Genomic DNA, 57671 nt, shown 5'->3' on the forward strand with positions numbered 1-57671 from the left:
TCTGCATCAATCTCTTTTTGAGTTGCAGCTAATGTTTTGTCAAAAATTGGAATGCTCCCTAAATTTGCTCTTATTTCTTTAACTCCTTGTTTAGTTAAAATTAAGCTTGGGTGTTCTGATTGAAAATCTGAATCTATTCTTGAGTTAGATTTGTTATCACATGATAAAACAATAAAAACTATTAAAAGAATTATTGAATATTTTTTAAAAGTTTTTTTCATTATTTAATTTTTAAAATCTAGTAAATTTCAGGAAGAAAAATTGGTTTACCAAATTGGTTTACCAAAAATACAATAATTAATCAATTTTCAAAACCTTTTTATAAAAAGTTAATCTAACATATAAGAAACATTATTATCTGATAGAAATTACATATTATAAACACCACCATTAATGTCAAGAGTAGCACCGGTTATAAAACCATTGTATTCAGACGCCAAATATAAAACTGCCCTGGCTACATCATCAGCATTGCCTGCACGTTGAATTGGAATTCCAGAAATTGTTGCGTCTGCTGATTCTTTAGTTGTATGTGTATTATGAAATGAAGTACCAAGAATAAGTCCTGGAGCTACAGCATTTACTCTAGTTCCTTGAGGACCAAATTCTGTTGAAAGTGCTCTAGTATATGTTAATATAGCACCTTTACTGGTTGCATATGCTAGAGAACCAGGATGCCCGCCTTTACGTCCAGCAAGTGATGCCAAATTTACAATACTACTTTGAGCATTTTTAGCTAAATGAGACGATGCAGCTTTTGTAACAAACATCATAGAGGTAAGATTTATATCCATGACCTTATTCCAGAATTCTACTTCCATTTCGTTTAGCATTTTACGTGCCACAAGAGAACCTGCGTTGTTAATAAGTATATCTAAACCTCCAAAAGCTTTTACCGTTTTTTCGACCAATACATTAGCATCTGCTTCTTTTGTTAAATCCCCACTTATAGCAACAGCTTTCTGCTCTTTACTGATTGCATATTCTACTAATTGATTTGCTTTATCAGCACTAGAAAAATAATGTATTGCTACATTAGCACCACTATCTATAAAGTGTTTAGTAATTGCCTCTCCAATACCTTGAGCGCCAGCAGTAATGAGCACATTTTTCCTAGTTAATTTATCGTTTATGTTCATTTTATTCATAAATTAATTAATCATTTTTAGTAAAATAACCTTTGTTAGATATGGAAGTATCACTAACAGTTATGCTTGCTGTTTTAAACCAAACTTCAGCATAATTTCCATCTTCATATTGTTTTTGAATATCACCTCCATATGTCTCAGCACCAGAACACCAATTTTTATTTACTTCGGGAGATTTTCCATTAGTTTGATTATAACAACCAAGCTTAAAAAAACAGCCTTCATCTGCATAGGCTTTTTTGCGCTCAACTCCATCTTGACCTATTGGAACAAATAATTTTTGTGTTTGTTCTGGTATATTTGAAGTTGTTGAGTATTCAGATTCAATTAAGTTTTTTGTAAACGTTTTGGTTTCACGCCCTTTGCGAGTGAACTTTAACTTCATAACACCAGCTTTAACCTCAATTTCATAACTAAATTCTTCACCTAATGCTATACCATCTTTGGGTTCATCTGGATATGTATTTTCTTTATCTCCAACAACAAAAAAATCATGACCCCAAACCGCTGTAGAATAATCCCATCTTCCAGAATTATCATCACCTTCAGTATTAATTTCATAATGCCAAAAAACAGAACCTTTTGTATGACCAGGAAATTTTTTATAGAATATTTTAAGTGGCTCGTTTTCATGCCCATCTGCGCTATGAATCTGACCAACAACTACAGAATACGAAGCCGCTACACGCGCATCTCCAGTTGCTGACACATTCATTACTTTAAGAGTTGCTTTCAATTTGTCATCTGCTGATGCAGGGTACCATTTTTTTACTTGAGCCAATTCGGTTCTTGTATTGTTTGAAGTCCCATGGGTATCACCAGCATTAGGTGCTTTAAATACCACCCAATTCTTTTTATCATCATTTACTGTATAAAAAAAGTCTTTGTGCTGAAAGTTATTTGCATGACCTACATTTGTACCATCACCTAAAATTAAATTCCAATTATTAAAAAAGGAATAACATCATTTGCGAAAACGATTTTTTTCTCTTCTTTTTCTTTTGATTTTTCAGCACTCTTTTTACAACTATTCAGCATTAGGAAGGTACCAAAACTGATGAAAACTAATAATAATGCGATATATTTTTTATTCATTTTTAAGAATTTATTCGTTTATAATAATCCCTCTTTTTTATATCTAGTTGAATGTTATTAAAAATAATTTAGTAATGCTACAATACCATTATAAGAAATAACTAGTGAGAAAAATAACGCTGCAAACATTCCAATATAAACACCAAGACTTGTTTTGTAGTCTTTCATAACTTTTTTACTTTTTAGCATTAGTATAATTCCTAATATTACTATTGGCAATACAAATACGTTAAATACCTGAGAAAGAATTTGAACCTCAATTGGGTTTGCACCAAAAGCGGGACCTATTAAAGCTACCAGACACGCAATAGCAGTTATAATTCTAAACTGTCGAGAATTCGTATCTAACTTACCTGATTGATAATCTGCAATTAATAATGGAGCGATTAACAGACAAGGAAAAATAGAAGATAACCCAGCACTTAATGCTCCAAAGAAGAAAATGGTAACTGCCCATTTACCTGCAACTGGCTCTAAAGTATTTGCCATATCTAACACATGCGTAACTTCTTTACCTTGATAGTATAATGCTCCTGCAGCTACTGCCATAATAGTTCCACTAATAACAAATATTAAAACAGCCGCAGTAATAGAATCCCTCTTTTGCTGATTTAAATTTTCAATAGTCCACCCCTTTCCTTTTACAAATAGTGGACGAGATAAAAATGTTGCTGCTGCCATAGTGGTACCAACAAATGCGGCAACCAACATTTTGCCACCAGGAACGTCTGGTATTGTAGGGATTAAACCTTTAACTACATCTATAGATAATGGTTGCACAAAAAATAATGAGAATAAAAAAGACAAGCCCATTAGAGTTACAAATATGACTAGTATCTTCTCGAAGAATGTGTACTTCCCAACGAGCATTAGTAAGTAAAATGTAACTATTATTATAATAGCAGTAATTAAAACAGTTTCATATTTAAAAGCACTTAATCCATCAAAATTTACTGCTAAAATTTCAAAAATGATATTAGAAGAAATTCCTAAAATTCCCATTAAAGAATTCCATTGACCAAATGTGATGCCTACAATAATTAAGATTGCTAAAACCTTACCGAATTTTAAATGTTTTTTGAATCCATAAAGCGCAGTTTCTCCTGTAATCAACGCATAATTACCATAAGCAAACATTAAAACTCCCGAAAAAAACAACTCAATAAAAGCACCCATAACAATTGCATATTAAACTTACTACCAGCAACTATCATAGAGGTTACACTACCAGTACCAATGGTGTAACCAATAGCAAATATTCCGGGACCAAAGCCTAATACAATAGCAATAATTTTTTTAATTAAAGAGGTTTTATCTTCTGTTTTTAACATTGTTTAGTAGTATTAGTTAGTTTTTCCAGTTGGTATGATAAAATTTACCTGAATCATCATCAGTTCTTTGATAAGTATGTGCTCCAAAATAATCACGCTGCGCTTGAATTAAATTTGCAGATGAATCTGCAGTAGTATATGTATTTAAAAAATTAACAGATTCACTTAAACATGGAATGGCTATCTCGTTTAAAATACATTGTGAAACAAGTTTATTAGCTGATGGCCTTAAGACTTGCAGTTGTTGTTTAATACTTTCGTTTATTAATATAGACTTAGATTTTTTAAAAACTTCTACTAATACTACCATTAAATCTGATTTAATAATACAACCGGAGGTCCATATCCTTGCTATTTCACTTAAGTTTAAATTCCATTTATGAAATTTCGAAGCCTCTTCTATTAATTTAAAGCCTTGATAATGATTAATAATTCTAGCAAATTGGTATGCATTCAACAAATCAATTAAATCTATTTTTATATTAGAAGAATCATTATTTCCAAAGGATATGTTAGCTTTAATTCTATCATCTTTAAAAGAAGACGTATAGCGCGCAAATAAAGAAGAAGCGATTAGTGTACTGGGGATTCCCAATTCAGCAGTAGCAATAGTCGCCCAATTACCTGTACCCTTGTTTCCTGCCTTATCTAATATATTATTTATTAACCAGTCGTTATTTTCCTTTTTCCAAAGAATATCAATAGTGATATTCAATAAATAACTATCTACATCTTTTTTCCAAATTTCTAAAACTTCTGCAATTTCATCAGGCGTTTTTCCTGTTGCTTTAAAAATGCTAAAACTTCTGCTAATAATTGCATTTCAACATATTCAATACCATTATGTATCATTTTCACAAAATGACCACTTCCTTCAGGGCCTATATATGTACAACAGGAAGCCCATTACTATCTTGAGCTGCTATAGATTCTAAAAAAGGTTGCACAGATTTATAAGCCTCACTATTACCACTAGGCATAATTGATGGCCCTTTTAAAGCCCCTTCTTCTCCACCAGAAACTCCAGCACCAATAAAATGAATATTTTTAGATTTTAGATACTCAAACCTTTCTTTAGTATTATTGTAATTTGAATTCCCTCCGTCAATTATAATATCGCCTTCACTTAAATATGGTAATATATTTTCAATAACAGCATCAATTGTTTTTCCTGCATTTACCATGAACATAATCTTTCTTGGTTTTTGAATAGAATTCACAAACTCCTCAAGATTATCAAAAGGCAATGCAGATGATAATTCAGTATGCTCTTTTAAATTTTAAAGCCACATGTTCTTCAACACCATCAACATGTCGGTTATACATTGATATTTTGAAACCATTATTTGACAAATTTATACATAGGCTCTTCCCCATTACCCCTAAACCAAGTAAACCAAACTCTGATTTTTTCATCAACTCTTTTTTTATGTTCTCAATAATTTCTTTTGGCGAATTATCAATATTACAAGTTATAGCGTTTGTAGGTTTTTCTAAGGTATCGAATTGAGATTTGAGTAACTCAGAAGGCATGAAATGATTCTTTCTTTTATTTATTCGATTATAAATGGTATCAAAATCCCCAAATAAATGAATCCATTCAATTTCGTTTTGAATCCCATCACTTAGTAACTCTCTATACTTATTTTTTAAAAGCCGAACAAACTAAAATACAACTATTACTCTTTAATTGCTCCTTTATTAATTGGTTTAAAGTTGACAACCAACCATGTCTATCATCATCATTTAGAGATTCTCCGCTAGACATTTTTTCTAGGTTCTGTTTTGAATGATAATTATCACCATCAAAAAAAGGCAGATTCATTTCATCAGCTAATAGTTGCCCAATAGTGCTTTTTCCAACACCTGAAACCCCCATTATAATTATTACCCTTCTCAATTTTTTATTTACTAGGTTTAGTGGATGCTAACACAGTAGCTTTTTTAAACCAAACCTCAGCATAGCTTCCATTTGCATATTGCTTTGCAATATCTCCTCCATAAATTTCTGATTTAGTGCTCTTAGCATTTGCCTGGTTATAAGCACCTTGCTTGAAATAATTGATTTCACCTGCGTAGGCTATTTCGCGTTCTACCCCTCCTCCTTTTTCTCTATTTGCATATACTTTTATTACTTGCTCAGGAATATCTGCTCTAGTTGCAAACTCTGATTTTATTAAACTCTTGGTAAAAGTTACAGTTTCATGATCTTTACTTGTAAAAGTTAAGTACATAATTCCTTTATACACATTTACTTCGTAACTAAATTCTTCTCCTAACTCAATTCCATCTTTTGGCTCTTCTGGAAAATCAGTTGGACTTGAACCTACAACTGAAAAATCATGACCCCAAACTGACGTAGAATAATCAAATCTTCCAATATTGTCTCCTTTTGTATTAATTTCATAATTCCAAAAAACAGAACCTTTGGTGTGCTCTGGGAATTTTTTGTAATAAATTTTTAGTGGTTCATTTTCGTGACCTTCACCACTATGAATTTGACCAATAACCACGGAGTACGAAGATGCCGCGGTAGCATCTCCAGTTGTTGAAACATGCTGTACTTTAAGGGTTCCTGTTAATTTACCTCCATCTTCAGGAATCCAATGTCTTTTTTCACCTAATTCTGTTCTTGTATTACTTGACGTTTTTGATGTTACACCAAAATTTGGTGTTTTGTAGACTACCCAATCTGTTCCGTTTTCATTTTCAACATAAAAGAAATCATCCTTTTGGAAATTCACTAAACTGTCTGAACGTGTACCATCACCTAAAAGAATTTTCCATTTATCCATAAATGGAATAACATCGCTTGGGTATTTTATAGTTTTAACATCTGTATTCTTAACTTTCTTTTTAGTGTTTGAACAACTGTTATTTACAATTATAAAACAAATCATAAAAAAAACCGAAATACTGATATAGCAGTTTTATTATTCATTTTTTTGATGTTTTAATAGTTTGAGGAGACAGTTCTCTATGTTTTCTATCTTTTTATTGCACCAGAAGTATTTCCTTGCATTAAACCTTCTACATTTTCTAGAGACACAGTATTTACATCTCCAGGAATGGTATGTTTCAAGGCACACGCAGAAGCAGCAAAATCTATAGCTTCTTCATCTCCATAATGTAATAACCCGTAAATTAAACCCGCAGCAAAAGCATCTCCAGTTCCAACTCTATCAATAATATGTGTTATGTTTAGCATATCTGTTTTGATATATTTTTCGCCATTCCACATTTTACCTTGAATTTGATGATGAGATGCACTTAAAATTTTTTCTTGTTTTTTTGACAACTTTTTTGACATTGGGAAAAGTTTCTATTAATTTTTTGGCTAGAGACTTAAAACTATCCTCAGTTTGTCCCATATCAAACATTTCTCGAATTCCATGACTACTTGTAATAACAACATCTGAATGTTGCACCAGTTCTGGAATAATCTCTTGCATGGTTTTACCATATTTCCACATATTGTCTCTAGAATTTATATCTCCAGAAACTGTAACCCCAAGTTTATTCGCCATTTTAATGGCATCTAAACAATTTTGTGCTGCTCCTTCTGAAATTGCTGGCGTAATACCTGTCCAATGAAACCAATCAGCGTCTTTTAAAACTTCTTCCCAATTTATCATTGATGGTTGAATTAGAGAAAAAGAAGAGCCTTCTCGTTCATAAATCACTTCACTTGATCTGTGCACTGCCCCTTTTCAAGGAAATATTTACCCATCATTTCATCCCCATAAATAACGTGCTCAGTACTTAACCAATGTTTTCGAAGAAATTGTGTAGCTGCCTTACCAAGTGCATTGTCAGGAAAACGTGTAACATGTGCAGCTTTCATACCTAAATAAGCACAAGAAATAGCTACATTAGCTTCTCCTCCTCCATAAACAAGTTCGAAAGAAGAAGCTTGCGAAAATTTTTCGTAACCTGGAGGTGATAAACGCATCATTACTTCACCGAATGTTATTAGTTTTTTAGGCATAATTTCTAATACATTAAGGTTTGCTTTAAATTTTCTTCTGTTTTTATTTTACCTGAGTTGATTACAATATTCTCAGATTCTATATTATTTTTGCTCCCCATAAGATTGAAACAAAGTTAACAGCATTGTTTTTAAACGTATTTTTTATCATGTTTACATTGACAATTCCTCTATGGTTTAGTAATATTTTATTCTTTTCTTTTGCTCCACAATTGGTAAATATAGAATTGGTTACTAACAGATTTCCACCAATAGTTGACTCATCATACCCACCTCTGTAATAATCAATTACATTTTGTTTTACGTTGTTGAAATTACAATTTTCTATTGTTAAGTATTCTGTATTATAATCTCCTCTATCATTTGTTTCTTCTGATAGTTCTAATCCGTTTTCACAATTTAAAATAGACGTATTTTTAAATATTATCTCTTCAGAAAATGATTGTTTATAAACTCTTAATGCATAATTAAAATTACTTATTTCAGAATCTATAACCTCTAATCCAAAGTGATTAGACATATTCTTTTTTAAACTTGCAAATGCGTAATTAGCACCATCTCCTTTTAACTTAATATTTTTAAGTATTAATTTACCATAAGGATTTAGAGAGAATAAAGGCGTATTTTTCTCTCCACTAAATAAAATTTCAGTTTTTCTTTTTGATTGAATTGTTATAGATTTATTGATAACTAAAGATTCCGAAACTTTAAAAATTCCATCATTTAAACTAATAATATCACCGCTTTCTGCTAGTTGTAATTTAGCAACTAACTCATCAGCATCATTTACATTATAGATTTTTACTTCTTTAACTTCAACTTCATTTGAATACCAATCTGCACCATATTTTGATTTATCTAATAAGTCTAAATTGATATTTTCTGAATCTAAAAATGCCCCTATTCGATTTGTACTATTTCTTGAATTTCCTAATAAATCTTCTTTAATTGATTCGAAATCAAAACCATTATAAGGCTCTATATCATTAAAACCAGACAAGGGAACTAACAAATCTGAGCCAATATCGGTTAAGGCTAATTCTTTTGAAATCAGACCTTCTCTTTTTGAAAACTCTACACCATTATTATCAATTACATTTCTTTTAAAAGTTACTCCATCAGCTTTATCATGTTCAACAATTGGGTTTGCATCACCTTTAGAATTATAAACAACGTTATTTACAACTTCTGTTCTTATAGCTCTTGCAGAACGTATTTCAGATTTTGGCAATACATCCTTTTGAGCTAAATTTTGTCCAACTCCAAATTGAAATGGCGAATCAGAATCTACAAACGTATTGTAAGCTACAACAACATCTGTTACTTGGTTATATCTGTTTAAAGGCGATTTCGGAATGCCATTCATTATTGCAATTGGACTTCTAAATTTTTTTCCTTTTATTTTATAAAAAAGGTTGTTTGTAACCCAATGCCCCGTATTTATAATTCTTATTCCTCCATATTGTTCATTAACACCATCCCCTATAAAATAATTACCATCTACAGTAACATAATTACCATGTCTAGTTACTACAGAACCTTCACTTTTATAAAAAACATTATTTTTAATACTATTAAAATTAGTTTTACTTGATATAATTTCAACTTCACCATTACACTTTTCAAATAAGTTATTTGCAATTAGTGTATTACTTGGCGACATTGAAGTAAAGCTACTGCCTAACTGAATGGTTTCTCCTCTTGCGCCACCTTTTCTAGGTCTTGGTCCAAAATGATTATTAATAATTTTATGATGGTTTCTAATACTTTGATTTCCTTTTAAATCAACTCTTACCGTTGGGCCACCATTGGTTTTACCAGCTATATAACAATTACTTAATTCGTTATGCTTTCCATAAAATTGAATCCAAAGGTTATCTTTATCTCTTTCTAAATTATTAAAATCTACAATAACACAATTAGTAACTTTGGAATGATTTGCAACGTCTTTTTCACTAACTCTAAAAGCAATGACATTTTGAGAAGGTGAATGTCCATTTCTAAAAAATAGACCACTCACTTCTAGGTAATTTCCACTTATTTCTAAATTTGAAACACCTTCTATAAATACTTTTCCTGGCGTTTCAGCTTTTAAACTAATTGGGGTTTCTTTTGTCCCGTTACCTATAAAATCTATCGCTACATCTTTCCATACACCATTTGCCATAATGATATCATCGCCAGGTTTCGCATTTTCTATAGAACTTTCTAATTCGGTCAAATTAGTAACCAAAACGCCTTTATCATTAGTTGTATTACTACATGATATACAAATTGAACAAATAAAAACAAGAAATAATAACCTTTTCATAAATGTATAAATAAATGGTTAAGATAAAAGAAAGCCTTTATGAGAGATAAAGACTTTCTAATTCAACTAAATCAAACTAAACTTAAACTATTTGATAACAATTTTTTTGCAAAGCTTCCACTATCAGTATTTATCTTCATTAAATACATCCCGGTAGCAACATTGGATACATTTAATCTATTGTTTTATAAATTATCTACTAATATATACTGCGATAATTATTTTTTTGGTTTTCCAATCTGGTTAACCAATTTGGTTTTCCAAATATATGCATATAATTTAGTTTACCAAAATAAATTAACATAAAATGGGGAGTTCAAAAAAAGCAAAGCAACATTTACTATAATTATACATAAAAGTGTATGAGAAATCAATTTATTTTAAAAAGTATTCTCTTCAAATAAACCTTGATAGAAAAACGTTAGGAAGGGATGGTTTTTAGAGGGATTATTAATACCAAAAATTTTGATTTATGGTCTTTGTTTGTATTTCCACAATAGAAAAGCCTCAATTTGTTTAGAATTGAGGCTTTTAGATTTACAAGTATTTTAAACTACTCAATACATTTTAGTTTATCTATAAAAAACTCTTTATACTCGATAAACGTTATGCTTTTAGAAGCTTTAGTAGCCTGAAGAAGTATAGATTTTATAGGAGATTTTTTAAGATGGAAATATGAGCTTTTGTTAAATTACCTTTAAACAAGAACTGACCACACTCCATATCCCAAGAATGGTAAAAAGTAATGGTTTGATTATTCTCTAAAGTAACTTTTACATAAGAGCGATTGTTTGAGAGATAACTAACACAACCCAAATCTTCAGCTAAATTAAAAAACACATTTACTTTAGCTCCTTGCTTGTAAAGTTCTACGGTCAAGTTTTTATTAAGATCATATGGCTCTGTTCTTGTGGTTTGTATGTTATAAAACGAATCATATTCATTTATTGCATAATGACACGTATTACGGAATTCAAGCTGCTTTAATCTTTCTTTTTCTTTTGCTTCTTTGCTTAAAGCCTCAGATTTTTTTCCAGCAACTTGCTGTTCATTATTTATTTTGGCATTTGCAATAGAGTCTAATATTCTTTTTTCTATTTGCTCTGTAATACGCTTTCTTGCTAATTCTCTTTCTAACTCCATTTGCTGTCTTTCAGCATCTCTTAACTTAATAATAGAGTCTTGCATACGTTGTTTAACTTTTTCTATGGCTCGCTTTCTGGCTAATTCATTCTCCTGCTCTAAACGTATTTTTTCTGATGCTCTAACTTTAGAAATAGAATCTAATCTTCGCTTTTCTCGCAATACTACTCTTCGTTTTCTTTCAAATTCTTTTTGAAGTTCTGCCTGCCTCAACACTTTAGCTTTAACTTCAGAAATTGAATCTTGTCTACGTTTTTCCTTTAAAACTATTGCACTCTTTCTTACTGCTTCCTTTTCTAATTCTAATTGTCTTTGAGCTTCTTCCGCTTTAGCAATGGCCTCTAATCTTGCTTTTTCCTTTAGTGCTGCTTCTCGTTTTCTAGCTAGCTCTTTTTGTAATTCAATTTGCCTTAACTCTTCTACTCTAACTGCTGCAATCGAGTCTTGTTTACGTTTTTCTTTTAATTCTAACGCTCTTTTTCTTGCTAGCGCTTTCTGCATTTCTATTTGCCTTAATTCTTCCCGAACCTTTGCAATAGAATCTAAGCGTTTCTTTTCTCGCAATGCGACTTCTTTTTTTAGAGCTAACTCTTTTAGAAGCTCAACCTGTCTTAACTCCTCTGCATTTGCTTTAGCAATAGAATCTTTTTTCGTTTTTTTATTAATTCAACTGCTTTTTTTCTAGCAGCTTCCTTTTCTAATTCTAATTGTCTTTGAGCTTCTTCTGCTTTAGCTATAGCCTCCAATCTTGCTTTTTCCTTTAGTGCTGCTTCTCGTTTTCTAGCAAGCTCTTTTTGTAATTCAATTTGCCTTAACTCTTCTGCTCTAACTGTTGCAATCGAGTCTTGTTTACGTTTTTCTTTTAGTTCTAATGCTCTTTTTCTTGCTAGCGCTTTCTGCATTTCTATTTGCCTTAATTCTTCCTGAACCTTTGTAATAGAATCTAAGCGTTTCTTTTCTCGCAATGCGGCTTCTTTTTTTAGAGCGAGTTCTTTTAATAGCTTAATCTGGCGCAATTCTTCTGCTTTTGCAACCGCTATTGAATCTTGTCTTCGTTTCTCCTTGAGTGCTGCAGCACGTTTTCTAGCCGCTTCTTTTTCTAATTCTAATTGTCGTTGAGCTTCTTCTGCTTTAGCTATGGCCTCCAATCTTGCTTTTTCCTTTAGTGCCGCTTCTCGTTTTCTAGCAAGTTCTTTTTGAAGTTCTATTTGCCTTAACTCCTCTGCTCTAACAGCTGCAATTGAATCCTGTCTGCGCTTTTCTTTTAGTGCTAAAGCTCGCTTTCTAGCAAGCTCCTTCTGTAACTCAATTTGTCTTAATTCTTCCTGTACTTTTGCAATAGAATCTAGTCGCTTCTTTTCACGCAGCGCAGCTTTTCGCTTTCTTTCAAGTTCTTTTTGAAGTTCTATTTGTCTTAATTCTTCTGCTTTTACGCGTGCTATGGAATCTTGTCTGCGTTTTTCTCTTAACTCAGCTTCACGTTTTAGAGCAAGTTGTCTTTGCAATTCTATCTGACGCTTCTCTTCCTCTACCTTGGCTATAGAATCTAATCTTCTTTTTTCCTTGAGTTCTTTTAAACGTTGAATTTCTAATTCTCTTTGCCTACGTGCTTCTTCAATTTTAGCAATGGAGTCTCTTTTTCGCTTTGCTTTTTTATCAATTATATCTTGAATTTTTTTCTTTCTGTCATTTTCTTTTGCTATTAACTTCTCCATTTCTCGTTCTTCGTAATCATAGAACAAATCCATCATATCATCATTAATCTGAAGATAATCATCACTTACAAAACCAATAAAATCCTTGTACTTAACTTTATAAAAATGATTTCCTAGATAATCAGATACCAAACATTTTTCATTGGACTTAAACTGAGTTAAAACTGGTGAGTTATTATCAACACTTTTATATAGTTTCCCACTTTCAATAAACCTTGTTTTTATCTCAGTTTCCTGAGAAAAAATAGCAGTTGTTACTGAGAAAAATATAAGTAGAAGAAAATTTTTCATTCCTTGTTTATTTTTGATTTGGGTATTTCTATTAATTTAATCCTTTTAACCAATCTTCGAGTCTATGCGTCCACGTTTGTAAGTAACCTTTGCCTATTGCTAGCGAATAACCGTGTGCTCCAGTAGGGTATATATGCATTTCCGAAAGTACTTCGACATCTTTTAAAGCTTTATAAAAATTAAGACTGTTTTCCACAGGAACTGCTTTATCATCTGTTGAATGTACAATAAATGTAGGTGGCGTATTTTTTGTAACATGTAATTCATTTGAAAATTCATCTACTAATTCCTTAGAGGGATTATCTCCCAAAAGGCGATTCCTAGAACCTTCATGAGTATAAGGATATCTCATTGTAATAACTGGATAAATTAACGCCATAAAATCTGGTCTTGCACTTGTTTTATCAATTTCACCTTCAATATTTAACGTAGATTTATCAAATTGTGTGCCTAAAGTGGATGCCAGGTGTCCTCCAGCAGAGAAACCAATAATTCCAATCTTATCTTTTTTAATCCCCCATTTCTCAGCTTGATATCTCACTAACCTCATGGCTCTCTGAGCATCTTGCAAAGGTGCTTTATGATTAATAATTATAGATTTTGATTTTGGTAATCTATATTTTAAAACAAATGCAGCTATACCTTGAGTATTAAACCATTTTGCAATATCGGTGCCTTCCCAATCATAGGATAAAAAATTATAACCACCACCAGGGCATATTATGACAGCTTTTCCAGTAGAATTTCTTTCGGCAGGAAGAAAAATTTCCAGCGTTGGTGTTTGCACTTTACGAACTCTTAATATACCATCAACCTCACTTTGCTCGACTTCATTAGATTTTTGGCTATTTGGAATTTCTTTTTCCCATAATGGCATAATTTCACTTTGTGCAAAACTCATATTTAAAACTAATATAAAACTTATAATAAGATAACCTTTAGCTTTCATTACAACTGGATTCAATACATTCATTTAAATTTATAAAAGACTAATATACATTTTCAAACTAAAAAAACTTTAAATTTAATCGCAAACATTTGTTCTCTTTAAAAAACCATATCTTTTCGAACTAAAATTTTACTTTTTATATTTTTGATTTTTAAATTTTGAACACATGCAAAAAACTGACATTTTTTTTCGTTTCGTCAAACTTTTTAACACTACAATAATTAATAAAGGATTACTATTATTTATTCTTGCAACATCTATTTTATCATGTAATAGTGATAAAAAAGAAGCAAAAAATGAAAAGCCCAACATCGTTTTTATTTTTGCTGACGACATGACCTATACTGCGATTAATGCTCTAGGAAATAACGAAATTATAACTCCAAACTTAGACAAATTAGTTAATAACGGCACAACGTTTACAAATACCTATAACATGGGCGGATGGAATGGTGCTATTTGTGCTGCTTCCAGAGCTATGATTATTTCTGGTAGAAGTCTTTGGAATGTTAATCAATTTAGACAAAACTGGATTAAAAATAAAGAATTTGATAAAACATGGGGAAAGCTAATGGAAGCGAATGGTTATGACACTTACATGACAGGAAAATGGCATGTAGATGCCAAAGCAGATAGTGTATTTCAAAACGTAACACACACCAGACCGGGAATGCCTGGTGATTCTTGGGAACATGAAATAATGGTTCAAAAATTTAAAGATATTGAAGGCACAAATATTGATCCTGCCACTCTCATGCCTTTGGGATACAATAGACCTTTAAGCGAAAATGACACTACGTGGTCTCCAACAAATCCTAAATTTGGTGGATTTTGGGAAGGCGGTAAACATTGGAGTGAAGTCTTAAAAGATGATGCGATAAACTATATTGAAAAAGCAGAGAAAAGCGATAATCCATTCTTTATGTATTTGGCTTTTAACGCCCCTCATGATCCTAGGCAAGCTCCACAAGAGTTTTTAGATATGTATCCTTTGGAAAATATTAGTCTACCTAAAAGCTGGATGCCAGAATACCCATTTAAAGATGATATGGGATGTGGTCCCGATTTGAGGGATGAAGCTCTAGCTCCTTTTCCAAGAACTGAGTATGCTACTAAAACACATATACGAGAATATTATGCTTTAATTACGCATTTAGATGTTCAAATAGGTAAAATCATAGACAGACTAGAGACTACTGGAAGAATGGATAATACTTATATAATTTTTACTTCTGATCATGGATTAGCAGCAGGAAGACATGGTTTAATTGGAAAACAATCACAATTTGACCATAGTATTAGACCGCCGTTTATGATTACAGGTCCTAAAATCCCGAAAGGTCAAAAAATTACTGAGGATATTTATTTGCAAGATGCCATGGCTACAACTTTAGAGTTAGGCGGAGTAAAAACCAGATTATGTATTTTTTAATAGTGTTTTACCTCTTGCTACTGGAGCTCAAAAGAAGGGTAACTATGACGCGATTTATAATGGGTATATTGACTTACAACGTATGATTAGAAAAGATGGTTTTAAATTAATTGTGTATCCGAAGATTGAAAAAATATTACTTTTTGATATGAAAAATGATCCTGAAGAAATAAATGATTTATCAGATAATGACGATTATAAAACCAAGGTTAAAACTCTTTTTGAAGATTTAATAAAACTTCAGAAAGACATGAATGACCCATTAGACATTTCGCATATTTACAATAAAACAATCTAAGCAAAACCTTAAATTATAAGATATTAAAGAGCAATTACAATTATACCTGTGGTTGCTCTTTTCTATAATCTGAAGGTGTTCTACCAGTTATTTTTTTAAAAACTCTGGAAAAATATGATACATTTTCGAATCCTACTTTTTCTGCAATAGCTTTTAACGAATCTGTTGTGGTTAATAAAAGTAATTGTGCGCGCTCTACTCTTTTTGACTGTATAAAAAGTTAGGACGCATTTTAAACTTTTCATAAAAACTTCTCGAAAAATGATCTTTACTTAAATTGCTGTAGGATGCCAGCATTTCTACAGTTAAAGGTTTGTGCAAATTCTCTAACATATAAATGTGCACTTTATTAATATTGCGTTTTGAACGTTTTTCAAATATATTACTGTCCTCTATTATAAATTTTGACAGTAAAATTTTAAGCAAGCCCTGAGTTTCAATATAATTACTAGAAGTTATATTCTTATTTTTTAGTTCTAAAAAAGCAGAATAACTTTCGTAAACTTCAGGATTATCATCAACTAAAGTTCTGTTGGAGTTTATTTCTAATAAACGCCTAAAATAATAGCTATCTGTTTTTGAAGCCTTTTTTGGTGTTCAAAATTCTTAAAATTAAAAACTGAAAGACCTTTTCCTAGTTCTTCTAAAAAACTGATATATAATTGTTCATGTTGTAATTCACATTTATATCTACTGTAAGTATAACTCGGAATTAAGTACATATAACCAGGTTTTAGATCGAACTTTTCACCTCTCAAGTATACATAGGCGCTTCCCGAAGTTATCAGATATAACCTCGAAAAAGGGCTAATAATATTATCATAATCCCAAGATGAATCTAACTTAACCAATCCAATGCTAAGCAAGTTAAGTTTTAAAGATTTTAAATAATCTTGCATTTCAAATATTCATATTTTTAAATGTTGTTTTCTAAAACTTGCAGGTGTATTGCCAACAATTTTTTTAAACGTCCTTGAGAAATATGATATATTTTCCAAACCAACCTCTTTTGCTATTTGCTTTAAACTACTATTAGTGGTAACCAATAAAAACTGTGCCTTTTGAATTCTTTTTTGCTGAACATACCTGTTTGGTCTTATACCGAAACTTTCTAGAAAACGTCTCGAAAAATGGTCTTCACTTAAACAATAACTTAATGCAAGGGTTTTTACAGATAAATCCTTGTGTAAATTCTTCCCAATATATATAAGTACTTTGCTCAAGTCCCCTTCATTAGGGTTTTTAAACTTAGGAACTCCATCTTCTTCTATAAATCGAGACAATAAAATTTCTAAAATCCCTTGTGTTTCCATATAAAAATTAGATTTGAAAACACCTCCTTTTCCTAAAACCTTTTTAACATGTGCGCGAGGTTCAGAATCTGTTATTTTCTTTTTAGGATTTATTTCCGACAAACGCTTAAAACAATGAATATCAGCTGCCGTCGCCTTCACTTTATATTTAAAACGTTTTATATCATAAATTGAAGCACCTTGTTCTATTTCATCAAAAAAACTAGCATAATATTGTTCATGGTAATTATCACAATAGTAACTATTATTTGTAAAACTTGGAATTAAATACATATAACCTGATTGTAAGTTAAATATCTGATTCGTATGACTTAAAACTGCTTTTCCTGTTGATATATAAAATAATCTTGAAAATGGACTAACCACATTGTTAAAACACCATTCTTTTCCAAGTTTAGCATAACCTGTATGAAGTAGATCAAGGATTAAAGAGTCTAAAGAAGAAAATCCCATAAGGCAAAATTAGATTATATTTTAATTAGATAAATTTACAAAAATTAAATACACAATATCGGAAATATACATTTTTTTGCCTGATTTACACAGTGTTTTTATCGCAATGTCAATATATCTTTGTGACAAACATCAAAACTTTAATGTTTATGTTAAAAGGTATGAGAATTCTTGCCCTAATTATAGCGGCAATGCACATGTGTGCGTGCGGACCAGATTTACCGGAAACTGTAGCCATAGAGTATGAAAAACTTCCAAAAAAAATAGATTTTAATCAACATGTTAAGCCTATTTTATCGGATAAATGTTTTCTATGTCATGGTCCAGATAAAGATAATATTAAAGGTGGTTTGCAATTGCATACTGAAGCACTAGCTTATGCAGAACTTTCTGAAAGCCCAGGCAAATTCGCTATTAAACCTAAAAATTTAGGAAAAAGCGAGTTGGTATATCGCATCTTAACCGATGACCCCAAAATTATAATGCCAGAACCGGGTTCGCACTTATCTTTAACAGACCACGAAAAAGCGGTACTTGTAAAATGGATTGAAGATGGTGCTGAATATAAAGACCATTGGGCATTTTTGAAACCTGTAAAACACGACATTCCAAAAGTCAAAAACAAAGAATTTGTTGCAAACCCTATTGATAATTTTGTGGTTGCTGCTTTGGAACAAATGGATTTAAAACCTTCAAAAAAAGCAGATAAAGAATTATTGTTACGAAGAGCTTCTTTAGACTTAACAGGATTAACGCCAACACTTGAAGAAATTGATGCATTTTTAAATGACACTTCCGAAAATGCTTTTGAAAAACAAATTGATAGACTTTTAGCTACCGAAGCTTATGGTGAACAACGCACTTTAGACTGGATGGACTTGGCGCGTTATGCCGATACACATGGCTATAGTAATGACAGATATAGAGATGTATCGCCATGGCGAGATTGGATAATTAAAGCTTTTAATAAAAATATGCCTTATGATGAATTTATTTTATGGCAACTGGCTGGCGATATGCTTCCAAACGCTACTAGGGAACAACGTTTGGCAACTACTTTTAATAGATTACACCCACAAAATTTAGAAGGCGGTATCATAGATGAAGAGTTTCGTTCTGAATATGTTTCAGATAGAACAGCAACTGTAAGTCAAGCATTTTTAGGTTTAACCGTAGCATGTGCGAAATGTCACGACCATAAATATGACCCAATCTCTCAAAAAGATCATTTTGAAATTTATAGTTTCTTTAATAACGTAGATGAAACAGGTCTTATTCCTTGGGATTTAGCAACACCTGTTCCAGCAATGATGCTACCTACCAAGGAGCAAGAAGACATGTTAGCGTATCTAGAAACCCTTGTTGACAAAACTGAAGAAACAGTAGAAATAACTGCAAAAAAAGAACGCATAAAGGCTGATAAATGGATTACAAACCAAGGCTACAAAACAATTTCAACAAATAAAAATCCAAAAAATCTAGTAGCAGCTTTTAACTTTGACAACCAAGGACTAATTAATACTGTTGGCGGAAATGGAAAAAATAAGATAAGAATGCGTCAGCAATTTGCTGATAATGAAAAAGCCATTTACAAGCAAGGAACTAAAGGAAAAGGGCTTTTTATGGATGGAGAATACTTGGTTAGACCTAGACAAAATAGGAATTTATCAAAGAAACCAACCATTTTCTATTGGCATAAACGTTTTTATACCTCAAGATTTAGAAACTGGAGTGATTTTTCATAAAATGAATAGCCCAGAATTGCATAGCTTTAGAGGGTACCATTTAAAACTAAAAGACAACAAAATAGAAGCTTTATTGGCACATGTGTACCCAGATAACGCTATTGTTATTGAATCTTTAAACGACATCCCAAAAGAAAAATGGGTACAGCTAACTATGACCTACGACGGTTCTAGTAAAGCAAGTGGTGTGGGGATATACCTAGATGGTAAAAAACTAGAAACCACAACTGTTTTTGATAATTTATATAAGGACATTATTTTTCATGGTTTAAGACTTTACGGCTCTGAAAGTCCACGTCTTGAACCAGGACTCCGTATAGGAGCTGTTTGGAGAGGAAAAGGTATTCGCGGAGCTACAATTGATGATTTAATGGTGTTCAATAAACAATTAAGCGACGTTGAAGTTTTACAAATTTCAAACACCAATACTTTAGAAGAAATCAAACAAAAGTCTTATGCCAATTTATCTTATGATGAAAAGGAAAAACTAGCACACTATTATTTATCTGCTAACTCTAAACCTTATAATGATGCACTAAAAAAACTAGAAAAAGACAGGCTGGTTTTAGTTGACAGTATCAACCCTATCCAACAGATAATGGTAATGAAAGAAATGGAAACACCAAGACAAGCCTATGTTTTGGATAGAGGACAATATGATTCTCCAACAGATTCCGTTTTTCCAGATGTTCCAGAACGTATTTTTCCATTCCCAGACAGCTTACCAAGAAACAGAATTGGGCTATCTAAATGGATTACACATCCAGAAAATCCATTAACAGCAAGAGTAACCGTAAATCGTTATTGGCAAAATATTTTTGGACGAGGTATTGTAGTAACTTCTGAAGATTTTGGAAACCAAGGCGAATTACCAAGTCATCCTAAATTATTAGACTGGTTAGCAATTGAATTTATTGAATCTGGTTGGGACGTCAAGAAATTATACAAATTGATTATGATGTCTAACACCTATCAACAAAGTAGTATTGCTAGCGAAGAATTAACGAGTATTGATGACGAAAATAAATTTTTAGCCCGAGGTCCTTCACAACGTTTAACTGGAGAAATGCTTCGTGACAATGCGCTATTCGCATCTGGTTTATTAGGAGATGAAATTGGAGGAAAAAGTGTAAGTCCTTATCAACCACCAGGACTATGGTTGGTTAATGGCGATACTTACAAACCGAGTTCAGGAAAGGATTTATACAGACGCAGCATGTACACAATTTGGAAAAGAACAGTTCCACATCCAACTCTAGCAACTTTTGATACTCCAAATAGAGATTTATGTACCACCAGAAGACAGGAAACCAATACACCATTACAAGCATTGGTATTGTTAAATGACCCAACTTTTATTGAAGCCGCACGGGTTTTAGGTAAAAAAATGACAACTTACAGTAATATAGATGAAAGCATTTCTAAAGCTTTTAGAAAATTAACAGGAAGAGCGATACATCCTAACGAACTTGAAGTTTTAAAGAATTTACAGAAATCTGAGTTGGAGAAATTCAGGGAAAATGGCGCAAAAGCTGAAGGTTGGATTACTCTTGGCGAACATACGCTAACAGCTAACGACGATAAAGCTCTAGTTGCTGCCAATGCAGTTGTAGCATCTACCATATTAAATTCTGATGCTTTTATTACAAAAAGATAATATTGAAATCAAAAAATTGTGAGACATGTGTGATCATCATGATATATTAAAATCCAACAACAAAGATCTTCAACAGATTGAAAAGCAATTAGACCGCAGGCATTTTTTAAAGAAAACGTCTTTAGGGTTAGGTGCCTTAGCTTTGGGGAGTTTGTTAAATACCGAAAAAGCTTGGAGTTCTATTGGTACGCCAAATAACACCGAAGCGATTCTAGACGCGTATAATAAAAACCGTTTGGGTTTACCGCATCATTTACCAAAAGCAAAACGTATCATTTATTTATTCCAAAGTGGAGGCCCTTCACAAATGGATTTATTTGATTATAAGCCGAAATTGGTAGATATGTTTGGTCAAGATTTGCCAAAATCTGTTATTGGAGAAACTCGACTTACGGGTATGAGTGGAAGCCAATCTACATTACCTATTGCACCTTCATTATTTAATTTTAAACAATATGGCGAGTCTAGAGCATGGGTTAGCGAATTGATGCCGCATCTCTCAGAAGTTGTGGATGATTTATGTTTTATGAAAGGCATGCAAACCGATCAAATTAATCACACACCAGCCATCACATTTTTTCAAACAGGCCATCAATTACCCGGTAGACCTTGTATTGGTTCTTGGTTAAGCTACGGGTTAGGTTCAGATAATGAGAACTTACCAACCTTTATCACTTTGGTTTCAAAAAACGGAAAAGGTCAACCTCTAAAAGCAAGTTTATGGGGAAATGGATTTTTACCTACGGAACATCAAGGTGTACAATTCCGTTCTGGAAAAGATCCTGTTTTATATTTGAACAATCCTGATAATTACGATGGTAATGACCGTAAAACAATGTTGAATTATTTAGACAAACTGAATACGATTCAGCATGATGATTATGGTGATCCAGAAATTCAAGCAAGAATGACACAATATGAAATGGCATATAAAATGCAAACCTCTGTTCCAGAAGTAACGGATGTTTCTGACGAGCCAGATCATATTTTTGAAATGTATGGCAAAGACAGTAGAAACCCTGGAACATACGCTGCAAACTGCTTGATGGCGAGAAAGCTTTTAGAAAAAGGTGTGAAGTTTGTACAATTGTATCATCAAGGTTGGGATCAGCACATTGCATGTCCAGGCGGATTAAAAAACCAATGTAAAAAAACCGATCAAGGCACAGCTGCTTTAATTAAAGATTTGAAACAAAGAGGCATGCTAGACGACACTTTAGTAATTTGGGGGAGAATTTGGTAGAACTGTCTATTCACAAGGACAGTTAACCGATACGAACTACGGTAGAGACCATCACCCAAAAGCATTCACAATGTGGATGGCAGGTGCTGGTGTAAAACCTGGTTTTTCTTATGGCCAAACTGATGACTTTAGTTATAATGTCACCAAAGACCCATTGCACGTTCATGATTTTCATGCCACTTTATTGCATCTTTTCGGAATTGATCACGAAAGATTAACCTTTAAACATCAAGGACGCCGTTATAGATTAACCGATGTTCATGGTCATGTAGTAAAAGATTTATTAGCCTAAAACTATATTTATGTCAACAAGAAGAAATTTTTAAAGAAAACAGGGCTAGCTACAGCAGGGCTAGCTGCTTCGTCATCGGCTTTTGGAGCATCCATAATTTCAAAAAAAGCACATCAAATCGATTACTTAACGAAACGGACACCATCTTAGGTCATGGAGATTATAAATACAAACTAACAAAAAACTGGGCGCAGATAAGTTCTACGAGAACCCCTTTACTTAATTGCCATGAGATGGTCATGGATAGTAAAGGACGTTTGATTATGATTGGAGATCATCCGCAAAATAACATCTTGATTTTTGATAAATCTGGTAAATTATTGGACTTTTGGGGTACGGCATATCAAGGTGGGCACGGTTTAACCTTGCATGATGAAGGAGGCGAGGACATGTTATATATTACCGATTCAGGTTGGGCTCTGGGAAAAGAAAATAAAATGGTAAAGCATAATGGTCGTGTTGCAAAAACTACAATTGACGGGAAAGTTATTTTTGATATCGGGCATCCAGTAACCATAGGTGTTTACAAGCCAGGTGAAGATTTTTGTCCAACCGAAACTGCTATTGGTCCAAACGGAGATATTTATGTAGCTGATGGATATGGCATGAGTAGAGTTATTCAATATGATGCTTATGGGAGATATATTAGGCATTGGGGCGGAAGTGACAACCCTGATAAAAACTACCAAATTCAAAGTGCTCACGGCGTAGCAATAGATTATAGAGATAAAAACAACCCCATGGTTGTAGTTACTTCCAGAAATGAAGCGAGCTTTAAGTGGTTTACATTAGATGGTAAGTATATTAAAACATTACACTTACCAAATATGCAGGTATGTCGCCCTGTATTTGATGACAACAATTTATACGCTGGTGTTTGTTGGTCACAACCAAAGGTTGGAAAAACAAATTGGAAAGATCATACGGGTTTTGTAACTATTTTGGAAGGAGATAAAGTCGTATCTAACCCAGGAGGTACAACACCAATTTACAAAGATGGTGAGCTTCAAAAGTCTTTCCAAATAGAAGAAAAACCAATATTGCATGGTCATGACGTATGTATAGATGAAGACAAAAACGTATATATCTGCCAATGGAATGCTAACAATACTGCACCTTACAAACTAGAACGAGTATAAACAATACACTCTTTATTTTATGAATGAAGCACCAGACTTTGTCTTATTTTTAGGAAGATTCCACCCGCTTGTTGTTCACCTACCTATAGGTTTTTTAATTTTTGCTTTTCTACTTGAATTAGCTGGTAGAAAAAAGAAACTTGAAGCCGTAACGGCTGCAATTCCATTAGCCCTATTTTTAGGGTTTGCTTCTGCTGTTGTCGCCTGTGTTTTGGGTTATATGCTATCGCTTAGTGGCGATTATGATGGGGATGCACTAGATATTCATTTTTGGTTCGGTATTGCAACCACAGTTGTTACTTTGCTCGCTTGGTTAATTCGTATTGAAAAAATTAAACTTCCGAAGAAAAACAGGGTTAAAGCAAATATTTCAGCTTTGGCATTAATTGTTATTTTAATTAGTGTGACAGGACATTATGGAGGAAATCTAACCCACGGAAGCGATTATTTAACAAAATATGCACCTTTCAATAAAAAAGAAAAAGAGAAAACTTGCTAAAATTGAAAATGTTGAAGACGCCTTAGTTTTTGATTATTTAGCGCATCCTATTCTAGAAAATAAATGTGCTAGTTGTCATAACGCTGAAAAGAAAAAGGGAGGATTATCGTTTCAAGACTCCTTATCTATAGCCAAAGGCGGAAAAAATGGTACTGCTTTAGTTGCAGGAAATGCTTTAGAATCTGAAATGATAAAGCGTGTATTATTACATCCAGATCATGATGATTTTATGCCACCAGATGGAAAAACACCCTTAACAGAAGAAGAAATCACCATTTTACAGTATTGGATTAATAGTGCCAATGCAGACCATAGTTCAAAAGTCGCATCTATTGAAACTCCTGAAAATGTGATACATATTGCTTCAAACATGTTAGGAATTAAGGGAACAGAAAAAAGGTGATGTAGATTTACCAAGTGTTAGCACTATTGACGAAGCTACGCTTAAATCTATTATTTCAGAAGGGTTTACAATTCGCGAATTGGTTTTTGAGTCTAATATTTTTGAAGTGGTTTTACCTTCCTACAATAACAACATTGGTTCTAAAGATTTAAATACTAAACTGAAAAAATTATCTAAAATAAAAGACAATATTTTATGGCTTTATATTGAAGACAATGCACTTTCAGATGAAAATTTAAAAACCATCAGCACATTTAAAAACTTGCAAAAATTGGTAATAAACCGAAACCCGATTACTGATGTTGGTTTAAATAATCTTGCAAAACACGAGAGCTTAATTAGCTTGAATGTTTATGACACCAAAATAACAGGACAAAGTTTAGATGCTATGTCTAAAATTAAAAATCTTAAAAAAGTCTACGCGTGGAAAACCGCCATCGTTGAAAAAGATATAATAGCATACAAACCTGAGGACCTTCCTCAAATTGTTCTTAAGCCATAAAAAGTCATTATATAAAACATTTGTTACGCATTATTAAACATCAATAATATTCTATTGGTGTTTAATTGCGTATTTTTCGATTTGAAATAAATCCAACTTTTATAATAAACAACTTATGCCATTTATTCTTAAAAATTTCAAGGCTTTACTTTTAATTTTACTTGCATGTTCTTTATCATGTAAAGAAAAACCAGTAGCTCAAGCTTCAAAAAAACCTAATATTATCTACATCATGTCTGATGACCATACCACACAAGGTTTTGGAATCTATGGTAGTAGGTTAGCAAAATTAAACCCTACCCCAACGTTAGACAAAATTGCAAAAGAAGGTGTTATTTTCGAGAATTGTTTTGTTCATAATGCCATTTGTACGCCAAGTAGAGCTGCAATAATTAGCGGGCAGCAATCTCAAACTAATGGTGTTTTAGATTTAGAAGGTCATTTGGCTCCTGAAAAACATCATTTACCAATTGAAATGAAAACGCTTGGTTACCAAACGGCATTGGTAGGAAAATGGCATTTACACCATGAACCAGAACATTTTGATTTCTATCAGGTCTTACCAGGACAAGGAAAATATTTTAATCCTACTTTTAGAGTACGTGGAGACAAGCCTTGGCCTAATAGCACGGTTAAAACTGAGGGGCATTCGTCTGATAAAATAATGGATATTACTTTAGATTGGTTAAAAACAAAACGCGACCCTGACAAGCCTTTCTTTTTAATGCACCATTTTAAAGCGCCACATGATGATTTTGAAAACGCACCTCGCTATAATAGCTATTTAGCCGATACTTTTATTCCAGAACCTGAAAGTCTATATGACAACAAGAACAATGGCTCAGTTGCAACAAGAGGTAAAAATGATTCTTTAACTAGAATTATCGGTTCATCAGTTTCTCATAGAAATTTAATAAGAAACCAAGCTATGAATCTATATATGGATAGCACCATTTATAAAAATTACAGAAATCAAAAAGACATTAAACCTAACGAACGTGTTAAGTGGTCTCCTGATGCCAAAGAGAAAGTACACACAAGTGAAGTATATCAAGAATACTTAAAGCGTTATTTAAGATGTGTGAAAGGTGTTGATGATAACGTAAAACGTTTAATAGATTATTTGGAAGCTGAAAATCTTTTAGAAAACACCATCATCGTTTATACTGGCGACCAAGGCTTCATGCTAGGAGAACATGATTATATTGATAAACGTTGGATGTATGAAGAATCGTTACGAATGCCTTTCTTCGTACGTTATCCCGAAAAATTAAAATCCGGAATAAGAACTGATGCTATTATCAACAACACAGATTTTGCACCAACAATGATAGAACTTGCAGGCGGAAAGACACCAGATTACATGCAAGGTAAAAGTTTTAAAACTATTTTGGAAACAGGAGAAGAGCCTGAAAATTGGCAAAAAGCATCTTATTATCGCTATTGGATGCACATGGCTCACAGACACCAAAACCCTGCACATTTTGGTATTCGTACAAAAGACTACAAATTGATTTTTTTCTACGGAAAATATTGGGCTGACACAGCTAATCCTGAAGCAGATTGGAATAAAAAAAGCTGGGGTAACGATTTTACAAATGATACACCTGTTGCCTGGGAATTTTATGATTTGAAGAAAGACCCTAAGGAAATGAATAACTCCTATAGCAATCCAGAATACAATAATGTAATTGCCGATTTAAAAATGCAACTTAAAAAGTTAAGAAAAGATTTAAATGAGACTGATGCCAATTATCCACATATCCAGAAAGTGATTGATGAACATTGGGAGGATTAACTCTAATTTGAGTTATGGAATTTGAGTTTCAAAATTTTCAAAAAATTCTTGGTTTGTATTCAAATCTCGAATCCTTACAAAATCTAGGATTCCTGAGCCTTTAAATACATTCTCTAAGCCTAATATTCTCCCATTTGAATATTGATACTCAAATTCATAAATTAAGTTATCATTAATTTCAATTTTTACTTTTTTATTTTTAACAATCAAATTAAGTGTGTTCCATTTATCTAAATCAAATGTAAATGATGATAAATCCTCATATGTACCTTCAATTATTTTATTGCCCATTTTTATTCCTGAAAACTGAGAACATCCCATTTCCATCAATTTCAAATAATTTGAATTATACTCACATATTAATCTAAAAATAAAATCGTAACATGTAATTCCTCCCAAATTATTTGAGTTCTTAAATCGTGTAGTTAATTTAAAATTATCGCCGTCAATTTCAAAATCTTGATATAATCTATTTACTATATAATAAACTGATTTAGTTTCGAACCCCTTTGCTTTTAGGAATTTTGGAGAAAAATAGAGATAATCACTTGAATCCTTTTTTTTAATTTCATTATCAATCCAAAAATTATTCCTGTTAGTTTCATAAACAAAATAGCTATTCCATCCATCAGATTTTGCAAGGATTTTTTTGGTACACAAAACCTCTTGGTTTTTCGATAACTTGACATCGTAAAAACCAGGTATTTGATAAGTAAAATTATGTAGAAACCTACTTGTATCTGCCACTACAACTTGACGACCTCTAACTGGATGATCCACGCCAAAATCTATCTTAGCGCTATCTGATCCAAATTTAGAAAGGTTGTAATTTGCAGTTATTGTAAAAGGAACAGTTCCTATAGAGTCTGTAATCTTAAAATCATAAGTATCACTAAACAACTCTTTATCAAACTGTTGAAACTTAAATACAAAAAATAGAGCTATCAAAAATAAAACTCCAAATAAGATATAATAACTACTAAAAGAACGTTTTTCAGACACTTCAGTCTCTTCTATTAAACTCTCCCTTAATTTCTTGTCTTTTTTAATTGCAACAAAACTTTGCCAATCACTATAACCTAAAAACTTCACTAAAGCATTCTTGGTTGCTAATTGAGGATTATAATATTTTTTATATTTTATTTTCCCAAACAAGCGTTTTAAAGTATGCGGGCTAATGGAGATGTTTGATGCCTCAGAAATTACTTTTGCTAGTCTCTTATAATCAGATTCTGTCCAAATACTAGACGGTTTCCATTCTAACTTTTTCTCAATCTCATTGAGACAATATTTCAAGTATTCCTGTTCAATCATTTATACTATGCAAACTTTGTATAGACTTTGCATAGCAAGTTAAATGTATTATTTAGAAAATACAACTAAATTTAAAAAGGCAATACTTATTGAAATATCTAACTTTTCAATCTTCTTTTCCTATTTTTATAAATAAACCAACTACTAAATTCAAAAAAATGAAATTCATTAACTCGCCACTATTTTCTTTTTTATCCTTCATGCTTTGTATTTTCTTTATGCCTTTAACTATTAATGCACAGGTTAAAATCTACGAAGGCACAGAAGTGATTCCTACTTATAAGCCCAAAAAGGATGAAATAAGTCCTATTTTTTATACTGGCAGAAGTGTACAAGGAGCTCAAGGAAAAGTGTACCCTTACCCTTCGCAAACAAACTTAGGCAGCACACTTACAGATGAAACTTATGAAATGGTTTATCTTGAAAATGAATATGTAAAAATAAAAGTGTTACCAGCTTTTGGTGGGCGCTTATTTTCTGCGATTGACAAAACAAACGACCATGAACTATTCCATACCAATAGCGTCATTAAACCAGACCTAATTGGGACACTTGGCGCATGGGTTTCTGGAGGCATAGAATGGTGTTTTCCGCACCATCATAGAACAAGCACTATGCTCCCTAGCGATTATAGAATGGTTAAAAATGAAGACGGTAGTGCCACAATCTGGATTGGCGAAACCGAAAAAACAATTAGAGCTAGGGGCGTTATTGGAATGACCTTGCATCCCGGAAAATCTTATATTGAAGTTGATTACCGAATAAATAATACCAGTACAAAAACCAAAGCATTTTTATTCTGGGCAAACGTTGCTATAACTGCAAATGAAGACTTTAGAACTTTTTGGCCTCCTAGCCAAGAAATTGGTGTTTTTCACAACAACAATAGCTTTATTCAATGGCCGCTCTCTAATGAAACTGAAAGTTATGGAAGGACTAGCTACAAAAAAGATGTAAATCTTACATGGTGGAAAAATCATCCTAACCCTGTATCTTTCTTTATGTGGGGAGCTAAAGAAGGCTTTATTGGAGGTTATGATTATGGTGTAAATGCTGGAACCGTTCATGTTGGAGATCCACATGAAAATAGTGCCTCGAAATTATGGCAATTCGGTCCCGGACTTCAAGGTCAGAATGCACGAAGAAAATTAACTGATGATGGAAAGGCTTATGTTGAATTAATGACGGGTACTTTCTCAAACAACCAACCTGATTATAGTTGGATTCTACCGCATTCTGTTAAAGATGCTAAAAATTACTGGTATCCAATTCGGGATTTAGAAATTGTAAAAAACTCCACAATTGATGCTTCGGTAACGCTTCAAATGAAAAATCCAAAAACCGTTTTCTATGGTTTTAATACCACACAAAATTTCAATAATGCGAAATATGTTCTCAAATATGGCACTACTATTTTAGCCGAAGGCACTATCGATATAGACCCATCAAAACCGTTTACTTCAGCCTATAAATCGAAAAAAGCTATTGATGAGTATCAGCTTCATATTCAACTTTTTGATGCTAATGGGACAGAACTAGTTGCTTACAAACCTTATAAGCCAGAACGCCCAGAATTACCTGAACCTCAAGAACGGGTAAAACCAGTTGATGAGATTTCTTCTGTTGAAGATTTGTACTTAACGGGGCGATTTGTTGAACAATTTAACCGCCCAGGAAAAAACCCTGATGATTATTACTTAAAAGCTTTAGAAATATCGCCAACTGACTATAGAACGAATATTGCTCTTGGCATTAGAAGAGTTAATCAAACACGGCATAACGAAGCTCTTGAGTATTTGCAAAACGCAGCGGATAAACTAAAAATAAAATACCATCAACCAAAAGAAGGCGAAATATATTACTATTTAGGACTTGCACACAGAGGTTTAGGAAATATGGAAGAAGCCTATAAAAATTTTGCAAGAGCAACTTGGTATTACCAATGGTTTTCTGCTGGAAATTATCAATTAGCGCAAATTGAAAGTTTAAATGGTAATTATAAGAAAGCATTGGAATATATCTCAGAAGCTTACACTACAAATACGAGAGACGGAAGAGTTGTTGTGCTTTATAGCGCTTTACTTCGGAAAACTGGAAACACAGATAAAGCTAAAAGTTTAATTGATGATTTAGTGGCATACGATCCTATCAACTTTTCAGCACTTTATGAAAGGGAATTGTTAAGTGGAAATAATGCGATGAAAACCTGGCATAAAAACATGCAGGATATTGACAATAATTACCTAGAAATTGCCACAAATTATATGAATGCAGGTTTATATGAAGAAGGAATTACATTACTATCTTCTTTAGAACAACCTAAAAATCCTCTAATTCACTATTATTTATCGTATTTCCACACACAATCTGGAGACGATGCTAAGGCTTTAGACATCTTAAAAGCGACTAAAGGCTTATCTTTAAATTACAGCTTCCCATACAGAGAAGAAACAGAATATGTATTAAAAAATGCGATGCGCTTAGATGCTCAAAATGCAACATCCTATTATTTATTGGGTAATTTACTCTATGACAATAGAAAGGAAGAAGGCATGAATGCTTGGAAAAAAGCAAGCGATTTAAACAACGATATCCCCATGGTATGGCGTAACTTGGCTTTTGGGGCTTACCATCACGAAAAGGATATGCAGCAAGCCATTACATATATTTCTAAAGCTATTGCCTTAAATAATACTGTGCCGTTGTGGTATTCAGAATTATCTAAATATTACGATGAGTCTGAAGTAAGTTACAAAGAATGTTTAGCCATTTTGGAAAACAATATAGACATCGTAAAACAGGATGTACAGGCACCAAAAACTCTTGTAGAGCTTTACAATTTGGATGGATCTTACGATAAAGCTTTGGACTTTCTATCAAACCATCATTTTAGAACTTGGGAAGGCGGCAGAGAAACCTACTGGCACTATGTGGATGCTAACACACTTAAAGCTTTAGAATTAGTAAATTCTAAAAAATATAATGAAGGCATAACGCACCTAGATGCTGCTATGTTATATCCTGAAAATCTAGAAGTTGGTAAACCTACAAATGATGAGAAAAATGCTTTAATTCATTATTTTAAAGGTGAAGTATATTCCAAAATGAAAGACAGCAAAAAAGCAAAAGAAAGCTATGAAAGTAGTGTGAATTCCAAAAACGGAAGAGGCATGTATGAATTGCAATATTTTCAAGGTGAAGCTCATAAAAAGTTGGGAGATACTCAAAAGGCTAATGAAATATTTAAATCTTTAATTGAAAAAAGTAAAGCCTACAGAGAAAAAGGAACAAGCAATACATTAGTTGCTGTAGAAGAAGCTTCGGCTACAAACAAAAAAGCCATTTCAGATTCGTATTATCTAGAAGCATTAGGAAATAAAGGCTTAGGAAACGCCAAAGAAGCAGAGAAACTATTTGATAAAGCTTTAGAAATTTACAAAAATAATTTATGGGCCAAAATAATGAAAGCCTATAATTAAACTATTTGGAGGTGTTTTTCAGAATTGTAATTACACCTCCATTTTGTTCCCAAAGTTAGCAATAGTTTTTTTCTATTATCAGAAAAAATACTGGAGTTACTTCCTAAAAGTATATCCATATCTCCGTCATTATCAATGTCTCTTGCTTCAATTAACATAAAACAATTATTTTCCGCATTTGGAAGTTTATATGTTTTAAATTTCCATTTGCCAGCCTCAGAACTTATATTTTCAAAATATAAAAATGCCTCTTCATCCTTATTCTGTAGAGCCGCATAATAGCCAATTGATGCAATATCTATATCGCCATCATTATCAAAGTCTGCGCATGTTGTCCCATAAGCACCTTCTTGTTTATGAAACCAAACTTGTTCAAACTTATTTTCTCCTAAATTTTCAAATAGTCTCACGCCATGGTAAGGTTTTAAAGCACTAGCAAAATCATCACTATCTCCACTAGAACACACAATATCTTCATCGCCATCGTTATCAAAATCTAAAAGCTCAAAGTGTGTAGTTCCATAGTATGAAGGCAAAGTTAATAATTGTAGTTTCTTAAATTTTAAATCGCCCTTATTTACAAACAAATAAATGCTTTCATCTTCTTGAGCTACAAGTGCATAAAAATCCTTTAAACCATCATTATTGACATCTCTTAATGCAAATTTTACTGCACCAGACTTGGGATGAATAATTGTTTTCTCAATGGTATTTTTTCTTGTATAAATATTTATACCTCCTAGGTATTTTCCAAATTCAGCAACCAGAATATCAATTGCACCATCTTTATCAAAATCTTCAACAATAAAATCAACAGGCCTTTGCAAATTTGGAATAAAGCGTCTGGGTTTATCAGATAAAACAGAAATACTTCCTGTAGGTTCATCAACATTAAACATGCGCCCCATACTCAATAAAAGTTCCATTTTTCCATTTTTTATAACATCTACTAATGGATAATTTAGTTGGTGATTTTTCAGAACATTCCCTTTTTCATCTATTCTTTTATAGAAAGCTTCTTTTTCTGTATTGAAACCAACAATATACTCTTTATCTTTAAAATTCAGATATGTTAACCCTTCTCCACTTGTTTTCCACGGTAATACTTCTTTTTCAAATAAGAGTAATTCACTCTTTAAATTTGAATTTTCTTTTTTTGGAAGATTATCTGGAGAATTTTCATTATAAAATGTATTGATGGCATCCCATTCAGCATCAGAAATTATGGGTTCTTTTGGAAACAATCCAGAAGCTGTAAGTCTTTCTTTTGCAACTTTATTATTAAAATCATTAAGTATTTTACCCTTCGGAGCTTTTCCTAAATGAAACCCCATAATTGGCAATACTTCTTTCCAATAACGCTTTGGCATAACACTAGGTTGTGGAAATGCATGACATTTTGCGCAATGCATTTCTGCTAATGTTTTTCCATTAACTTCAATATTAGAATCAGATGTTTCTAATGATTTTTTTGTTTGAATTAATGCAGCCAAATGTAACTAGAGTAATCAATAGACATTTAAAAAATAGGTTTACTCTTTTTAATTTCATTTTCAAATTTGCTACTTCTTTATAATTTAAAAGGCGTATTGTTTAGCTTTATATCACTCACAGCACTATGTTTCACATCATCAAAAACAACTGGTTTTCTGGCATCTTTACCAATTGTTTTTATACTGATATTTTGTAGCGTTAGCCCATCGATGTGCCTAGCATAAACCCCACATGCTGGTAAAGTTCCTACTCTACTAAACTCTGGCCACCAACCATTTAAAACTTCAAGGGTATATTCTTTAATTTCTTTTTCAGCATCTTCTTTTGTACCACCACCTGAAACTACAAACTGAACATCTTTGATGGTAACATCTTCAATATCATGGTTTGGAAACCCTGTAATAAAAAATGCCGAATTTTTATCGCCTTTTGAATTATCTACTACAATATTACTGAAAGAAAAATTGTGCATCCTGCTTAACCTTTCATACTCTCCTTCGGGAGTTTCAACCGAGGCACGCTGTTGACAGAAGGTCATAAAAATTGGCCTTAGCACATTTTCCATAACCAAGTTAGAGAACACCATATTTTTCATTTCCCCACCTTCATTCTGTTGAATTTTAAGTCCAGAATCTTGAATATCCCGAAACACACAGTTAGTTACCGTAACCGATTCTATATTTCCTCTCGATAATAGCCCAATGCGCATCCCACCCCATTTAGTACTGAATATGCAATTGCTTACCGTAATATTTTTACAAGGTTTATCGGGTTGAGAGGCTTGCAAACAAATGCTATCATCACTATTATCAAAATTACTGTTTGTAACGCGAACGTTGGTACAGCCATCAAAATCCAAACCATCCCCATTGTTGTTGACGCGACTTAAAATCGTGATACCGCTCACACTAATATTATTGCAATATAACCAAGCGGAAGTCCATGCCGCTGGATTTATCAAGGTTATATCATTTACATGGATATCGTTACAGTTTAAAAACCGAATGAGCATTGGGCGCTGCTTTTTAAAATTTGTTTGGTGGCCATTTCCATCAATAGTGCCGTAGCCCTCAATAGCAATTGATTTTGAATCCTTTGCAAAAATCAAACAGCGGTTCATATGGGGTTCTTTCTTATACATGTTTTTATGCGTATTGGTAGTATAATCGTCGTAGTTAGGACTACCAAGAAGCACCGTTCCATTTCCAATATGAAGTGTTACGTTATCTTTCAAATAAATTGTACCCGTCATGTATTTACCACCTCCTGTTAACATTACTTTACCACCACCATTTTTAGTACAACTATCAATTGCCGCTTGTATGGCCTTGGTGTTTAATGTTTTTCCATCATTAACTGCGCCAAAATCTTTTACATGATATTTCTGCGCATGTAATGTAGCAACTGAAATAAAAACCAAAATAAGTCTAGATACCCTCATATACTTTAAAATAAAAAACACTCATCAAGAAATACTTTCTAAAATGAGTGTTTACTGCTATTATCACTATTTTTTTGAGTTTTACAATTGAAAAATCTTGTCTAAAGGAATCCATTTTTCACCTTTTGCAGCCCATGGTAATTCTTGTTGGTAATCCCACATCAAATTTTCCCATTCTTGCACTTTTGGATTATTGGCATCCATTTCTGCTTTTCGAGCAAGATTGAATGTTTCATCAACTTCCATAATCATAAACATTCTATTACCTGTTAGGTAAATTTGCATATCTGTAATACCAGCATCTTTAATACTTTTGGTTATTTCAGGCCATGCTTTACCTTTTGCGTGGTACGCTTTGTATTCTGAGATTAATTTAGAATCGTCTTTTAAATCGCAAGCGTAACAGTATCTTTTTGTCATTATGCAGTTTTTAAATTACGTTTATAACTACTGTAACCATATAATGATACAACAGCCAAACAAATTAATGGTAATATAAATGAAAAATTTACTTCAGGAATAAAACCTAAAACCTGTACATCTGAAAATCCTGATCCACCCCAATCTAATATCCAACCTTGTGCAATGGGTAACAATGCGCCACCAACAATTGCCATTACTAAACCAGCTGAACCAATTTTTGCTTCGTCCCCCATATCCTTAAGCGCAATACCATAAATAGTTGGAAACATTATAGACATGAATACCGAAACTCCCACTAAAGAGAATAAACCAGCCACTCCTGATAACAATATAGCTCCTGCGCACATTATCACACCACCAATACCGAATAACATTAATAATCTAGATGGATTAACTTTCTTCATTAAAGCTGTACCTATCCAACGTCCAACTAAAAATAAAATCATTGCTGCAACATTATAGTAGGTGGCTGTAAGCTCCATTCCTAAAGTTTCATTAATGTTGTCTACATACTGAAAGATGTAAGTCCAACACATAATTTGAGCACCTACATAGAAAGCTTGCGCAACAACTCCAGAAATATAATTTTTATTCGCTTTTAGTTTGCTGAAAGATTCAGAAACAGACATTTTATCTTCATCTGCTGTTCTAGGCATTTTAGTGGCAATAATAATTCCCATAATTACAAGTACCAGTATTCCTAGACCAATATATGGTAAACTTATCACACCTAAATCGTTTTCTCTAATTGCGGCAAGTTCCGAAGATGTTAAAGCATTATATGCTTCCTCAGTATAATCATCTGAACGTAATGCTCCTATAACAAATACTTGAGCGATTATCATTCCCGTTAAAGATCCTATTGGGTTAAATGCTTGTGCCAAATTTAATCTTTGCGTTGCTGTTTCACTATCTCCCAAGGCCAAAATTAGTGGATTTGAGGTTGTCTCTAAAAACGCAAGACCACAAGTAATTACCCACAAAGAAACTAAAAAGTATGTAAACTCTTCGTTTGCTGCTGCAGGGTAAAACAAAAAAGCGCCAATAGCATACAGGCATAGCCCTAAAATAATACCCGATTTATAACTATACTTTCTGATAAAAAGTGCAGCTGGTAAAGCCATAAAAAAATACCCAAAATAGAAAGCAAATTGAACTAAAGATGCTTGAACATTTGAAAGCTCTGGCATCACTTTCTTAAAAGCAGATACCATTGGATTTGTTAAATCGTTAGCTATTCCCCAAAGTGCAAATAATGATGTTATTATTATAAAAGGGAATAACAATTCCTTTCTCACAACAGGGATGTTTTTTTGTTTACTCATCGATTTTATGGTTTAGTTAGTTTTTAAAGATAGTGCAAAATATAAAAGACAAAATAAACATAGGTGCTCATTTTGTCTTTTATAGTGCAACAAATGTTCTATTCCGTCAGTAACGAGCGGTCTAGGTTTACATAACCTCCATCTACAGCAATAAACTGACCTGTAGTATGAGATGATTTTTCTGAAATTGTAAATAAACATTGATCTGCAATTTCCACAGGAGTAGTCATTCTATTTTCTAAAGGGATTTTCTTTACTATAGATTTTAACTTCTCTTCTCCATTTTCCAAAGTTTTAATCCAAGCATCGTAAGCAGGGGTCCAACTTTCAGCAATAACAATTGCGTTAGAACGAATGCCATCTTTAATTAAATCTACAGCCCATTCTCTAGTTAATCCAAATACGCCACCTTTAGAAGCGGCATAACCCGAAGTTCCGCCTTGACCAGTAAGTGCCACTTTAGAGCCAATATTTAAGATGTTTCCTTTAACTTTTTTAATCATCGGCAAGCAATATTTTGTCATTGCAAAAAAGCTTACCATATTTAATTTTAAAGAATACATAAAATCATCGATTGAAGCATCCAATCCAGCCCCATCATTAACGCCAACATTATTTATAAGCGCATCTACACGACCATATTTTTCTTCTATGACTTTTGCTGCAGCTTCTATTTGTTTGTAATCAGACAAATCTGTTTGCACGAAAATTGCATCTATTCCTTTTTGTTGTAATTCCTCTGCATATCCAAAACCTCTGGCATTTCTATCAACAATTACTGGAATTGCACCTTCTGCAGCTAAACGTTGCACGATAGTTTCACCTATACTTCCCTTAATTCCAGCAGCTCCTGTTACAACTATAACTTTTTCTTTGAGTCCTAAATCCATGTTTCTTTATCTATTATAAATTATAAAATTGAATGGCATTTTTACCCATTATAGCGTTTTGCTCACTTTGAGATAAATCTGCAATAAAATCTGTGACTATATTTTTAACTTGTTTGTAATTTCCTGCGACCAAACATACTGGCCAATCAGAACCATACATGATTCGATCCGTTCCAAAAGCATTTAATATTAAATCCATATAAGGATTTAATTGCTCAGGTGCCCATGTTTTGTAATCTGCTTCGGTAATCATACCTGAAATTTTACATGCCACGTTTTCATACTTCGCTATTTCTTTGATTAAAACCGCCCAACCATAAAAAAAGCCATCTTTAATATATGGTTTTGCAATGTGGTCGATGACGAATTTCTGATTTGGAAAACGTTTTACAAACTCCAACGTTGCTCCTAACTGATGTGGGAAAATCAGAATATCATAAGTATACTCATATTTTTTTAATACTGAAATACCTCGTAAGAAATTAGGGCGTAATAGAAAATTATGATCCGGTTCGCCTTGTACAACATGACGAAATCCTTTTACCTTATTTAAAGTACTATACTTTTCTAAATCTGCTTCAACGTTTTCATCTCTTAAATCTACCCAACCAACAATACCTCTTATAAAATCATTTTCTTTTGAAAGTTGAATTAAAAAATCGGTTTCCGCTAAAGTTTGGTCTGCTTGGACTGCAACACAGCCATCAACTCCGTTAGCATCGTATTCTTTTTTTAAGTCTGAGGGTGTGAAATCACGTCGGATAACTGACATATCATCATCAATCCAATCATGTTTTACAGGTTCATAATTCCAAAAATGTTGATGCGAATCTATTACCATTTTCTATTTTAAAAATTCTCGTAAAGCTGTTTTCATGCCTTTGTTAAGAATATTTTCTAAATTTTCACGAACCGTATTTTCTAAACCTTTATGTTTTGTTAAATCTTCTCCCCAAAAACTAGTGTTTGATAATGTTGCTTTAACTATACTTGGAATATCATTAGTTGCCCATTGTTTCGCAAAGAAATCTAAAGCAGCTTGATCATCTTTAATTTCATAAGACTCACCGTTTCTATTGCCTTTATAAAAGGCAATTAAAGATGCCAAAGAAAACAACAATCCTTTTGGCAACGCATTCTTTCTTTTGATGAATTCTATAATTGAAGGCAATACACGTGTTTTGAACTTAGATGTTGAATTTAATGAAATACTCATCAACGCATGTTCTAAATAAGGATTTCTAAAGCGATCTAAAACGTCATTAGAAAACTGATTTAGTTCAGCTTCTGGTAAATCTAAAGTCGGACAAATTTCATTAAAAATCGTATGCTTTAAATATGTTCCAACAACTTCATCTTCTAATGATTCGCGTACTTTATCGATACCATATAAATAACCAACGGGAACTAAGCTTGTATGAGCACCATTAAGAATTCTAACTTTACGAGTTCTGTAAGGCTCCATATTATCGGTAAACACTATATTTAAACCACAGGCTTCCGCAGGAATTTCTTCTTTAACAGTTTCTGGCGCTTCAATAACCCATAAATGGAATTGCTCGCCTTCAACCACTAAATTATCCTTGTAACCCAGTTCTTGAGTAATAGCATCCATTTTTTCTCTTGGATATCCTGGAACGATTCTATCAACTAACGTATTACAAAAGATATTATCTTCATTAATCCACTCTGCAAAATCTTCGCCTAAACTCCAATCTTCGGCATATTGTAAAATGATACGTTTTAGATTATCACCATTTCTATCAATTAATTCACAGGGAATCACAATTAAGCCTTTATCTGAAGCACCTCCAAAGGTTTGAAATCTTTTGTGTAATAAAGCAGTTAATTTCGCTGGATAGCTAATTGGTGGCGCATCATTTAATCTATCGTTTTCATTATAAGCAATACCTGCTTCTGTAGTATTTGAAATCACAAAACGTAAATCTGGATTTTCTGCAAGTACCAAATAAGCCGCATAATTTTCATAAGGATTTATCCCTCTTTGGATACAATCTATAATGTCATGCTCGCTGATGGCTTTACCGTTTTTAATACCGTTTAGGTATAAGGTATACAACCCATCTTGGTCGTTCAACATTTTAATCAACCCTTGATTTATAGGTTGAATTGCCACAACACCTGCATCGAAATTGGCTTGCTTGTTCATTTCATGAATCATCCAGTTTGCGAAAGCTCTTAAAAAATTTCCTTCTCCAAATTGGATGATACGCTCTGTATAAGTGTTTGTGCTTACTGTAGTTCTGTTTAGTTCTTGCATGAATTATTTTTTAGACCTGTCAGTCCCTAAACTTCGGGATGAAAAAATTATTAGGTCTTTTTAGTTTTGTTTATGAAACCTACAAGGTTTTAAAAAATCTCGCAGGTTGGATTCTGTTCCTGCAAGGTTTAGAAAACCTTGTAGGTGTATTTCATCTACAATGACACCCCGCGTTTCCAAGGAATAAAATCGTTATTTCCGTGTAATACTGCTTTTGATGGTGTTTCACCACTTGCCACCCTAATGATATGATCTAAAATCTTCTCACCCATTGAGGCAATGGTATCTTCACCAGTTATTACTGTTCCCGCATTAATATCGATAATATCATTCATACGTTCATATAGATTTGTATTACTCGACATTTTTAAAACAGGAGCCACAGGATTTCCCGTAGGTGTTCCAAGACCCGTAGTAAACACAACCACATTACATCCTGAACCTACCAATCCTGTTGTAGATTCCACATCATTTCCTGGTGTACACAATAAATTTAAGCCTGGTTTTGTAACTTGCTCGGTATAATCCAACACTTCTACTACAGGAGATGTTCCTCCTTTTTTGGCTGCACCTGCAGATTTCATAGCATCGGTAATTAAACCATCTTTTATATTTCCGGGCGACGGATTATTTTCAAATCCAGACCCCACAGCAACAGCTGCGGCAGAATAGGCACGCATTAAATTGTAGAATTTTTTGGAATCTTCATCAGTAACACATCTGTTGATGAGTTCTTGTTCAACACCATTCAATTCTGGAAATTCAGACAAAACTGGAGATCCTCCAAGTGCAACCAATAAATCTGATGCATAACCTAACGCTGGATTTGCAGAAATCCCTGAAAAACCATCCGAGCCACCACATTCTAAACCTAAAGTCAGTTTACTTAAAGGCGCTGGTTTACGTTGAATTTTATTTGCCTCAACCAAACCTAAAAATGTATGTTTTACGGCTTCTTCTATGAGATGCCTTTCGCTAGAACTTTTTTGTTGTTCTAAATAATAAACTGTTTTGGTATTGTTTGGCGCAATGGCATCAATAGCGTTCTGCAACATGCTAATTTGTGCATTTTGACACCCTAAACTGAATACTGTTGCTCCTGCTACATTTGGGTTAGCAATATAGCCTGCCAATAACTTACACAGGGTTTCAGAGTCCTGACGAATACCACCACAACCACCATCGTGCTTTAAAAACTTAATACCATCTACATTAGGAAATATTCTATTTTGAGACATTTCCTCTTTGGTAGTAATAATTGGTGTGTTTAAAATAGCATCATTTGAAGCACCAGATTTATATTGCTTAATTAAAGCATCAGTATTAACAGCAAAATCCTTTTTGGTTTCATAGCCTAATTTTTCAGAAAGCGCACCTTCTAAAACATCAACATTTCGGTTTTCACAGAATGTTAACGGAATAACTAACCAATAGTTTGCAGTACCAACTTTTCCATCCTCTCTATGATAGCCATTAAAAGTTCTACCTTCAAAGTTTGAAATATCAGGCGCATTCCAAGTGTACGCTTCTTTAGTATCCTGAAATTCTGCAGAGGCATGTTTTACATTTTCAGTAGTAATCGCACAACCCTCTTGAATTGGTTGAGTTGCTTTACCAATTAAAACACCATACATATAAATTTCATCGCCGACTGTAAAATCGTGCATTGTAAATTTATGCTTTTGTTTGATGTTTTCTTTTAATGTAATTTGCTTCTCTGCAACTGAAGCCACAAGCCCTTTTTTCAAAGGAGTTATGGCTACAATAACATTATCTTTTGGATCTATTTGAACGTAACTTTCGGTCATTATCTCTTATTTTCTAACTGCTTTTACTATTGCAAGTGCATTTTTCACATCTTGCTCTAATTTTGCGTAATCCTTATTGGCAATAATATCTTTAGAGATTAATTTTGATCCCATACCTACACAAGTTACACCAGCATCAAACCATCCTTTTAGGTTTTCTTCAGTTGGAGAAACTCCGCCTGTTGGCATAATACTTGTCCAAGGTTGAGGTCCTTTAACTCCTTTAACAAATTGAGGACCATAAATATCACCTGGAAATAATTTTACGATTTCGCAACCTAATTCTTCTGCTCTAGTGATTTCTGTTAATGTCCCACAACCAGGAGACCACAATACTTTTTTACGGTTACAAGCAATTGCAATATCTTCTCTTAAAACAGGTGTTACAATAAAGTTTGCCCCTAATGCCATGTACAAAGATGCTGCTGCACCATCGGTAACAGAACCTACACCCATTATCATTCCTGGTAATTCTTTGATAGCATATTTTGTTAATTCACCAAAAACTTCGTGAGCAAAGTCACCACGAGCGGTAAACTCCATTAAACGTGCACCACCATCGTAACATGCTTTTAATACTTTTTTACTTAATTCTATATCGTTATGAAAAAACAAAGGAATCATTCCTGTTTCTTTCATTACTGCTGCTACTTCTAATCTTGAAAACTGTGCCATTTTTATAAAAATGTTATTTGTTATATTGAATAGTTGTTAAGCTATATAATCGCCTTAACGACAAACAACTTAACAACTATTATTAAATTATCTAGCTACACGCCCTGAAGCGTCTCCTCCCATTAGTTTCTCTACTTCGCTAACTGTTGCTAAGTTTGCATCGCCTTTAATAGTGTGTTTTAAACATGAAGCAGCTACTGCAAAATCTAATGCATTTTGATCATCTTCTGGATATTTTAATAATCCGTAAATTAATCCTCCCATAAATGAATCTCCTCCACCTACTCTATCTACTATATCAGTAATTTGATACTGACGTGTTTGGAACAATGTTTTACCATCATATAAAACGCCTGCCCATGTATTATGAGATGCAGAAATAGAACCTCTTAATGTGGTAATTACTTTCTTAGCTCTTGGAAATTTTTTCATCATTTGCTCACAAACAGATAAAAACGCTTCAGCTTTTACATTATGTCCCTCAGTTTGAACGCTAATACCTTCTGGCTTGATACCAAAGTGCATTTCAGCATCTTCCTCATTTCCTAAAACGATATCACAATAAGAAGTTAATTCTGTCATAACAGCTTCTCTATGAGCATCATCACAGTATTTCCAAAGTTTAGCACGGTAATTTAAATCTGTAGAAATAGTTAACCCTAATTTACTAGCAGCTTGTACAGCTTCTAAACAAACATCGGCTGAACCTTGAGAAATTGCAGGTGTAATACCAGTCCAATGAAACCATTCAGCACCATCAAAAACTTCTTCCCAATTAATCATTCCTGATTCAATTTCTGCTATTGCAGAATGTGCACGATCATATACTACTTTTGACCCCCTAGATACAGCTCCTGTTTCTAAAAAGTAAATTCCAAGACGATCTCCTCCATAAACTATTTTGTCTACGCCAACACCTCTTTTACGCATTTCCATCATAGCACATTCACCTATATCATTTTTCGGTAAACGTGTTACAAAATCTACAGATACACCATAGTTTGCTAATGATACTGCTACGTTAGATTCTCCTCCTCCATAAATAGCATCGAAATTATTGGCTTGCGAAAATCTTAAAAATCCTTGTGGAGCTAATCTTAACATGATTTCTCCAAATGTTACTACTTTTGCCATTGTTTTTGTTAATTAAAAATTAGTTATAGTTATTAGTATTTATAGTTTAAAATCTACTGTTGCCTTAATCACTCCCGTTTCTGGGTTTAACCAACTATCAAAATTGGCTATCATTTCTGTATAAGGTACATTGTGTGTTATAAATGAATCGGTAGGAAATTGTTTTAATACACTTATAACGTGTTCAAAATCTTCGGTAGTTGCATTTCTACTGCACATCAACGTCATTTCTTTTGAATGTACTGCAGGATGACTATAAGTTAAATCCCCTTTAGACAATCCTACTAAAACAAATCTACCGCCATGAGACATATAGCTTGGACCTGCTTCTAAAGCAAATTTATTACCTGAAGCATCAAAAACCGCTGTAGCTAATTCTCCGTTGGTAATCTTCTCAATTTGAGCAACAGGGTTATCTCCAGCATTAACAACATAGTCTACACCAATTTTTTCTTTAGCATACTTCAATCTGTCTTCGTTCATATCTATAGCAATAACTTTAGCCCCTTCTATCTGAGCTAATTTCATGATACCAATACCTATTGGTCCACAACCAACCACAACAACAAATTCATCCGCTTTAACAGCTGCTCTTCTAACGGCATGAGCACCAATTGCTAAAGGTTCAACAATTGCCATTTCATCATCACTTAAATTATTTGCTTTTAATAAAATATTGGCAGGAACAGTAATTTGCTCTTGCATTCCACCATCTCCATGTACACCTAATACGGTAATATTTGTACAACAATTGGTTTTACCATTTCTACAAGCTATACATGACCCGCAACTTACATAGGGCATTATAACGACTTTATCTCCCACTTTAATGCCTTGTGGGTTTTCGTCAATCTCTAAAACTTCTGAAGCTAACTCATGCCCTAAAATTCTTGGATAGGTAAAAAATGCTTGATTACCACCATAAGCATGTAAATCTGTTCCGCAGATACCTACTTTGTTGATTTGTAATAATGCTTCCCCTATTTTTCTAGTCGGCGCTTCTTTATCTTTTAATAAAAATTCACCTGGCTTTTCGCAAACTATGTATTTCATCTATTTATATAAACTTTATCTGTTCCAACGTTTGAACAAATTAAAAAATAAAAAAACAAGACATAATTCTGCTCTTAATTGAATTTTTCAAAAAAAATTAGAAAAACAAATAAAAAAAGAAATACTGTGCGGTTGTTTTTAGTTGGTTTAAATTCTGAACTAAATAAAAAATATTATATTTGTTCAAACGTTGGAACAAAAGTATATAAAAATTGGCACATAAAAAAAACTACCATAAAAGATATTGCCAATGTTTTGGGAATAACTCCTTCAGCGGTTTCTAAAGCTCTGAATGATCATCCAAGAATAAGCAAAAAAACTAAAGATGCTGTTATTCAAGTTGCAGAAAACCTCAACTATCAACCAAATCATCTTGCTAGCGCACTTAGAAAAGGTAAAAGTAACCTAGTTGGTGTTATAATTCCTCGTGCAAACAGTAATTTTTTCTCTTCTATTATTGAAAAAATAGAAGAAATACTAAACGAAAAAGGTTACAATGTTATTATTACTCAATCTAATGAATCTTATAAAAAAGAATGTCAAAGTATTGAAGCTTTGCTTTTTACTCAGGTTGATGGCATAATAGCTTCTATGGCTAATGAAACAGTAAAATTAGATTACTATAATAAAGTTAAGAAGAAAGGTATTCCTTTAATTTTATTTGATCGAGGTGAAAACGATCTTAATGTAGATTATGTGGGTATTGATGATTATTTGAGTAGCCAAATAGTAATTGATCATCTTGTTCAACAAGGTTGTAAACGTATTGCTCATATTGGCGGTTTTAGTCATACTAGAATTTACAAAAACCGTATAAGAGGGTATGTTGATGCATTAGAAAAGCACAATTTACCTTTCGAAAATGATTTGATTTATGAATGCAACCTAAAGAAAAGTTGATGGCAGGGAAATAATGAAAAAAATACTAAAACTCCCTAAAAGACCTGATGGAATATATGTATCAGGAGACTATTCTGCTTTGGGTGCTCTTGAAGTTATGAAAGAACAAAATATTAGAGTTCCAGAGGATATAGCTTTAGTTGGATTCAGTAACGAACCATTTTCTTCAATAATAACACCAGGAATTTCCTCTATAGAACAACATAGTGAAAAAATTGGAGAATTAGCAGCTCAAACTTTTTTGAAAAGAATTGAAAATCCAGAAGAAAAAGTGACATTAAATAAAATGATTCTAAAACCAGAGTTAATTGTTAGAGCATCTTCTAAAAGAAAATAAGTTTAAAATCAAAAAAGCGCACATTTCTGAGCGCTTTATTAAACTAAAAAACTAACTAACTCAAAATTAACAAAACTCTAAATAATATTCTTATGCTATTTTATAAGTGTAAGAAATATAATCGTGTTAAAATGAATTTAACTTGTGCTAAATTCATCTTTTTTCATCATTTAAATAAAGTAATATGTTCAAATAACTACAACAAATGGTCTTAATTTACTTTTTTTTAGTAAATGATTATTTAAAACCCATTAAAGGAAAAAATGAAAGTTGTTTTTGAAATTAATAGCTCTAGCTAAAATTGATTAATACTTAAACATGATACATAATTAAAGTAGAAAGGTTAACTTGTAATTTTGCTTTCAAAATTTAATAAACTACAAGATGTCATTACTATGTAAAGCCGCTATATCAATTGGCGACGGTAAATTTACGATTGAAACTATAAAAGTAAATCAACCTAAAAAAGATGAAGTATTAGTAAAACTAAAAGCTTCAGGTTTGTGCCATACAGATCATGATTCTTTAACTTGGGGAATGCCTATTGTATTAGGTCATGAAGGTGCTGGAATTGTTGAGGCAATTGGAGAAGATGTAGAGAATGTAACGATAGGTGATGAAGTTATCTTGAATTGGGCAACACCCTGCTATACTTGCTTTCAATGTCAAGAAGGCAACCAACACATTTGTGAAAAAAACTCCCCAGTAATAGCTAATCATGCTGGAAAATTACCAGGAGGCCATGTTGCCATTGAAGGAACAACTTGGAAAGGCGAACCCATTGAACGCTCTTTTAATATTGGTACTTTATCGGAATATACTTTGGTACGTGCTTCTGCTTGTGTAAAAAAACAAAGTACTAAATTATCTTTTGAATCTGCATCGATTGTTTGTTGTGGTGTAATGACAGGCTGCGGCTCTGTATTTAACTCTGCTAAAGTAACTTTAGGTAGTTCAGTAGTGGTTTTAGGAACTGGTGGTGTTGGCTTAAATGTTATTCAAGCCGCCAGAATATCTGGTGCAGCAAAAATTATTGCCATAGACATTAATGAAAATAGATTAAAAATGGCTCAAGAATTTGGAGCTACAGATGTTATTGTTGCCGATAGAGAAGACACAGGGTTAATAAATGCATCTGAAAAAGTAAAGACAATGACTGATGGAAGAGGTGCAGATTTTGCTTTTGAATGTACTGCGGTTCCTGCTCTTGGAGTCGCTCCTTTAGCTATGGTAAGAAATGCTGGAACTGCTGTTCAAGTAAGTGGTATAGAAGAAGAAATTACTGTAGATATGCGTCTATTCGAATGGGATAAAAAATATATAAACCCATTATATGGTGCTGCTCGTCCTGAAATGGATTTCCCTAAACTAGAAGCTTTATATGATAAAGGAGAATTAATGCTGGATGAAATGATTACAAACACCTATACATTAGATAATTTACAACAAGCATTTGATGATATGCTTAGTGGCAAAAATGCAAAAGGTGTGATTACTTTTTAATAAAATTTTAATGATGAAAAAACATACAGTATTCTTAATTCTAATTTGTTCTTTTAGTCTAACATTGGCTCAAGGTAGAAAAGTTGAATTATTAGAGCAATGGAAGTTTACTCAATACGATTATGGAGCAGCTTTTCAAGAAAAATTCGATACAACTGGTTGGAAAGATGTAACCGTACCACATGATTGGGCAGCAGAAGGCGAATTTGATTTTGCAAATGATGTACAATTTACCATGGTCATTCAAGATGGAGAAAAAAACCAAAAATTCGTACGGGTCGTTCTGGCGCATTACCATATACAGGTGTTGGTTGGTATAGAACTCATTTTAATATTAATGACACGTCTAGAGTTTACGAATTACTTTTTGATGGTGCTATGAGCCACGCCAAATTATATATTAATGGGAAATATGTGGGACAAAGACCTAATGGATATATTTCTTTCTTTTTTGATATTAGCTCCTATCTGAAAAAAGGAGATAATGTGGTAGCAGTTCGTTTAGAAAATTTCAACAGTCAATCTAGATGGTACCCAGGTGCCGGATTGTATAGAAAAGTATCTTTAATACAAAAAACACAGCACCATATTCCAACATGGGGAACCTTTGTAACTACTCCAAATGTTACAAAAAAAGCAGCTACAGTAAATGCTGAGATTAAAATTGTTGGAGAAGGTGTTTTAACTGTAAAAAATGAAATTATCAATCCTCAAGGAGAAACCATTCTTTCCTCAGAAGAAGAAATTAATGCTTCTAAAGCTAAAATATCAATGGCTTCATTTAAAGTGAAGAAGCCCAAGATTTGGGATTTAGAAAACCCCAATTTATACCAATTAAGAACAAGTTTAATTTCTAAAGGAGAAGTCATGGACGAGACTTTTACGCCTTTTGGAATTCGTAAACTTGAATTTGCGGTTGAAGCTTTTTATTTAAATGATAGAAAAGTGCGCTTTAATGGTGTTAACATGCATCATGATTTGGGTCCTACTGGGGCTGCTTTCTACCCTAATTTATTTAAAAGACAATTATTGAAATTAAAAGAAATGGGAGTAAATGCCATTCGTTTTTCTCATAATCCACCTGCGCCTGAAGCGTTAGATTTATGTGATAAACTTGGGTTTTTAGCTATCGATGAAGCTTTTGATGAGTGGCAGATAGGTAAGGTAATGAACGGATATGCTAAGCATTTTGATAAGTGGGCTAAAATAGATCTTGAAGACATGATTTATCGCGATCGTAATCATCCTAGCATAATTATGTGGAGTATTGGCAATGAAATTTTAGAGCAATATAGGCATGATCCAAACAACATTACAGAATATTTAAATGATATTGTAAAAACAGTAGATACTACACGGGCAACAACTTGCGGTTTTAATAGTGCTATAAGTGCATTGGAAAGTGGAATGGCTCAGAAAGTTGATGTTGCAGGATTTAATTACAAACCAAGTTCATATCATTTATATCGTGAAAAACATCCTAATTTAAAGTTTTTTGCCAGCGAAACAGGAGGCGCTGTAAGTCTCAGGAATACCTACAAATTTCCAGTAGTTTTTGATACATTAAGAGATACTAAAGGCTTGTCAGCAAATACAAATACATATAAGGATGGACATCCAGGCAATTATGAAACAACCAATGTACGTTGGGGATATCCTCCTTTTAAAGAATTTGCTTCTCAAGACTATAATCCCACCGTTTATGGCGAATTTGTTTGGACAGGTTATGACTATTTAGGAGAACCATCTCCCTATCACGAAACAAAATCACGTAGTTCTTATTTTGCACCAATTGACTTTGTAGGTTTAGAAAAAGATAAGTTTTACTTGTACAAAGAACGTTGGAACACAAAAGAAAACGTGTTACATGCCTTTCCACATTGGTCAGACCCAGCAAAAGAAGGCACTCAGTTTCCTGTAGTTTGCTATACAAATTATGCTAAAGCTGAACTATTTATAAATGGAGTTAGTAAAGGGGTTAGAACAAAGGAGAAAATAGATCCTTCTAAGTTTTTAAATAAAGATTTTACTAAACATGGTTCGGGTGGTGCTTCTTTTGAGTTAATGAAAGCTTATGCTATTGTATGGGATGATATTACTTACAATCCAGGAGAACTTAAAATTATAGCCTACGATAATAGAGGTAAAAAGAAGGAAACACTCATTTATAAAACTGCTAAAAAGGCATCAAAAATTATAATTGAACCAGAAGTTATCAATATAAAGCTAGGGGAAGTAGCAGTATATGTTATCTCAGTAGTTGATAGTGATGGCAATTGGCAGCCTAACTATGAAAAATTGTTAAACATAGAAGTTTCTGGAGCTGGTAAATTTTTAGCCTCTGGTAATGGAGACCCAACCAACTTACAGAAATTGACAATTCCTAAAAGAGATTTTTATAAAGGTAAAGCAGTCATTTTTGTAAAGGGTATTTCTAATGGAACTATTAACATAAAAGTGAATACCGATGATTTTACGGCAACAGATCAAACTATCATTGTAAAGCAATAAAAATGGCATCAAGGTTCAAAACTACCGAAATTTCAGACCCTCAATTCGAATCAAATAACTTAAGGTTTATTACCGTAAAAACCCCAAATCTAAAAGGACGAGGGGATATTTGTGTTTATATCCCAAAAGTTGATAATGCAAAAAATTTACCAGTAGTTATTCTACTGCATGGTGTTTATGGTAGTGCATGGATTTGGGCACACAAGGCTGGAGTTCATTTTACAGCAAATAAAATGATTGAAAACAGGAAAATTAAACCATTTATTATAGCAATGCCCTCTGATGGATTATGGGGCGATGGTTCTGCATATCTTCCACACAATGGGGAAAATTTTGAAAACTGGATTGTTGATGATGTAAGACATGCAATACTGGAAAATATTGATGCCGCTTCAAACATCTCGACATTTTTTATCTCAGGACTGTCCATGGGTGGTTATGGCGCATTGCATTTGGGTGCAAAATACCCAGACATATTTAAAGCTATTTCAGGACATTCATCAATAACACACATTAACCAAATGCCTTTGTTTGTTGAAGAATCTCAAGAAAGCTATCCAAATACAAGTTTAGATGAAGTTTCAGTATTAAAAACCATAATTAAAAACAAAGATAATTTACCCATAATTCGTTTTGATTGCGGAAAAGATGATTTATTAATTGAACACAATCGCGATCTTCACAAAGCATTAATTAATGAAAATATCGAACATATTTACCAAGAATTTGATGGAGCGCACGAATGGGAATATTGGCAAAAACACATAAAAGATACTTTGTTGTTTTTTGACTCGTTAATCTAATAATTTAGTCTCCTTCATTCTTTTGTAAGAACAAATGTTCTTATTTCAATCAATAATGGTTGAATGATTTTTTTATTTACTCAAATGCCCTATTTTTAACTTATTCTTGTTTAAAAATTAGTTAAATGAAAAAATTATACCCTGTAAAATATCTTTTATTCTTTCTAGCATTCTGCGGATTTTCTCAATCTGAAAAACCCAATTTTGTATTCATTCTTACTGATGACCAATCTTACAGTATGATGGGATGTACGGGCAACGATATTGTACAAACTCCAAATCTAGATCAACTGGCAAAAGATGGAGTACTCTTCAATAACGCGCACATTACAAGTGCCATTTGTACACCTAGTAGAATTTCAATTTTATTAAGTCAATATGAAAGAAAACATGGTGTAAACTTTAATTCTGGGACTTCAGTTTCAGATGAAGCTTGGAAAAACTCATATCCTGTGGTTATGCGTAATGCAGGTTATTTTACTGGATGGATTGGAAAAAACCATGCCCCAATTGGCAAAGGCGGGTACACTAGCGGCGTCATGGAAAAAAGTTTTGATTATTGGTATGCAGGTCATGGGCATATTCGTTTTTACCCAAAAGATGTGCATGAAATATTTAACGATGCTATTGCTGATACTCAAGTTGAAGTTATTCAAGAAGGGGTTGATGATTTTTTAGACCCAAATGAAAGAAAACTAAAAGGTGCAGTTAAGTTTTTAGAAAGCAGACCTTCAGATAAACCTTTTTTATTATCCATAAACTTTAACCTTCCTCATAGTGCTGGAACTGGAACAATGAAAATGCGAAAGACAGACGATGATATTTACAAAACCTTATATCGCGATAAAAACATTCCTTTACCAGAAAACTATATTTCCAAAAAAGATATAAAAACACCAAAATTACCAGCTAATTTATTAAGAGCAGAAGAAAGACAAACCGGCTACAGTTATGTAGATACACCCGAAGGTTTCAAAGAAAGATACACAAGACAACTTCAGGCTATGACTGGAATTGATCGATTAGTCGGTAACCTTAGAGAAAAACTCAAGAGTCTAAAACTGGATAAAAACACCATTATTATATTTACTTCTGATCATGGATTGTTTATGGGAGAGCAAGGCTTAGGTGGTAAAGCATTATGCTATGAAAAAACCACACATGTGCCATTAATTATTTTCAATCCTTCTTTACGTAAAAAATACAGAAACAAACAAAATGATGCATTAGTACAATCTATTGATGTGGCTCCAACAATGCTTAGTATGGGAGGTGTCGTCATTCCTAATGAATTTCAAGGGAAAGATATTTCCAAACTTTTAATTGATAATTCATTTGACGTTAGAGACTATGTTTATACCGAAAACTTATGGTCTACGCAATTTGGAAACCCAAAATGTGAAGCAGTTCAAAACAAAGAATGGAAATATATACGCTATTACAAAAACACAACTTTTCCTGCCAGTAAAAAAATTAAAACTGCAAAAGCACTAGGTATTCCTGTAAACCAAATATTATATGCAGTTCATGATACAGACATTCCTTATTATCGACATTTAGCTGAATCTTCTTTAGAAGGCGAAAAACCTGTTTATGAAGAATTATATAATTTGAAGAAAGACCCAAATGAATTGAATAACCTTGTCAATGATTCAAACTATAGTTCAATATTAAACAACTTAAGAACAGTTTGGAAAACGGAAATCATAAATGCAAGAGGTTCAGGAAACCCAAAAGTTTATAGATATACTAACGACAGCCACCCAAATGGCGGTCATTAATCAATAGCATATGAAATCGTATCAAATACTATTACTACTTCTTATTTTTTCATGCAATAACGAGAAAACCAAATTACTAGCTGAAGTCTCTTCCGCAAAAAAAAACAACACAAAACCCAATATTGTTTTGGTTTTAACAGACGATCAAGGCTGGGCAGATGTAGGTTTTAATGGTTGCACCGATATACCGACACCAAATTTAGATAAAATGGCTGGAGAAGGTGTTATTTTTTCTAACGGCTACGTATCGCATCCGTATTGCAGTCCGTCGCGCGCAGGCTTAATGACCGGTCGTTATCAAGCACGTTTTGGTCACGATTGCAACATGCCCTATAAACAAGAAAACGACGATACGGTAGGCACACCATTATCAGAAAAAATGATTTCCGAAGCTTTAAAAGAGCAAGGTTACAGAACAAGTGCTATTGGAAAATGGCACTTAGGAGACCACCCCAATTTACACCCACCAAAACAAGGATTTGATCATTGGTTTGGCTTTCCGGGTGGCGGCATGAATTATTGGGGCACAGCAAAAGATCCTGTACATATGATGTATAGAAACGGAAAACCAGTTCCTGAAAAAGAACTTACATATCTTACCAATGATTTTACACAAGAAGCCATAAACGTTATCAATGAGAAAAGTGACAAACCATTTTTCATCTATTTAGCATATAATGCACCTCACGCCCCAGACCATGCCACAAAACAATATTTAGAAAACACAAAACACATAGAGTATGCTGGAAGAAGTATTTACGGTGCCATGGTAAATGGTATTGATTATTGTATGGGAAAAATTGACTCTACGCTTGTGGCTAATAATATGAAGGACAACACAATAGTGGTATTTTTAAGTGATAATGGTGGAAGAACAGAACATGCAGACAATAGGCCATATCGCGGCCATAAGGGGATGATTTTTGAAGGCGGTATAAAAGTGCCATTTTTTATACGTTGGCCAAATGGTATAGTTGGCAACAGTACTTATAAAAATCCAATAATATCCCTAGACTTATATCCAACACTTTTGGCTGCAGCTGGAGGAGATATTTCTAAAGAAAAACAATTAGATGGAAAAAATTTAATACCATATATTAATGGAACTACAAAAGAGGAGCCGCACAACATACTATTTTGGCGTTCAGTAGGCGGATTTGAGTACGCTGTTAGAAAAGGGAATTACAAACTTTACAAAAGTGCTTATAAAGACAAAATATTACTTTTCGATTTAGAAAAAGACAGTTATGAACGGTATGATATTGCAGATAATTACCCCGAAATAATTAACGAGCTAAACGAGGCTTACAAAAAATGGGATTCAAAAAATATTGCACCACAATGGTTCGATCCTCATAAAGAAAACGTTATAAAGGAAGAAAACAGATTACAAAATAACAGAGCTAAATCTATAAACCTAAAGAAAAGTCAAGTTAATTTTTAAGAAAATCAGGTAAGCTTGTTAGTTTTTTAATCTGCATGTCTTTGTAGTAACACTCGGCAGCTTCTGATTGAAATTGAATTTTACCCTTTGTAACTGGTACATATGCATCATCAATTTTTGTCTCTGCCTTATTAAGTATCATTACAACATATCCATTAACGATATGGTACGATTTTCCGTTAAAGCAAACCAATTCTAAAGTATTCCATTCGCCATGTGGTTTTTCACGATTTTCAGAACGAACGCATCGCCACATTTTTTCTCCCTCAATTGCAGTTCCTAATTTTACAAAATCAGCTTTTTCATCGTATATATGAAACCCATCATCTCTCTTTTTAGAACGTATATTATTAACACCGCCAGCTAAACCATAATAATCTCCCATATCTTTTTCCTGAATTTGAAATTCTTGAGATTGCATCCACACATTCCAAAATGCTCCATGTTCGCCAATACAATGGTATAATAACCCATTATCACGTTGTGCTTTTAGTCTGGGTTCCCATTTTAACTCACCCCATTTAAATTTAAACTTCAAATGGTAATTTTCATAAATTTCCTTCGAAGTTAATCCACCATAAATTTCTCCGCTTACACGCATTATAGTTTCTCCATTAATATCTTCAGCATAAAACACTTTTAATGGGTCATTATTCAATCCTAGTGGTTTACCTTTCATACCATCACCTTTGGGAACAGATTCATCCAAACCCTTAACGCTGTGATGTGGCACGCCCATAAATACGTCCCATTTTGACAATTTCTTATCCAAGAGAGGTTCCCAATCGGTAGTTTGAGAATAACCAAAAGTTACTGAAATAGCTAGGAGTAAAAATGATATGACTCTATTTTTCATATGTTCAATTTTTTTAATGATGTTCAAGTTAATCATAACAGAATTAATCAACTATAAAATATCTAAAAGTAAAGCTCTAACTACGAAAAATTTACTTAGAGCTTTATGGTTTTTGTTGCGTGAGCTTAAACTTATCAATGGCATGGTAGGACGAACGCGGTGCTATTTCTATAGTATAAGATTTTGCTGTATCAAACCTTGCATAAATTTGATGTGCATTATTATCTGATGTACTACTAACCCAGGTCCAAGCATTACCAGTATTCATGTATATTTTAAAAAAGCCATTTCCATTTTCCCCTTTAGGGTTTGGTGTTTTTCCACTTCCTTTGGGATAAACTATGCTTCCGTTATTTCTTTTACCATAAAAATCATCTGCTCCTACTATTTTTAACCAACTGTCATTATGCTCAGTAGTTGGGTGTTGAGGGTCTTTTTTAGCAATGTAAGAACGCCATTGAAATAAATACAACCCAGGTGTAGTTATTTCAACATTAAATGATAAAAGTCCTATTTTACCTATATTATCAATACCTTTCCAGAATTGGTTTGGACCTTCCCAAACAATATAACCTTCTCCTGTAGCTCCCGGAATTTCATTCTTCTTTTTCCAATCTCCAACCAAGGTTGCTGTTTCAACCTCAACTTCTATTATTGCAGCCACAAAAGGCACTTCCTCGCATTCACATTTCTCTACATTTAGCTTAAAACCAGTAGAACAGGTTAACGTACAAGGCACATCTTCACACGTACAAGTTACTTCGTTTAACTTTTGGTTTGCTCCACAAGTTTTAACACACTTTTCTTTTTCTTGAACAATTTCGGCTTCAGTAGAATTCGAGCAAGAAATGAGGCATCCCATAATCACGACAAACAAAACATATTGTAATCTATCCATAGTAAATTTATAGGTTTAAATTCTCTGTAAATCTACCTCTAAACCAAGCAGTAAAATGTGACTAATGTCCTTAATTAAGAATCATATGTTCCAATTCATAAGCATCACGAAAACTTTACTTAAAAACATAGTATCTTATGCTCACAAATTAAAAAAAATGCTTTTTATAGGATAAATTTGAAGAGCTTCTTAACTTTTTTTAATTCATACAACAAGAAATTTATATTCAAATGAAAAAAATATCAGTTTTACTTTTAATTTTATTCAGCTTTATTTTAACCTTTTTCAATTGTGAAAAAGAACAAAAGGTTTATGCAGATATTATTTATCAAAAACCCGAAATCGTTAAAATTCCATTAGTGAATTTTTTATCGCCAGAAGAAAGTATAAAAACCATGCACTTACCTGAAGGTTACCGTATGGAATTAGTGGCCAGCGAACCTATGATAAATGAACCTGTTGCCATGGAATGGGATGCAAATGGAAAACTATATGTAGCCGAAATGCTAACCTATATGCAAGATGTAGATGGAACAGACGAGCAAAAGCCATGGAGCAGAATCTCTCTTTTAGAAGATACCGATGATGATGGCAAAATGGACAAAAGCAGCGTTTTTATTGATAGCCTTGTGTTACCGAGGATTATCATGCCTCTGGATGACAGATTGATTGTTGGAGAAACCTATAACCGTGATATGTGGAGCTATCGTGATACTGATGGCGATAATATTGCAGACGAAAAAGTACTTTTGTTAAAAGAAGAAGTGCGTGATAACTCAAACCTAGAGCATCAATCAGCGAGCATGCTTTGGAATATTGATAATTACATGTATTTATCAAAAGGATCGGTTAGATATAAATTTACGCACAATAAAATTGAAACCGACACGATGCTAGATGCACCCAACGGCCAATGGGGTTTAACACAAGATGAAGTTGGTCAACTCTATTACTCTAGTGCTGGCGGGGAAAATTCGTCCTTAGGGTTTCAACAACATCCATCTTATGGTAATTTAGAATTAAAAGGACAAAAACAAGTTAATTTTGAAGCTGTATGGCCAATTATTGGCACACCCGACGTTCAGGGAGGAATGATGCGTTTGCGTAAAGATGGCACCTTAAATCATTTTACAGCTAGTTGCGGACAAGCTGTTTTTTTAGGAGACAAATTACCACTTTATGGCGATTTGTTTATTCCCGAACCTGTTGGAAGACTTATTCGACGAGCAAAAATTGAAAGAGTTAATGGAAAAGCTGTTTTGAGTAACCCGTATCATGAAACTGAATTTTTGGCCTCAACCGATGCCAATTTTAGGCCAGTTGATATGAAAACAGGACCTGACGGTTGTCTATACGTAGTTGATATGTACAGAGGTATCATTCAGGAAGGAAATTGGACTCGAAAAGGTAGTTTTCTTCGTCCTGTAATAGAAAAAATGGGCTTCGATAAAAATATAGGCAAAGGAAGAATATATCGTATAGTTCATGATGAGATAAAACCAGGAAAAAAAGAAAAATTATTAGACAAAACGTCTAAACAACTACTTTCATATTTAGGGCATGATAACGGTTGGTACCGTATTAATGCTCAAAAATTGATCATTTTAAAAGGCGACAAATCTATTATTCCAAGTTTAGAAAAAATAATAACTAAAGATGATAATGCCTTAGCAAGACTACATGCTTTATGGACACTCAATGGTTTAGACGCAACAAATGAAACAACACTATTGAAGGTTTTGAATGATGAAGATGCTCGTATAAAACAAGCTGCCATCAGATTATCTGAACCTTTTTTAAAACTTAATAATAAGGCTATTTTCAACGCTATATCTGAGTTAAAAGATGATGGAAATATTGATACAAAACTTCAAATTATTCGCTCTTCTGGAAGATTCAAAACTTCAAAAACAAAAGAGTTAATTAAAGACATCATGGATAAAAACCCAAATAATGAAGTTGTTCAATTAGTAGGTGCTGAAAATTTAAAAGAAGACCCCCCTGTTATCGAGCAACTTAAAAAGAAACATATACTCAAAAGTGGTAATATTAAAAGAGCAATTATAAATGGTTATAAAAATTATAACAGTATATGTGCAGCTTGCCACGGTAAAAATGGAGAAGGTATTGAAGGATTAGCACCTACACTAATTGGTTCTAAACGAGTTACTGGAAATCATGAGATTACAATAAAAATTCTTCTTGATGGTTTAACAGGTCCTATAGACGGAAAAACTTACTCTGGGGTTATGGTTGGCATGAAACATCAAGACGACAAATGGATAAGCGATGTAATCACTTATATACGTAGTGAATTGAATGATGCTAGTCCATTAATGGAATGGCGATTAAAAAACCTTAAAAAGAAAAAGAATATTAAAGAACGTGATGGCTATTGGACTATCGAAGAACTTTATAAAAAATAGATACTTTTAAAATAATACCAAAACTCATGAAACCATTATTTAGAATTACTTGCCTCTCACTTTTTATGTTGGCGTTTACAAACTCTATTTTTTCTCAAAAATCTGATGTTAAAATTATTGGCGAACTTAAAAAATGGCATAAAATAACTC

General features: G+C 33.1%; 53 protein-coding genes and 4 pseudogenes (2 of these 57 cut by a window edge). 21 read left to right on the forward strand and 36 right to left on the reverse strand.

The genetic code is table 11. From position 1 onward, the window contains the following. From AC0L5U_RS09035 to AC0L5U_RS09125, 19 genes and pseudogenes are all read right to left on the reverse strand, one after another. Window positions 1–221, reverse strand: the 5' portion of a protein-coding gene (locus AC0L5U_RS09035; protein WP_473415916.1) for an alginate lyase family protein. 1243 nt of this gene lie to the left of the window's left edge; 221 of the gene's 1464 nt are visible here — the first part of the coding sequence; its start codon is at window positions 219–221; its stop codon lies beyond the left edge, outside the window. 147 nt (window positions 222–368) lie between these two features. Further along, entirely contained in the window at window positions 369–1148 is a 780-nt protein-coding gene (locus tag AC0L5U_RS09040) for an SDR family NAD(P)-dependent oxidoreductase (RefSeq protein WP_473415917.1), read from the reverse strand. A 7-nt stretch (window positions 1149–1155) separates the two neighbouring features. Next, on the reverse strand, window positions 1156–2082 hold the full coding sequence (locus tag AC0L5U_RS09045) for a polysaccharide lyase family 7 protein (protein ID WP_473416231.1): 927 nt from the start codon (window positions 2080–2082) through the stop codon (window positions 1156–1158). Further along, a complete protein-coding gene (locus AC0L5U_RS09050) occupies window positions 2082–2243 on the reverse strand; it encodes a hypothetical protein (RefSeq protein ID WP_473415918.1) in 162 nt (53 codons plus the stop codon). The genes AC0L5U_RS09045 and AC0L5U_RS09050 overlap by 1 nt, the downstream gene beginning before the upstream one ends. A 57-nt stretch (window positions 2244–2300) precedes the next feature. Beyond that, on the reverse strand, window positions 2301–3419 hold the full coding sequence (locus tag AC0L5U_RS09055) for an NRAMP family divalent metal transporter (protein ID WP_473415919.1): 1119 nt from the start codon (window positions 3417–3419) through the stop codon (window positions 2301–2303). Next, window positions 3380–3574: a hypothetical protein gene (locus tag AC0L5U_RS09060; protein ID WP_473415920.1), complete on the reverse strand. Its 195-nt coding sequence runs from the start codon at window positions 3572–3574 to the stop codon at window positions 3380–3382. The genes AC0L5U_RS09055 and AC0L5U_RS09060 overlap by 40 nt, the downstream gene beginning before the upstream one ends. 16 nt (window positions 3575–3590) lie before the next feature. Further along, window positions 3591–4426 (reverse strand): annotated as a pseudogene (locus AC0L5U_RS09065) (NADP(+)-dependent, decarboxylating phosphogluconate dehydrogenase). Window positions 4427–4455: 29 nt separating this feature from the next. Further along, window positions 4456–4821 (reverse strand): NAD(P)-binding domain-containing protein, encoded by a 366-nt coding sequence (locus AC0L5U_RS09070; RefSeq protein WP_473415921.1) that lies wholly within the window; start codon window positions 4819–4821, stop codon window positions 4456–4458. 13 nt (window positions 4822–4834) lie between these two features. Then, window positions 4835–5107 carry an NAD(P)-binding domain-containing protein gene (locus tag AC0L5U_RS09075; RefSeq protein WP_473415922.1) on the reverse strand — a complete coding sequence of 91 codons (273 nt, stop codon included), beginning with the start codon at window positions 5105–5107 and terminating at the stop codon, window positions 4835–4837. A gap of 109 nt (window positions 5108–5216) precedes the next feature. Further along, the gene (locus AC0L5U_RS09080) at window positions 5217–5474 is read right to left on the reverse strand and encodes a gluconokinase (RefSeq protein ID WP_473415923.1); all 258 of its coding nucleotides are present in this window, start codon (window positions 5472–5474) and stop codon (window positions 5217–5219) included. A 4-nt stretch (window positions 5475–5478) separates the two neighbouring features. Further along, window positions 5479–6474, reverse strand: a complete 996-nt coding sequence (locus AC0L5U_RS09085) for a polysaccharide lyase family 7 protein (protein WP_473415924.1) — start codon at window positions 6472–6474, stop codon at window positions 5479–5481. An 86-nt stretch (window positions 6475–6560) separates the two neighbouring features. Next, window positions 6561–6872: a PfkB family carbohydrate kinase gene (locus tag AC0L5U_RS09090; protein ID WP_473415925.1), complete on the reverse strand. Its 312-nt coding sequence runs from the start codon at window positions 6870–6872 to the stop codon at window positions 6561–6563. Continuing rightward, on the reverse strand, window positions 6817–7275 hold the full coding sequence (locus tag AC0L5U_RS09095; protein WP_473415926.1) for a hypothetical protein: 459 nt from the start codon (window positions 7273–7275) through the stop codon (window positions 6817–6819). The genes AC0L5U_RS09090 and AC0L5U_RS09095 overlap by 56 nt, the downstream gene beginning before the upstream one ends. Continuing rightward, window positions 7254–7562, reverse strand: coding sequence for a PfkB family carbohydrate kinase (locus tag AC0L5U_RS09100; RefSeq protein WP_473415927.1), 309 nt, complete (start codon window positions 7560–7562; stop codon window positions 7254–7256). Before AC0L5U_RS09100 ends, AC0L5U_RS09095 begins: the two co-directional genes overlap by 22 nt. 79 nt (window positions 7563–7641) lie before the next feature. After that, complete coding sequence (locus AC0L5U_RS09105) at window positions 7642–9873, reverse strand: chondroitinase-B domain-containing protein (protein ID WP_473415928.1); 2232 nt, start codon at window positions 9871–9873, stop codon at window positions 7642–7644. A gap of 71 nt (window positions 9874–9944) precedes the next feature. Continuing rightward, window positions 9945–10046, reverse strand: a pseudogene (locus AC0L5U_RS09110) (hypothetical protein); the annotation flags it as partial. A gap of 475 nt (window positions 10047–10521) precedes the next feature. Continuing rightward, on the reverse strand, window positions 10522–11517 hold the full coding sequence (locus AC0L5U_RS09115) for a hypothetical protein (protein WP_473415929.1): 996 nt from the start codon (window positions 11515–11517) through the stop codon (window positions 10522–10524). A 110-nt stretch (window positions 11518–11627) separates the two neighbouring features. After that, entirely contained in the window at window positions 11628–13022 is a 1395-nt protein-coding gene (locus tag AC0L5U_RS09120; RefSeq protein WP_473415931.1) for a hypothetical protein, read from the reverse strand. A gap of 31 nt (window positions 13023–13053) precedes the next feature. Then, a complete protein-coding gene (locus AC0L5U_RS09125) occupies window positions 13054–13971 on the reverse strand; it encodes an alpha/beta hydrolase (RefSeq protein ID WP_473415932.1) in 918 nt (305 codons plus the stop codon). A gap of 166 nt (window positions 13972–14137) precedes the next feature. On the opposite strand from AC0L5U_RS09125, the gene AC0L5U_RS09130 reads away from it, so the two are divergent. Further along, window positions 14138–15403, forward strand: a complete 1266-nt coding sequence (locus tag AC0L5U_RS09130; RefSeq protein WP_473415933.1) for a sulfatase-like hydrolase/transferase — start codon at window positions 14138–14140, stop codon at window positions 15401–15403. Window positions 15404–15446: 43 nt separating this feature from the next. Continuing rightward, a pseudogene (locus AC0L5U_RS09135) lies at window positions 15447–15701 on the forward strand (sulfatase/phosphatase domain-containing protein); the annotation flags it as partial. Between the two features lie 40 nt (window positions 15702–15741). On the opposite strand, the gene AC0L5U_RS09140 reads toward AC0L5U_RS09135, so the two are convergent. The 3 genes from AC0L5U_RS09140 to AC0L5U_RS09150 form a co-directional block, all read right to left on the reverse strand. Continuing rightward, window positions 15742–15915 carry a helix-turn-helix domain-containing protein gene (locus AC0L5U_RS09140; RefSeq protein ID WP_473416233.1) on the reverse strand — a complete coding sequence of 58 codons (174 nt, stop codon included), beginning with the start codon at window positions 15913–15915 and terminating at the stop codon, window positions 15742–15744. A 331-nt stretch (window positions 15916–16246) separates the two neighbouring features. Then, complete coding sequence (locus AC0L5U_RS09145; protein ID WP_473415934.1) at window positions 16247–16600, reverse strand: hypothetical protein; 354 nt, start codon at window positions 16598–16600, stop codon at window positions 16247–16249. Between the two features lie 9 nt (window positions 16601–16609). Continuing rightward, on the reverse strand, window positions 16610–17467 hold the full coding sequence (locus AC0L5U_RS09150; RefSeq protein WP_473415935.1) for a helix-turn-helix domain-containing protein: 858 nt from the start codon (window positions 17465–17467) through the stop codon (window positions 16610–16612). 149 nt (window positions 17468–17616) lie between these two features. Here AC0L5U_RS09150 and AC0L5U_RS09155 point away from each other — a divergent pair, with 149 nt between their 5' ends. The 8 genes and pseudogenes from AC0L5U_RS09155 to AC0L5U_RS09190 all read left to right on the forward strand — a co-directional run bounded on the left by AC0L5U_RS09155 (window position 17617) and on the right by AC0L5U_RS09190 (window position 26745). Then, a complete protein-coding gene (locus tag AC0L5U_RS09155; protein ID WP_473415936.1) occupies window positions 17617–19212 on the forward strand; it encodes a DUF1549 domain-containing protein in 1596 nt (531 codons plus the stop codon). 1 nt (window position 19213) lies between these two features. Continuing rightward, window positions 19214–20869 carry a DUF1553 domain-containing protein gene (locus tag AC0L5U_RS09160; RefSeq protein WP_473416234.1) on the forward strand — a complete coding sequence of 552 codons (1656 nt, stop codon included), beginning with the start codon at window positions 19214–19216 and terminating at the stop codon, window positions 20867–20869. A gap of 25 nt (window positions 20870–20894) precedes the next feature. Beyond that, a pseudogene (locus AC0L5U_RS09165) lies at window positions 20895–22404 on the forward strand (DUF1501 domain-containing protein). A 239-nt stretch (window positions 22405–22643) separates the two neighbouring features. After that, window positions 22644–23543 (forward strand): NHL repeat-containing protein, encoded by a 900-nt coding sequence (locus tag AC0L5U_RS09170; protein ID WP_473415937.1) that lies wholly within the window; start codon window positions 22644–22646, stop codon window positions 23541–23543. Between the two features lie 19 nt (window positions 23544–23562). Further along, window positions 23563–24042 carry a DUF2231 domain-containing protein gene (locus AC0L5U_RS09175; RefSeq protein ID WP_473415939.1) on the forward strand — a complete coding sequence of 160 codons (480 nt, stop codon included), beginning with the start codon at window positions 23563–23565 and terminating at the stop codon, window positions 24040–24042. After that, on the forward strand, window positions 24002–24445 hold the full coding sequence (locus AC0L5U_RS09180) for a c-type cytochrome domain-containing protein (protein WP_473415940.1): 444 nt from the start codon (window positions 24002–24004) through the stop codon (window positions 24443–24445). The genes AC0L5U_RS09175 and AC0L5U_RS09180 overlap by 41 nt, the downstream gene beginning before the upstream one ends. Window positions 24446–24524: 79 nt before the next feature. Next, on the forward strand, window positions 24525–24947 hold the full coding sequence (locus AC0L5U_RS09185; RefSeq protein WP_473415941.1) for a hypothetical protein: 423 nt from the start codon (window positions 24525–24527) through the stop codon (window positions 24945–24947). A gap of 115 nt (window positions 24948–25062) precedes the next feature. Beyond that, complete coding sequence (locus tag AC0L5U_RS09190) at window positions 25063–26745, forward strand: sulfatase family protein (RefSeq protein ID WP_473415942.1); 1683 nt, start codon at window positions 25063–25065, stop codon at window positions 26743–26745. 12 nt (window positions 26746–26757) lie between these two features. Here the strand turns inward: AC0L5U_RS09190 and AC0L5U_RS09195 are convergent, their stop codons facing one another. Continuing rightward, window positions 26758–28041, reverse strand: a complete 1284-nt coding sequence (locus tag AC0L5U_RS09195) for a hypothetical protein (RefSeq protein WP_473415943.1) — start codon at window positions 28039–28041, stop codon at window positions 26758–26760. A gap of 176 nt (window positions 28042–28217) precedes the next feature. On the opposite strand from AC0L5U_RS09195, the gene AC0L5U_RS09200 reads away from it, so the two are divergent. After that, on the forward strand, window positions 28218–31538 hold the full coding sequence (locus AC0L5U_RS09200; protein ID WP_473415944.1) for a DUF5107 domain-containing protein: 3321 nt from the start codon (window positions 28218–28220) through the stop codon (window positions 31536–31538). Here AC0L5U_RS09200 and AC0L5U_RS09205 read toward each other — a convergent pair. From AC0L5U_RS09205 to AC0L5U_RS09255, 11 genes are all read right to left on the reverse strand, one after another. Further along, window positions 31535–33031, reverse strand: coding sequence for an FG-GAP repeat domain-containing protein (locus tag AC0L5U_RS09205; RefSeq protein WP_473415945.1), 1497 nt, complete (start codon window positions 33029–33031; stop codon window positions 31535–31537). The two genes, AC0L5U_RS09200 and AC0L5U_RS09205, sit on opposite strands and share 4 nt — an antisense overlap. Before the next feature lie 77 nt (window positions 33032–33108). Continuing rightward, window positions 33109–34473 (reverse strand): glycoside hydrolase family 28 protein, encoded by a 1365-nt coding sequence (locus AC0L5U_RS09210; RefSeq protein WP_473415946.1) that lies wholly within the window; start codon window positions 34471–34473, stop codon window positions 33109–33111. A gap of 81 nt (window positions 34474–34554) precedes the next feature. Beyond that, on the reverse strand, window positions 34555–34896 hold the full coding sequence (locus AC0L5U_RS09215; RefSeq protein WP_473416235.1) for an L-rhamnose mutarotase: 342 nt from the start codon (window positions 34894–34896) through the stop codon (window positions 34555–34557). Next, window positions 34893–36221, reverse strand: a complete 1329-nt coding sequence (fucP, locus tag AC0L5U_RS09220; RefSeq protein ID WP_473415947.1) for an L-fucose:H+ symporter permease — start codon at window positions 36219–36221, stop codon at window positions 34893–34895. Before fucP ends, AC0L5U_RS09215 begins: the two co-directional genes overlap by 4 nt. A gap of 98 nt (window positions 36222–36319) precedes the next feature. Then, window positions 36320–37111, reverse strand: a complete 792-nt coding sequence (locus tag AC0L5U_RS09225) for an SDR family oxidoreductase (protein WP_473415948.1) — start codon at window positions 37109–37111, stop codon at window positions 36320–36322. A gap of 13 nt (window positions 37112–37124) precedes the next feature. After that, the gene (locus tag AC0L5U_RS09230; RefSeq protein ID WP_473415949.1) at window positions 37125–37952 is read right to left on the reverse strand and encodes an amidohydrolase family protein; all 828 of its coding nucleotides are present in this window, start codon (window positions 37950–37952) and stop codon (window positions 37125–37127) included. A gap of 3 nt (window positions 37953–37955) precedes the next feature. Beyond that, on the reverse strand, window positions 37956–39392 hold the full coding sequence (locus AC0L5U_RS09235) for a tagaturonate reductase (protein ID WP_473415950.1): 1437 nt from the start codon (window positions 39390–39392) through the stop codon (window positions 37956–37958). A 155-nt stretch (window positions 39393–39547) separates the two neighbouring features. Further along, window positions 39548–41200, reverse strand: a complete 1653-nt coding sequence (locus AC0L5U_RS09240; protein ID WP_473415951.1) for a UxaA family hydrolase — start codon at window positions 41198–41200, stop codon at window positions 39548–39550. Window positions 41201–41206: 6 nt separating this feature from the next. After that, on the reverse strand, window positions 41207–41875 hold the full coding sequence (locus AC0L5U_RS09245; RefSeq protein WP_473415952.1) for a bifunctional 4-hydroxy-2-oxoglutarate aldolase/2-dehydro-3-deoxy-phosphogluconate aldolase: 669 nt from the start codon (window positions 41873–41875) through the stop codon (window positions 41207–41209). Between the two features lie 87 nt (window positions 41876–41962). Further along, window positions 41963–43009, reverse strand: a complete 1047-nt coding sequence (locus AC0L5U_RS09250; RefSeq protein WP_473415953.1) for a PfkB family carbohydrate kinase — start codon at window positions 43007–43009, stop codon at window positions 41963–41965. A 39-nt stretch (window positions 43010–43048) separates the two neighbouring features. Beyond that, window positions 43049–44062, reverse strand: a complete 1014-nt coding sequence (locus AC0L5U_RS09255) for a zinc-binding alcohol dehydrogenase family protein (protein WP_473415955.1) — start codon at window positions 44060–44062, stop codon at window positions 43049–43051. 132 nt (window positions 44063–44194) lie between these two features. On the opposite strand from AC0L5U_RS09255, the gene AC0L5U_RS09260 reads away from it, so the two are divergent. From AC0L5U_RS09260 to AC0L5U_RS09295, 8 genes are all read left to right on the forward strand, one after another. Further along, the gene (locus AC0L5U_RS09260) at window positions 44195–44962 is read left to right on the forward strand and encodes a LacI family DNA-binding transcriptional regulator (RefSeq protein WP_473415956.1); all 768 of its coding nucleotides are present in this window, start codon (window positions 44195–44197) and stop codon (window positions 44960–44962) included. A 13-nt stretch (window positions 44963–44975) separates the two neighbouring features. Then, window positions 44976–45299: a substrate-binding domain-containing protein gene (locus AC0L5U_RS09265; protein WP_473415957.1), complete on the forward strand. Its 324-nt coding sequence runs from the start codon at window positions 44976–44978 to the stop codon at window positions 45297–45299. A 384-nt stretch (window positions 45300–45683) separates the two neighbouring features. Continuing rightward, window positions 45684–46802, forward strand: a complete 1119-nt coding sequence (locus AC0L5U_RS09270; protein WP_473415958.1) for an alcohol dehydrogenase catalytic domain-containing protein — start codon at window positions 45684–45686, stop codon at window positions 46800–46802. 10 nt (window positions 46803–46812) lie between these two features. Next, window positions 46813–47184: a hypothetical protein gene (locus tag AC0L5U_RS09275; RefSeq protein ID WP_473415959.1), complete on the forward strand. Its 372-nt coding sequence runs from the start codon at window positions 46813–46815 to the stop codon at window positions 47182–47184. Beyond that, window positions 47136–49313 carry a glycoside hydrolase family 2 TIM barrel-domain containing protein gene (locus AC0L5U_RS09280; protein WP_473416236.1) on the forward strand — a complete coding sequence of 726 codons (2178 nt, stop codon included), beginning with the start codon at window positions 47136–47138 and terminating at the stop codon, window positions 49311–49313. The genes AC0L5U_RS09275 and AC0L5U_RS09280 overlap by 49 nt, the downstream gene beginning before the upstream one ends. A 2-nt stretch (window positions 49314–49315) precedes the next feature. Beyond that, window positions 49316–50116 carry an alpha/beta hydrolase gene (locus AC0L5U_RS09285; RefSeq protein WP_473415960.1) on the forward strand — a complete coding sequence of 267 codons (801 nt, stop codon included), beginning with the start codon at window positions 49316–49318 and terminating at the stop codon, window positions 50114–50116. Between the two features lie 125 nt (window positions 50117–50241). Then, window positions 50242–51897, forward strand: coding sequence for a sulfatase-like hydrolase/transferase (locus tag AC0L5U_RS09290; RefSeq protein ID WP_473415961.1), 1656 nt, complete (start codon window positions 50242–50244; stop codon window positions 51895–51897). 10 nt (window positions 51898–51907) lie between these two features. Then, window positions 51908–53341 (forward strand): sulfatase-like hydrolase/transferase, encoded by a 1434-nt coding sequence (locus tag AC0L5U_RS09295; RefSeq protein ID WP_473415962.1) that lies wholly within the window; start codon window positions 51908–51910, stop codon window positions 53339–53341. Here the strand turns inward: AC0L5U_RS09295 and AC0L5U_RS09300 are convergent. Together AC0L5U_RS09300 and AC0L5U_RS09305 are read right to left on the reverse strand one after the other, a co-directional pair. Then, the gene (locus AC0L5U_RS09300; protein ID WP_473415963.1) at window positions 53331–54197 is read right to left on the reverse strand and encodes a 3-keto-disaccharide hydrolase; all 867 of its coding nucleotides are present in this window, start codon (window positions 54195–54197) and stop codon (window positions 53331–53333) included. The two genes, AC0L5U_RS09295 and AC0L5U_RS09300, sit on opposite strands and share 11 nt — an antisense overlap. Before the next feature lie 103 nt (window positions 54198–54300). After that, a complete protein-coding gene (locus AC0L5U_RS09305; protein ID WP_473415964.1) occupies window positions 54301–55095 on the reverse strand; it encodes a hypothetical protein in 795 nt (264 codons plus the stop codon). A gap of 230 nt (window positions 55096–55325) precedes the next feature. Between AC0L5U_RS09305 and AC0L5U_RS09310 the strand changes: the two genes are divergently transcribed. Then, a complete protein-coding gene (locus AC0L5U_RS09310; protein ID WP_473415965.1) occupies window positions 55326–57521 on the forward strand; it encodes a DUF7133 domain-containing protein in 2196 nt (731 codons plus the stop codon). 26 nt (window positions 57522–57547) lie between these two features. After that, a protein-coding gene (locus AC0L5U_RS09315; RefSeq protein ID WP_473415967.1) for a DUF5060 domain-containing protein crosses the window boundary here: on the forward strand, window positions 57548–57671 show its start. It continues 1694 nt past the right edge of the window; the window shows 124 of its 1818 coding nt (coding positions 1–124); it begins with the start codon at window positions 57548–57550; its stop codon lies off the right edge, out of view.

The organism is Jejuia sp. G7-7 (assembly GCF_055808955.1).

Bases quoted from the DNA above. Each gene is read 5' to 3' on its own strand.
- AC0L5U_RS09040 (WP_473415917.1), bottom strand. From the start codon at position 1,148: ATGAATAAAATGAACATAAACGATAAATTAACTAGGAAAAATGTGCTC.
- AC0L5U_RS09050 (WP_473415918.1), bottom strand. From the start codon at position 2,243: ATGAATAAAAAATATATCGCATTATTATTAGTTTTCATCAGTTTTGGT.
- AC0L5U_RS09055 (WP_473415919.1), bottom strand. From the start codon at position 3,419: ATGGGTGCTTTTATTGAGTTGTTTTTTTCGGGAGTTTTAATGTTTGCT.
- AC0L5U_RS09060 (WP_473415920.1), bottom strand. From the start codon at position 3,574: ATGTTAAAAACAGAAGATAAAACCTCTTTAATTAAAAAAATTATTGCT.
- AC0L5U_RS09075 (WP_473415922.1), bottom strand. From the start codon at position 5,107: ATGCCTTCTGAGTTACTCAAATCTCAATTCGATACCTTAGAAAAACCT.
- AC0L5U_RS09085 (WP_473415924.1), bottom strand. From the start codon at position 6,474: ATGATTTGTTTTATAATTGTAAATAACAGTTGTTCAAACACTAAAAAG.
- AC0L5U_RS09100 (WP_473415927.1), bottom strand. From the start codon at position 7,562: ATGCCTAAAAAACTAATAACATTCGGTGAAGTAATGATGCGTTTATCA.
- AC0L5U_RS09105 (WP_473415928.1), bottom strand. From the start codon at position 9,873: ATGAAAAGGTTATTATTTCTTGTTTTTATTTGTTCAATTTGTATATCA.
- AC0L5U_RS09115 (WP_473415929.1), bottom strand. From the start codon at position 11,517: ATGCAGAAAGCGCTAGCAAGAAAAAGAGCGTTAGAATTAAAAGAAAAA.
- AC0L5U_RS09120 (WP_473415931.1), bottom strand. From the start codon at position 13,022: ATGAAAAATTTTCTTCTACTTATATTTTTCTCAGTAACAACTGCTATT.
- AC0L5U_RS09125 (WP_473415932.1), bottom strand. From the start codon at position 13,971: ATGAAAGCTAAAGGTTATCTTATTATAAGTTTTATATTAGTTTTAAAT.
- AC0L5U_RS09130 (WP_473415933.1), top strand. From the start codon at position 14,138: ATGCAAAAAACTGACATTTTTTTTCGTTTCGTCAAACTTTTTAACACT.
- AC0L5U_RS09145 (WP_473415934.1), bottom strand. From the start codon at position 16,600: ATGCAAGATTATTTAAAATCTTTAAAACTTAACTTGCTTAGCATTGGA.
- AC0L5U_RS09150 (WP_473415935.1), bottom strand. From the start codon at position 17,467: ATGGGATTTTCTTCTTTAGACTCTTTAATCCTTGATCTACTTCATACA.
- AC0L5U_RS09155 (WP_473415936.1), top strand. From the start codon at position 17,617: ATGTTAAAAGGTATGAGAATTCTTGCCCTAATTATAGCGGCAATGCAC.
- AC0L5U_RS09160 (WP_473416234.1), top strand. From the start codon at position 19,214: ATGAATAGCCCAGAATTGCATAGCTTTAGAGGGTACCATTTAAAACTA.
- AC0L5U_RS09170 (WP_473415937.1), top strand. From the start codon at position 22,644: ATGGATAGTAAAGGACGTTTGATTATGATTGGAGATCATCCGCAAAAT.
- AC0L5U_RS09175 (WP_473415939.1), top strand. From the start codon at position 23,563: ATGAATGAAGCACCAGACTTTGTCTTATTTTTAGGAAGATTCCACCCG.
- AC0L5U_RS09180 (WP_473415940.1), top strand. From the start codon at position 24,002: ATGCACCTTTCAATAAAAAAGAAAAAGAGAAAACTTGCTAAAATTGAA.
- AC0L5U_RS09190 (WP_473415942.1), top strand. From the start codon at position 25,063: ATGCCATTTATTCTTAAAAATTTCAAGGCTTTACTTTTAATTTTACTT.
- AC0L5U_RS09200 (WP_473415944.1), top strand. From the start codon at position 28,218: ATGAAATTCATTAACTCGCCACTATTTTCTTTTTTATCCTTCATGCTT.
- AC0L5U_RS09210 (WP_473415946.1), bottom strand. From the start codon at position 34,473: ATGAGGGTATCTAGACTTATTTTGGTTTTTATTTCAGTTGCTACATTA.
- fucP (WP_473415947.1), bottom strand. From the start codon at position 36,221: ATGAGTAAACAAAAAAACATCCCTGTTGTGAGAAAGGAATTGTTATTC.
- AC0L5U_RS09225 (WP_473415948.1), bottom strand. From the start codon at position 37,111: ATGGATTTAGGACTCAAAGAAAAAGTTATAGTTGTAACAGGAGCTGCT.
- AC0L5U_RS09230 (WP_473415949.1), bottom strand. From the start codon at position 37,952: ATGGTAATAGATTCGCATCAACATTTTTGGAATTATGAACCTGTAAAA.
- AC0L5U_RS09235 (WP_473415950.1), bottom strand. From the start codon at position 39,392: ATGCAAGAACTAAACAGAACTACAGTAAGCACAAACACTTATACAGAG.
- AC0L5U_RS09240 (WP_473415951.1), bottom strand. From the start codon at position 41,200: ATGACCGAAAGTTACGTTCAAATAGATCCAAAAGATAATGTTATTGTA.
- AC0L5U_RS09245 (WP_473415952.1), bottom strand. From the start codon at position 41,875: ATGGCACAGTTTTCAAGATTAGAAGTAGCAGCAGTAATGAAAGAAACA.
- AC0L5U_RS09250 (WP_473415953.1), bottom strand. From the start codon at position 43,009: ATGGCAAAAGTAGTAACATTTGGAGAAATCATGTTAAGATTAGCTCCA.
- AC0L5U_RS09255 (WP_473415955.1), bottom strand. From the start codon at position 44,062: ATGAAATACATAGTTTGCGAAAAGCCAGGTGAATTTTTATTAAAAGAT.
- AC0L5U_RS09265 (WP_473415957.1), top strand. From the start codon at position 44,976: ATGAAAAAAATACTAAAACTCCCTAAAAGACCTGATGGAATATATGTA.
- AC0L5U_RS09270 (WP_473415958.1), top strand. From the start codon at position 45,684: ATGTCATTACTATGTAAAGCCGCTATATCAATTGGCGACGGTAAATTT.
- AC0L5U_RS09275 (WP_473415959.1), top strand. From the start codon at position 46,813: ATGATGAAAAAACATACAGTATTCTTAATTCTAATTTGTTCTTTTAGT.
- AC0L5U_RS09285 (WP_473415960.1), top strand. From the start codon at position 49,316: ATGGCATCAAGGTTCAAAACTACCGAAATTTCAGACCCTCAATTCGAA.
- AC0L5U_RS09290 (WP_473415961.1), top strand. From the start codon at position 50,242: ATGAAAAAATTATACCCTGTAAAATATCTTTTATTCTTTCTAGCATTC.
- AC0L5U_RS09295 (WP_473415962.1), top strand. From the start codon at position 51,908: ATGAAATCGTATCAAATACTATTACTACTTCTTATTTTTTCATGCAAT.
- AC0L5U_RS09300 (WP_473415963.1), bottom strand. From the start codon at position 54,197: ATGAAAAATAGAGTCATATCATTTTTACTCCTAGCTATTTCAGTAACT.
- AC0L5U_RS09305 (WP_473415964.1), bottom strand. From the start codon at position 55,095: ATGGATAGATTACAATATGTTTTGTTTGTCGTGATTATGGGATGCCTC.
- AC0L5U_RS09310 (WP_473415965.1), top strand. From the start codon at position 55,326: ATGAAAAAAATATCAGTTTTACTTTTAATTTTATTCAGCTTTATTTTA.